The following is a 57671-nucleotide window of genomic DNA, read 5'->3' as shown; positions in this document are numbered from 1 at the left end:
CGAGGTGCTGCTCAAGGTGACCGGGCTGCAGAAGCACTTTCCCATCAAGAAGGGGATGTTGCAGCGCAGCGCCGGTGCCGTGAAGGCCGTCGACGGGATCGACTTCGAGGTGCACTCGGGCGAGACCCTGGGCGTCGTCGGGGAGTCGGGCTGCGGTAAGTCGACGATGGGCCGGCTGATCACCCGGCTGCTCGAACCCACCGCGGGGAACATCGAGTTCGAGGGGAGGGACATCACGCATCTGGGCGTCGGCGCGATGCGGCCGATGCGCCGGGACATGCAGATGATCTTCCAGGACCCGTACTCCTCGCTGAACCCCCGGCACACGATCGGCACGATCGTGGGTGCCCCCTTCAAGCTGCAGGGCGTCACGCCCGAGGGCGGCGTCAAGAAGGAGGTGCAGCGGCTGCTGGAGGTCGTGGGCCTCAACCCCGAGCATTACAACCGCTACCCGCACGAGTTCTCCGGCGGTCAGCGCCAGCGCATCGGGATCGCCCGTGCGCTCGCGCTCAACCCCAAGCTGGTCGTGGCGGACGAGCCGGTGTCGGCGCTGGACGTCTCGATCCAGGCGCAGGTGGTGAACCTGCTCGACGATCTTCAGGCCGAGCTGGGCCTGACGTACGTGATCATCGCCCATGACCTCTCGGTCGTCCGGCACGTGTCGGACCGGATCGCGGTGATGTACCTCGGCAAGATCGTGGAGCTGGCCGACCGCGAGTCGCTCTACAGGGCGCCGATGCACCCGTACACCAAGGCGCTGCTCTCGGCGGTTCCGATCCCGGACCCGAAGCGCCGGTCGGCCAAGAGCGAGCGCATCCTGCTGAAGGGCGACGTGCCGTCGCCGATCTCGCCGCCCAGCGGCTGCCGCTTCCACACCCGGTGCTGGAAGGCGACGGAGATCTGCACCAAGCAGGAACCGCCGCTGACCGCGCTGAAGACCGGCCACCGGGTGGCCTGCCACCACCCGGAGAACGCGCCCGACCAGGCGCCGGGCGAGACGGTGACGGCGGCGGCGCGCGAGGCGATCGAGATCGTCGAGGCGCAGCAGCCGGCGGCCGACACGGTGCGGAAGCCGGAAGCCGACACGGTGCGCAAGCCGGCGGCCGACACGGTGCGGAAGCCGGCGGCCGACGAGACCGCCGCGGATGACGGCACCGCATCGTCCGATACGCCGGAGGACAACCCGAAGGAGTAGTACCGGCACAATTGCCCGGTGCTCAACGAACTGTTCACGCCCTCCGTCCAGCATGCGCTCGACATCGCCGGAATCTTCGTCTTCGCGATCTCCGGCGCTCTGCTCGCCGTACGCAAGAACTTCGATGTCTTCGGCATCGCGGTACTCGCCGAGGCCACCGCGCTGGGCGGGGGGCTGTTCCGTGACATCGTCATCGGAGCGGTCCCGCCCGCGGCGTTCACGGATCTTGGCTACTTCACCACCCCGCTCCTCGCCGCCGGCCTGGTGTTCTTCCTGCATCCGCAGGTCGAACGGATCCAGGTGGGCGTCAACGTCTTCGACGCTGCCGGCCTCGGGCTGTTCTGCGTCACGGGCACCGTCAAGGCGCACGACTACGGCCTCGGCCTCACCGCATCGGCGGCCCTGGGGCTGGCCACCGCGGTCGGCGGCGGTGTACTGCGCGACATACTGGCCAACGAGGTGCCGTCGCTGCTGCGCTGGGACCGCGACCTGTACGCGGTGCCCGCGATGGTCGGCGCCACCATGATCGCGCTGTGCATCCGCTTCGACGCGCTCAACGCCTACACCAGCGGCATCGCGGTCATCTTGGCGTTCGTGCTGCGGCTACTGGCGATGCGCTACCACTGGCGGGCCCCGCGCGCCTACAACCGGCGGTCGGCGACGTCCGAGTAACGACGTCCCCCACGACAGGGAGCGGGCTCCCGACGCCCTGCGCCGACATTTTCCGGCCAACAAAAAAGCTACCGCTCAGTAATACAATCGGTGTACGGTGCATCGCATGGCACAGGCAGCAGGGCAGGCGGCACAGACCGCGCAGGCGACCATCGGGGACAGCGAGTTCGACCGCGACACCGCCGTCACACTTCGCGAAGAAGGCGTCTACGACGCCGAGCTCTCCGCCGGTTGGACGATCATCCGCGCAGTCAACGGCGGCTATCTGCTGGCCATGCTCGGCCGCGCACTCGGCGAGGCCCTGCCGCACCCGGACCCCTTCTCGGTCTCCGCGCACTACCTCACCGCATCCGTCCCCGGCCCCGCGGTGATCCGCACCCAGACCGTCCGCACCGGCCGCACCCTCTCCACCGGTCAAGCCTCCCTCGTCCAGTACGCGCAGGACGGCACCGAGATCGAGCGCATCCGCGTCATCGCAACCTACGGCGATCTGGACGCACTGTCCGACGAGGTCCACACATCGGCGAAGCCGCCGGCCATCCCGCCGCTGGAGCACTGCCTCGGTCCGAGCGACGGCCCGACCGCCATCCCCGGCAGCTCCGCCATCGCTGACCGGCTCGACATCAAGCTCGACCCGGCGACGATCGGCTGGGCCGTTGGTGCCCCCTCCGGCAAGGGTGAGATGCGCGGCTGGTTCGGCCTCGCGGACGGCCGTGACGCCGACCCGCTCTCGCTCCTGCTCACCGTCGACGCACTGCCGCCCACCTCGTTCGAGCTCGGCCTCAAGGGCTGGACGCCGACCATCGAACTCACCACCCACATCCGCTGCCGCCCCGCCCCCGGCCCGCTGCGCGTCTCCATCACCACCCGCAACCTCGCGGGCGGCTTCCTGGAGGAGGACGCGGACGTCTGGGACAGCGCGGACCGACTGGTGGCCCAGTCCCGCCAGCTGGCGCGGGCGCCGCGCTCCTGAAGGGAAACGGCGGTCCCCGTGACCGCCGATCCGGCGACTGACACGGCCTCCGGCCCGCACCGGCAGTCTCCGCCGACGCCGCCCCTGACCGGATCGGGCTCCGGGACCGGGGCGTGCGACCGAGTGCCCTGCCCGGTGCGCGGGGGCCGGGCTGCGATGCGCCCGCCGTACGCCCGGCCGCAGGCTCGTAGAATCGAGCCCACCATGGCATACCTCGACCACGCCGCGACCACGCCGATGCTTCCGGAGGCGATCGCGGCGATGACCACCCAGCTCGCCGTCACCGGCAACGCGTCCTCCCTGCACGCCGCCGGGCGCCGGGCCCGCCGTACCGTCGAGGAGTCGAGAGAGACCCTCGCCGACGCCCTCGGCGCACGCCCCAGCGAGGTGGTCTTCACCTCCGGAGGCACCGAGGCCGACAACCTCGCGGTGAAGGGTCTGTACTGGGCCCGCCGCGCCGCCGACCCCCACCGCACCCGGGTGCTGGCCAGCCCCGTCGAGCACCACGCGGTGCTGGACGCCGTCGACTGGCTCGCCGAGCACGAGGGCGCGAACGTCGAATACCTCCCCGTCGACCGGTACGGACGCGTCCACCCGGACGTACTGCGCGAGGCGATCCTCCGTAACCCCGACGATGTCGCGCTGGTCACCGTGATGTGGGCCAACAATGAGATCGGCACAGTCATGCCGGTACGTGAACTATCTGCCGTGGCCCATGAGTTCGACGTACCGATGCACGCCGACGCCGTCCAGGCCTTCGGGCAGCTGGAAGTCGAATTCGCACGGTCCGGGCTTGCCGCGATGACAGTCAGCGCGCACAAGATCGGCGGACCGGTCGGCATCGGCGCGCTGCTGCTCGGCCGCGAGTACACCCCCGTACCCGTGCTCCACGGCGGCGGCCAGGAGCGGCACGTCCGCTCGGGCACCCTCGATGTGCCCGCCATCGCCGCCTTCGCCGTCGCGGGACGGCTGGCCGCCGACGGGCGCGAGGAGTTCGCCCGCGAGATCGGCGGCCTCCGCGACGACCTGGTCGCGGCCGTGCTGGCAGCCGTCCCCGACGCCATCCTCGGCGGCGATCCGGCGCCCGGCGGCCGGCTCTCCGCCAACGCGCACTTCACCTTCCCCGGGTGCGAGGGAGACTCCCTGCTCCTGCTGCTGGACGCGCAGGGCATCGAATGCTCCACCGGCTCCGCGTGCACCGCGGGGATCGCCCAGCCGAGCCACGTCCTGCTGGCCACCGGCGCCGCCCCGGACCTGGCCCGCGGCACCCTGCGCTTCTCGCTCGGCCACACGTCCACCAAGCAGGACATCGACGAGGTGGCCCGCGCGATCGGCCCGGCGGTTGAACGGGCACGGACGGCGGGACTCAGCTGAGGAGATCAGGCCCGTCCGGCGCCGGGGAGGGTGACGGGCTCGAATCCGCCGCCCGGACCAGCTTCAGATACCGGTCCCAGTCCCAGTGCTTTCCCGGATCGGTGTGATCCGCACCTGGCACCTCCACATGCCCGACGATGTGCTCGCGGTCCACCGGTATCCCGTACCGCCCGCATATCGCCGCCGTCAGCCGCGCCGACGCCCCGTACATCGCCTCCGTGAAGTCCTGCGGACGGTCGACGAACCCCTCGTGCTCTATGCCGACACTGCGCTCGTTGTACGACCTGTTCCCCGCGTGGAACGCCACATCCAGCTCACGGATCATCTGCGCCACATGGCCGTCCTTGCGCACCACATAATGCGCCGCCGCCCCGTGCCCCGGGTCCTGGAAGACCTTCACCGCGCTTTGATAGCTGCCCTGGGTGACATGGATGACGACCCGGTCGATCGGGTAGTCGGCGGGGCGGTCGGCCCGCCGCCAGTTCGCCGCAGAGGCCGATATCCACTCGGCTCGTGCGTAATCCACCTCGCCCGGCGTGCGGGGCTTGTCCACCCCGGGCAGCCGCCACCAGACACGCTCCAGCGTCTCCCAGCCCAGCGCCGCCGCCCCCACAGCCGTGACGGCAGCGCCGATCAGCAGCCCTCGACGGCTGATGCCATGCCCGGACTTCTCCCCCGCGGTGCCTTCGGCGCCCGCCGTCCCCTTGGTGCCCATGTGGTCCACAACGCTTGTCCGCGCGCGTTCGGTTCCCGGCGCCCCGTACTCTGGTGGAGCTATGACTGAGACTTCCCAGCGTCCCCTCCGTGTGCTCGCCGCCATGTCGGGCGGTGTCGACTCCGCCGTCGCCGCGGCCCGCGCCGCAGAAGCGGGCCACGACGTGACCGGTGTGCACCTCGCCCTCTCCGCGAACCCGCAGTCCTTCCGTACCGGGGCGCGCGGCTGTTGCACGATCGAGGACTCCCGTGACGCGCGCCGCGCCGCGGATGTCATCGGCATCCCGTTCTACGTCTGGGACCTGGCGGAACGCTTCCGCGAGGACGTCGTGGACGACTTCATCGCCGAGTACGAGGCCGGGCGCACCCCCAACCCGTGCCTGCGCTGCAACGAGAAGATCAAGTTCGCCGCGCTGCTCGACAAGGCCCTCGCGCTCGGCTTCGACGCCGTCTGCACCGGCCACTACGCCACCGTCGTGCTGAACGAGGACGGCAGCCGCGAGCTGCACCGCGCCTCGGACATGGCCAAGGACCAGTCGTACGTCCTCGGCGTCCTGGACGAGAAGCAGCTCGCCCACGCGATGTTCCCGCTCGGCGACACCCTCACCACCAAGGAAGAGATCCGGGCCGAGGCCGAGCGCCGGGGTCTCGCCGTCGCGAAGAAGCCCGACAGCCACGACATCTGCTTCATCGCCGACGGCGACACCCAGGGCTTCCTGGCGAGCCGGCTCGGCACGGCCGAAGGCGACATCGTCGACGAGTCGGGTACGAAGGTCGGCACCCACGAGGGCGCCTACGGCTTCACCATCGGCCAACGCAAGGGCCTTCGCATCGGCCACCCCGCCCCGGATGGCAAGCCGCGCTACGTCCTGGACATCTCCCCGGTGAACAACACGGTGACGGTCGGCCCGGTCGAGTCCCTCGACGTCACCGCCCTCACCGCCATCAAGCCCCGCTGGTGCGGCACCGCCCCGTCCGGCCCCGGCACCTACACCGCGCAGCTCCGCGCCCACGGCGGCGAGACCGAAGTGACGGCGGAACTCGTCGACGGCACGCTGAACGTCACCTTCACCGAGCCGGTACGCGGCGTGGCCCCCGGCCAGGCAGTCGTGCTGTACGACGGCACCCGCGTGGTCGGCTCGGCGACGATCGCTACGACGGCGCGGCGGGAGACGGCGGCGGCGTCCGACTGACCGACCCTGGCCCGTCCCGGCCCCGGCTGACCCGCCGGGCTGACACTGCCAGGGCGGCTGTCAGCCGGTCATTGCGGCGGTGGGTACCAGCGCCCGCTGAATGGTCAGAGTTCGGCTGCGAGCAGGGTGAGACGCAAGAGCGCTGCGATGGCGAGTGCGGCAGGGATGGCGTGCCACCATTTGCGGAGCCATTCCGCTTTGACGAAGGCCATCGTAAGTAGCGCCATCAGGGCGGAGAAGACCAGTCCGATGGTGCCAGCGACCTTGGAGTTAGTGACGGCTTGCTGGTCCCAGGGGCCATCAGGTTCGACCATGTAGGCGGTGAGTACGACGTAGCCTGTTACCAGGGTCACCACGGTCAGGACGGTGGCACAGACGCCGGTTCCCAGCCGTCCAGCGGCCCGAGAGCGTTCCTCGTGCGGTCTGGTGGATGCACCAGCGTCTTGGTTCACTTCAGTGCCTCCGTCGCGTCGTCCAGTTTCCGGTCGAAGCCTCGACCATATGCCTGGGCGGCCGGGTCCTCGTAGTAGGGAGCGGATTGGGCTGGCCGCATGCGCTGGCGTCCGGCGACCTACCCGTTCGTCCGGTACGTACTGGCCACCGTTCCCCATACCTCGCCCGTCGCCCTTCTGGAGCTGAGCGGGGCCCGGGGCAGTGCCTGGAGCGACAGCAGACTTCTCTGCCTGCTGGCGGACACCGCGCGGGCGCCCCACGGCAGTGGCTGTCTCTCGTTCAGCCGAGGCCGACCTTGCTGGTCTTCAGTCCGAGTACAAGCGCACGGAGTGTGGCCCGGTCCGTCGTGACGATGCATTCCGGGCTCTCGCTCTCGCGGATCGCGACATCTTCGCCCTCTAGTGCAGCAACTTCGATGCAGTTGTTCCCTCCTGCATCGGAGAACGATGACTTCAACCAATGCAGGCCGGACACGTGAGACACCTCTTACAGTTCTCTGACTACTGAGCGGATGAAATCCCTGGACTTCACGGGAGTCAACGCCACCTTCTCGACCATGTCCAGCCTGGTGCGAAAGTTCGCCAGTTGCGTGGGTGAGTCGATGAAGACTGCTCCCGTGGGTGAGTCCAACTGCACTGTGTCCAGATGCTGATTGGGAGCCTCCGCGTACAGGACGGATGAGTCGCCGAGGAGCGGGAAGCCGCCGGCTGCGAACGGGATGACGTGCAGCGTGACATTGGGGCGTTCACTCGCATCCAGCAGGTGCAGCAGCTGAGCGCGCGTGACGCCGAAGCCTCCGATCTGCATCCTGATCGCGGCTTCGTGGATCACGCCGGTGTACGGAATCGGGTGCTCTCCGGTGACCACGGCCTGGCGGGCCAAGCGGTGTGCCACGCGTAGTTCGATTTCGAGGCGCGGCATGGGTGGGACGAAGAGTTCGAAAATCGCGCGTGCGTGGTCCTCGGTATGAAACAGGCCGGGAAGGTGTGCGATCTGGACAGTTCGTAGGCGCACGGCGTTGTGCTCAAGTGCTGATACATCCAGAAAGCCCGGCGGGATCTTGCCCCGGTACTCCTCCCACCAGCCGGACTTCCGCCCACCGGTCAGTCCAGCCAGTGCGTCGATCAGGGACGAATCGTTGCATTCGTAGATGCTGGCGAGTCGGCGCAGGCGCTCTTCGCTGATACCGAAGCGCCCGGCTTCCACATTGGAGATGACCGTGCGGTCAGTGCCCAGAAGTTCGGCCGCTGCAGGGGCGGTCATGCCTGCCCCTTCGCGTAGCCGCCGAAGTTCGATACCGAATCGGCGTTGAAGGATGGTTGGAGTCTGTCGCGGTGCCATGTGGCCTCTCCTTGGTTCGCGCACAGTGTGCCTATCCAGAGCCCGACGTTCCACCGAGAACAGGAAGTTAACTCTTCGGAGTGACTTGGTAGCACGGTTATGAGTTTCTCTCCTACTCTGTGATGCGTGCCACTCGCGCAGTCGACGGCGGAAGCGCACCGATCCACCCCGCCCATCCGGGAAGGCGGGCCCCGGAGCGGCATTGCCACCGCCACCACGGCAGCAACCACCCGTGGCGCACGTCCGCTTGTCACCACTCGCACGCACCCCAGGAGGTGCCCGTGAGGGCTGAATCCACCCCCTGTACCCCATACACCCACCACCCCGCCCCCATCCCGTTCGCCGAACCCTGGCAGTACGAGCTCACCTTCCCCTGCGACCCGCGCAGCCCACGCATCGCCCGTACGACCCTCCGGGACATCCTCGGTGCTCACGAACTCGCCGAACTCAGTTACCGTGCCGAGCTGTTGACATCCGAGCTGACCACCAACTCCGTACGGCACACCAAGGGGCCCGCCGCCGTGCGGCTCCAGTGGCGGCACCCCGTGCTCCGGGTCAGCGTGTGGGACATGAGCCCGGATCTTCCCAGGCCGTTTGCGCCGCCTGTGCACCCCGACGCCGAAGCCGGGCGGGGCATGGCCATCCTCGAACTCGTCGCCGACCGCTGGGGAGGGTGTGCCATAGGGGAGGGGGCGTACGGGCCGGGTGGCAAGACCGTTTGGTTCGAGCTCGCGCTCGGAGCCTGAGCGCGGCGATGCCACGCACAGCCACGTCCGACCTGTACGGGCGTGGCTGTGTGGGGTGGACCGTGGGCTCAGGACGCCTGGCTCGCGTACACGTCCCTGCCGAAGAAATCCGCCAGGACGGGGGCCACTGCCTGGGGCGCCAGTTCGCGTGTCTGGCCGGTCAGGGTGCGGTGGCGGGCGCGGGGGAGTGCGTCAGCGAGGGTGCGGGTCGCCAGCCGGGCCCGGGTGGGGCTGGCGCCGCCGCAGACCACCAGTGTGCGCGCTGTGACGGACGCGAACCGCTCGGCCGGGATCGAGCCGTCGCCGAGCAGGGTGCGAGTCCACGATCGCCGCGGTCGGCTCCGTGTTCCGGCCCTCCGTCCAGCGGACCCGGTGATGGAGTCGGTCGCGGACTTCCCCGCCTGGTACCGCGCAGTTCACTGCCCTGCGGGAAATGGGGCTGCTGCGCCACTCAGCCGCCGGCACCCTGCGGATAGGTGTGAACGATGTACGCCCAGCGGGCTGCGCCTACTACCAGAAAGATCAGTGACGGCGCCAGCCACCAGCGGCTGAGGGTCCGCCGCCGCACGGGGAGCAGGGCGAGCAGGGAGGTGATGACGCCGAGCGCAAACAGCAGCGCCGACGCGAACTCGATACCCGTCAGCGTCTGTTCGTCCCAGGCCCCTTGCGGCTGAGTCACAAGTGCGCCGTGGACAACGTAGGCGTTGAGCAGGTTTGCGAGGATAAGGATCATTCCCCATGGCCCTCGCAGCAGGCCGGCCACTTCAGGGCGCTCCTTCCGCCGCGGTGATGATGTCCTTGTTCGCCGCGATCCACTCGCGACGTTCCTCAGACGGCTCAGTAGGCATCGGTGGCCTCCGGAAGCTCGGTGAGGCGCTTTGGCCGGGCGTCATGGGCTGCACCTGCGAATCGTCCGCATCGGTGTGTGTGGACGAGTACCCGCCTGCCCGTCCGCGCGAAAACGCAGGCGAGTTGCTGCCAGGCAGTTACCGGCTCAGACGGCCGTCGGCTGGAGCTGATGAGGCATGTTCCAGCCTGCGGCGAGTTTCGAGGGATGAACGTTGCGTCCACCGCCGAAGAACTCGCAGAACTTCATGATGAGCGGGTCCCAGCCGCGCGGATCCACATAGTGCGTTCCCGGGATGACCAGCTCCTCCTCGACATGGGTCCGAAGGACCTCGACCTGGAAGGCGGTGGCCTGGGAAGAGGGGCTGTCAAAGGGGTGGGACGAGACGACCCTGCACTCCATCTGGATCGGGCATTCCGCGACCCGCGGCGCCCGGACCAGCTCCGATTCCTGCTCGGTCAGCTGTGCGGTCGCGAACTTGTCCGGTTCGTATCGGTAGCCCTGCTTCACCTTGTAGTCCGGCACGGCCGGTTTCCCGGTGGTGAGCGCGATCCGGTCCACGGCGTCGACCATCGCCGATGAGGGCAGATTGAGCACGCATTCGCCCTCGCGGAGCAGGTTCGCGGTCGTCTGGGCATTGTTTCCGAGACCGAGCATGCAGGACTGGCCCAGCCACCATGCGGAGGACATCGGCGCCAGGTTCGCCGTGCCGTCCTCGTTACGTGAACTGATCAGTACCACCGGAGTCCCGAAGTACAGCACCTTGAGTCCGGGGTTCACGTGCATTTGTCTGCCTTTCACAGGGCGTCAGCTGAACAGACTCGCGATCTGGAGCGCGAGCCATCGCCGAATCTTCCGGAAGAAGGCGAACGCTGCTGGCGGGAATCAGACCTTGCGCCCCTGAAGGTCGGATCGACTGCCTTGCTGGAGAAACCCAGCTGCCTGCCGGGCTTTTAGCTTCTGTTGCGGGGCAAGGTTTAGTAGAAAGTCCACAAGTTCGGGTGCGCATCTCCGGAGATGGCGATCTCCTTCTGGTGTCCCGATCGCTGACAGAGTGGCCGATGGCGGCCCCCTCACCGCCCGAGCGGCTTTCGACGGGGCTGTCGGAATCCCATAATCATGGCTAAGGAGGCATCCAGATGTCCGGCATCGCAACGCAACCCGACATCGTCGTGACCGGGGTGGGCGCGACCACGCCGCTCGGCGGCGACGCCCCCTCGACGTGGGCGGCGATGCTCGCCGGGGAGTCCGGGGTGGTGGCGGTGACTGCGGAGTGGGCCGAAGCTCTCCCGGTACGGATCGCCGCGCGGCTGCGCACCGACCCCGACAAGGCGCTGCCCCGGGTGGAGGCCCGGCGGCTGGACCGCTGCGAGCAGATCGCGCTGGTCAGCGCGCGGGAGGCGTGGGCGGACGCGGGCACGCCCGAGGTGGACCCGGAGCGCCTCGCGGTAGTGATCGGCACCGGCATCGGCGGTATCACCTCGCTGCTCGCCCAGGACCACACCCTGGAGCAGCACGGGCCGCGGCGAGTCTCCCCGCTCACCGTCCCGATGCTGATGGCCAACGGCCCTGCCGCCTGTGTGAGCATCGACCTCGGGGCGCGGGCCGGCGCGCGCACCCCGGTCAGCGCCTGCTCCTCCAGCGCGGAGGCCATCGCGATGGCCATCGACCTCATCCGCCTCGGTCGGGCCGACATCGTCGTGGCGGGCGGTACGGAAGCCAGCGTCCTCCCGCTCCCGCTGGCCGCCTTCGGCCAGATGACGGCCCTGTCCAAGCGCAACGAGGACCCGGTGGGGGCCTCCCGGCCCTTCGACATGGCCCGGGACGGCTTCGTGCTGGGTGAAGGCGGGGCGGTTCTCGTGCTGGAACGCGCGGAGTTCGCACGCGCCCGGGGTGCGCGCCCGATCGCCGCCGTCGCCGGGGCCGGCATCTCCTCCAACGCGGGCCATATCACCGCCTCCGACGTGGAGGGGCAGGTGCGCGCGATCCGGATGGCGCTGCGCGAAGGCGGCCTCATGCCGCAGGACATCGGCGTGGTCCAAGCGCACGCCACGGCGACACCCGCCGGCGACCTGGAGGAGGCCGAGGCCATTGACGAGGCCATCGGTCACCACGCGGCGATCAGCGCCATCAAGTCGATGACGGGCCACCTGCTGGGCGCCTCCGGCGCGGTGGCGTCGCTGGCCGCCGTGTACGGCCTCCGCGACGGCGTCGCCCCCGCCATCCGCAACCTCGACGACCCCGACCCGGCTGTCAAGCTCGACCTCATCACGGGCGTCCCGCGCGAGGGCCGCTGGGGCGCAGCCCTGGTCAACTCCTTCGGCTTCGGCGGACACAACGTCAGCGTGGCCTTCACACAGACCTGAGCTCTGTGCGTAACAAGTTGTCCCGCAGATAACGCCCTATTAGCTGCGGAACGGCTCATCACGACCTGCGGCGACACCTTCGGGCCGCGACGTGAAGCAGCCCTGTTGCCTGTGGCAAGACATCTCAGGGGGTTAGGAAGTCAAGCTGGCTCCTCGGTAGTCGGCTTGTAGGCCAGGAAACTGGCGAACTTCCAGTTCCGTTCCTCGTCGGGCTCCTGCACCAGCTGAGCGGTGATGGTGAATTCGGCCTGGTTCAGCAGCTCGGCAAGTCGGTGTGCGGGCAGCCGATACGACGTGTAGGACACGGGGTGGCCGCCATGGCCATGTGTGGGACGGCGGTGCTCACCGGTGCCTACGTGGCCAGCGAGGAGGAGATGCCCGCCGGGTGCCAGGGTGCGGTGGAACTCGGCGAACACGACCGGCAGCAGCTCCGGAGGTGTGTGGTGGGTGGAGTAGTACGCCAGGATGCCGCCGAGCGTGTCGTCTTCGATCTCCAGCGCGGTCATGGAACCCACGGAGAAACGCAGGTCCGGATAGGCGCTTCGGGCCAGTTCGATCATCTTTGGGGACACATCGATGCCGAATGCAGAAACGCCGAGTCCGGCCATGTGCGCCGTCACTCTTCCGGGTCCGCAGCCCAGGTCCGCGACCGGTCCTCGGTCGGATGCCCGCACCAGCTCGGCGAAGGCGGTCAGCATCGAGCGAGACAGGGGGTCCAGCTCAGAGGGGGTCTTGACGAGGGCGACGTAGTCGTCGGCCACGGTGTCGTATGACTCCCGGACCGCGGCAAGGTAGGAAAGCTCAGTCACGCGGTGAATCTAGACGGGTGCACTGACAGCGCCTGTGACCGATGGCCGGCTCACGCGGGTGCTTGAAGGAGTGGGGCGAAGGCGCGTTGTTCGTCGAACGGCTGCCGGGTCTGCAAGCAGTGGTGGAGTTGGCCGAGGAAGCGGTTGAGCAGGTGGCGCTGGGCAGCGTTGTGCCAGTCTCCGTGTTCGCGTCGGCGCCGGTAGTGGGCATTCGCTCCTGGTGAGGCGGTGAGGGCTGAGAAGGCCCAGAGGAAGCCGGCGTGCATGAGCCGGTTGTTCTTGACGAAGCGGCGGCCGACGAAGTGCTTCTTGCCGGAGGCCCGGGTGATTGGGGCCGAGCCGGCGTACGACTTCAGGGCTCTGGCGTCAGCGAACCGTGTCCGGTCGTCGCCGATCTCGGCGAGCACCCGGGCTCCGAGCAGGGGGCCGAGGCCGGGGAAGCTGAGCAGGATCTCGCTGTCGGCGTGCTCCTTGAACGCGGCTTCGGCGGCCGTGGTGAGGTCGTCCGCGGCCTGGCAGGCGGCATCCAACTGCTTGAGCAGAGCCAGCAGCTGCTGGCCGAACGCGTCCTCGACGGCCGGGCGATGCCGGGCGTACTCGGAGCGGAAGATCTCCCGCAGGCGCGCGGTCTCGGTGTCGAAGCCGCGGGTGCGGCCGCTGCGCTTGAGGGCAGCACGCAGCTGGGCAAGGGTGAGTTTCGCGGCCTTCGCCGGGGTCGGGGCGAGGGTGAGGACCGTCCGGGCGTCTGCCCTGGTCAGGCCGCCTTCCTTGCCCTGGAAGGCGTGCAGGGCGGCGGGGTAGTACTCGCGCAGCAGCGAACGGACCTGGTTGGCGACCTGCTGGCGGCTCCAGACGGCGTCCTGCTGGGCTCGGGCCAGCACGGTGATGGCCTGGGCGAGTTCACTGTCGGCGGGCAGCTGCCGGTGGGCGTGCATATCAGTGCGCAGGATGTTCGCCAGGACCAGGGCGTCGCCGGGGTCAGACTTCTTGCGGCTGACGCCGTGTCGGTCGCGGTAGCGGGAGGCGGCGAGCGGGTTGATCGCGAAGACCTTGCGGTTGCCGGTGCGCAGGGCGGCCACGAGCAGGCCGCGGCTGGTTTCGATGGCTACAGGTATGGGGGTCTCCGGGCTGTCGCCGTGTTCGGCCAACAGGTCCAGGAGCTTGCTGTAGCCAGCCGCGTCGTCGCTGATGCGAGCCTTGGCGAGCAGGGTGCCGGTTTCGTCGACGACGGCGACGTCGTGGTGGCGCTCCGCCCAGTCGATGCCGCAGAACACGGTCAAGCCATCCTCCCAGATCCGTTCATTTATGCAGGTCACGAGCACATGCGGGTCGCGCAGCGTCCTAATCCCAGGACTCACAGGTCCGCCATCTCAGTAGCCGTTCGCGACACCAGCGCACCCCAGGGGCTCGGTCTGTCTGCAGAGCTCGCGGGCTCGCGGATGAAACAAGAGGTCGACCCTGGGGCGGGCTCGCGCCGTGACGATCAACGTCCGGCCGGCCGCCGGGAGTTTCGCGGTGATCACGGAGGCGCCGGGCTGTGCCGCTCTTGACAGAGGTCTCGAAGGACCAGGGGAAACAAAGGCATCAGCCCGGCACCCGCGTCATCACCGCGAGGTGCGGACGGTGGTGGGGTCCGTGGCCGTGGCGAAGGCGCCGGGTCTCGCCGCTCTAGGCGAAGGCCTCACGGGCCAGGCTGATATCAGGCGTTGCCCGACGCCCACGACACCGCCACGGATCCCACCGGTGGACAGCGGCGCCAGTCTCAGAGCGGGTCTCCAGGACCATGAGGGCCGAAGGCGTTCCGCTGCCCGTTGTCGACCGCTCACCCAGCCCCTTGCGAAGACCGGACCAAGCCGCCTACACCCCGGATTAGGGGGAAACAGTGCCCGCCGTGGCAAGACCGCCGAGCGGATCGGCGAGGGTCGGCCGCTGGCATCCGTCGCGGACGACGAGATCGGCGAGGCCCTCGAACTGCCGTGGGGCGAGGCCGCAGGCCTGTGAGCGGAACGGGGGTGCTTGTCTCGGTCCAGTGGATGGTGGACACCACGTACGTCGAGCGCCCGTCGCGAACCGTGCGACGATCGCGACGTGAACGATCTACACTTCCGCCTCGCCGAGGACACCGACCTCGCCACTCTCGTTCGTCTGCGTGACGATGCTGGCCGCTGGATGCTCGCCCGGGGTATTACCGACCAGTGGCAGCCCGGTCAGCTGGACGAGGACCACTTCCGCAAGGCCATGGCGAGTGGTGAGGTCTGGCTCGCCGAGGCCGATGGCCGCGTGGCCGGGGCGTGGGAGCTGTGGTGGGAAGACGAGGACGCCTGGGGGCCGCAGCCGCCGGTGGCTGGCTATGTGCATCGGCTGATGGTGGACCGCAGCAGCGCCCAACCGGGGACGGGGCGGCTTCTGCTGCGTGCTGCGGAGCGCCGCGTTGCCGCGGCGGGGCGGGCGTTCGCGCGCCTGGACTGCCTGGCCGGCAATGCGCGCCTGAACGCCTACTACCTGGACGTCGGCTACCGGGTCGTCGGCCACAAGGCAGGCAAGCCACAGCCGGGCGGTGCCCCCAAGTCGTTCACCCTCCTGGAGAAGGCCTGCGAGCCGACCGTGGACGCTGAGTAATTGTGGCCAGGGGGGACACCGCCAGCTGATCGCGCGGCGTGAGGTGCACCTGCGGGAGAAGACGCTGTGGCGGATGTTCTATGAGACTGTCGCCAGCGCCGAGGAGAGCGTGGGCGCCAACGTCGAGGAGCTGGACCGCGCCGGGCGCCGGGCTCCGGTGAAGGCCAAGGGGCGAATCAGCCGCCGGCCAGGGCCATGAGGAACTGGGTCTCCACGTCGTCCCGCCCCGCACACCTTCTGGGGACCGCAATGAGGGCGGCCAGGGCCTGGCACCAATCCAGCACACGATGAGGAGACAGGCTAGGAACCAGCGCCGCCAGCTCCTCGATCCGCTGCTCCAGCGTGGCTAAATCTGCAACTCCTTCAAGTACCCAGTCCACAGCGTCGAAGTCCGGGTCGCCCCACGTCGGCCTCGGATCGATCGCCACCATGCGGGCGCCCGGACCAGAAAGCACGTTGGCCGAATGGAGATCACCATGCACGAGGCCCACAGGCCCACTGGCTGCAAGTTCCAGGGCGGTCTCCCGGGCCTCACCAAGCACCGTCGGGGCAACCAGGCCATTCATGCGGGCCGCCGCCAGCCTGCGTTCAGTCAAGTCGAACAGGAAGTCGATTCGGTGCGAGAGAGACCTCAGTACCGAGTGCTCCCCTGGCACGGGAGGCGAGACCCGCAGATCCCGCAGCAGGGCCGCGACTTCGGGCAGATCCCAAACGAGCTGCCGCACCGGCACTCCAGGCACGTCCTCCAGCAGCAGGGCCCCCGCTGCGAGGTCCACTGCCAGCAGAGTGACAACTGACGGCGTATCTGCCCAGGCTCGCAGGGCTTCGGCCTCCTCGCGGGCAATCGAGGGCTCCGGCGTGAGCTTCAGCCACACCGAGGCACCAGTGTCACGCTGCAAGCAGCGGAACACCCGCGAGGTGCCTCCGCCACCCGCCGCAATGAGATCCAGATTCCAACTAGCAGCGAGTTCATGGACGAGAGTCGGCAACTCATCACACCAACCAAGCACATCAGCGCCGAACCGAACGACGAGCCGGTCACGAACCTCTGGCGTGACGCAGGCCAACTCTCTCAACGCGTCCCCCCGCAGGTGGTCAATGCAGTTCCTGCGCATCCTATGAGCACGGTCCGTGCACGCCCACCACATTTCACTGTCACGGAGCATGAAGAGCAATCGCGTCCAACTGCCCAATACGGCACTCAGGATTATCGACGCTTACCAATCCAACCTTCGATTCAGGCGGATCGACAAACTCTGGCTTCGGTCAGCCGAGTTCGCACTTGTCGGCCTTCAAGCCGAGCACAAGGGCGCGTAGCGCTGACCGGTTCGTCGATATGACAACGGCCGGGCTTTCGCTCTCGCGGAGGGCGATGCGGTCCGCCTCCACCGCCGCGATCTCGACGCAATTGTTGCCCGAGGCCTCTGAGAACGAGGACTTGAGCCAGTTCAGTTCGGGCAAGGCCAACACCTCTTACAGGTCATTTGCAATGGTCAGGATGGCGTCCTGCGACTGCGTCGGATTCAACGCCACCTGTTCGACCGCGTCCAGCCGTCTACGGAAGTTGGTCAGTTGTGTCGGTGAGTCGAAGTAGACAGCGCCGATGGGGGAGTCCACCTGCACTGTGTCCAGGTGGGGGCTGTGGGCTGCTGCGTACAACACCGAGTCCCCCGCCATGGGGAATCCGCCGATCGAGAACGGGATCACGAGAAGCGTCACGTTGTTGCGCTCGCTCTCTTCCAACAAGCGTCTCAGCTGCGTCTTGGCCGCGTGGCGCCCACCCACTTGCATCCGTAGCGCTGATTCGTGGATGAGCCCCTTGTACGGGATGGCGGGTTTGGTCGTGAGTACCTGGTGGCGGGCCAGGCGCTGGGCGATACGTAGCTCGATCTCCAAGCGGGGAAGCGCCGGGATGAAGAGATCGAAGAGAGCCCGCGCGTGGTCTTCGGTTTGGAACATGCCAGGGAGATGCGCTGTCTGGAGCGTCCGCAGACTCGATGCGTGGTGTTCGAGTTCGGATACTTCGAGGAAGTCCGGCGGGATCTTGCCCCGGTACTCGTCCCACCAGCCCGCCTTCCGGCCACCCGTCATCGTGGCAAGAGCATCGACCAGCGCGGGATCGTCGCATTCGTAGATGCTGGCAAGCCGGCGAAGGCGCTCCTCGCTGATGCCGAAGCGACCGGCTTCCACATTCGAAATGGTTGTGCGATCGGTACCCAACAGCTCTGCAGCCTTCGGGGCGGACATGCCTGTTGCTTCGCGCAGCCGCCGAAGCTCTGTACCGAAGCGGCGTTGACGAACTGTTGGTGCCTGCCGTGGTGCCATGTGTCCTCTCCTCGGTCGCGCTCATTGTGTCGATGCCGGATGTACTCGTCCATCTATCTCGAAATTTCAACCCGTTGAAGTGAAAGTGGTCTCACGGGTTGGAAGCATATGGTTACTCTATGTCTCGTACCGCTCACGTTGCCGTCACAACGGAAGCGCACCGATCCGCCCCGCCCGCCCGGGAAGGCGGTCGCGGATCGGCATTGCCACCGCTCGACAGCAACCGCCCGTGGCGCATTCACACTTGTCACTGCTCGCACGCACCCAGGAGGTGCCCGTGAGGACTGAACCCATCCCCGGCGCTTGCCCCCACCCGGTTCCTATCGCGTTCACCGAACCGTGGAGCTACGAACTCAGCTTCCCATGTGACCCGCGCAGCCCCCGTATCGCACGCACCACTCTCAGAGCCGTTCTAGGCGCACACGAACTGACCGAACTCAGCTACCGTGCCGAGCTGTTGACATCCGAGCTGACCACCAACTCCGTACGGCACACCAAGGGGCCCGCCGCCGTGCGGCTCCAGTGGCGGCACCCCGTGCTCCGGGTCAGTGTGTGGGACATGAGCCCGGATCTTCCCAAGCCGTATGCGCCGCCTGAGCACCCCGACGCCGAAGCCGGGCGAGGCATGGCCATTCTCGAACTCGTCGCCGACCGCTGGGGAGGGTGTGCCATAGGGGAGGGGGCGTACGGGCCGGGTGGCAAGACCGTTTGGTTCGAGCTCGCGCTCGGCGTCTGAGTCCAGGGAGACGGCGCAGCCCCGCACAGCTACGTTCGACTCCCTGTGCGGGCGTGACCGTGCGGGGAGGATCGGGGAGGGGGAAGGCTTCGGGCCCAGGAGGCCTGGCTCGCGTACACGTCCCTGCCGAAGAACTCCGCCAGGACGGGAGCCACTGCCTGGGGCGCCAGTTCGCGTGTCTGGCCTGTCAGGGTGCGGTGGCGGGCGCGCGGGAGTGTGTCAGCGAGGGTGCGGGTCGCCAGCCGGGCCCGGGTGGGGCTGGAGCCGCCGCAGACCACCAGTGTGCGCGCCGTGACGGACGCGAACCGCTCGGCCGGGATCGAGCCGTCGCCGAGCAGGGCGTCGTCGTACGCCAGTGTGTGAGCCAGCGACACCAGGCCGCTCCACATCGGCGCACGTCGCATTCGGGTGATCATGTCGTTCGGCACGCCGGTCACGGACAGGAACAGCTCCACGGCCCCGCCGCGGTCCCCGGCGGACAGCAGTCGGTGCAGCCGGGCCGTGCAGCAGGCCTTGAACTGCGCCCCCGAGGCCCCGGGGGTGTAGGTCGGTTCGTACACCGCCAGCAGGTCGACGGGAAGCCCGGCGGCCTGGGCCTCCAGGGCCAGCGCCCCGCCGGCCCCTACGCCGAACACCGAGGCCCGGCCGCCCACCGCGGTGACGAGCGCGCCCAGGTCCTCGATCTCGCGGTCCACCGCGTACGGCCCGCGCTCGCCACTGGAGCCGCGGCCGCGCCTGTCGTACGTGACGACCTCGAAGTGCGGCGCGAGGAGGCGCGCCAGAGGGGCCTCGGTCGCCGCCGTGCTCAGTGCCCCGCCGACCAGGATGACCGGCGGTCCTTCGCCGCGGCGCCGGTACGCGATCGCGGTGCCGTCGCGGGAGAGAGTCTTGTCCATGTAGAAGTTGACTGCGATGGTGCGAAAAAGTTATCGCCACATTCGTGAATCTTTTGAGGTTCTTCAAATCGGCAGGTATCAGCGGTGCTTGACGATCAGTCGGAGACGGTTTCGGTGTCGTAGAAGCAGAAGTGGCCTTTGATCGCGGCGACTTCGGGCTTGGGGTCCGGATATGCCCAGACGAGATCGGCCGCGTCCGGCAGCGACCAGTAGGAGGCATCGCCCTTGAACGGGCAGCGGGTATGGGTGTCCGAAGCCGTCAGCAATTCCGTGCGTACGTCCTCGGGCGGCAGGTAGTAGCGGACCGGGCAGCCCGTCTCGCGCAGGACGAGCGGGCGCCGGCTCTCGGCGAGCACCTGCCCGTCGCGCACCACACGTACATGCTCGGTGCCGGGGTCGACGGTGATGATGTGTCCTCGTGTGGAAGTCATGTCTGGTTCAGCTGTTTCACGGGCTGATTTCTTCCCCCCTTCTTCCCCCCTTCTTCCCGTTTCTTCCCCTTTCTGCCCGGTGCCGACCGGTTTCCCCGGCCCCCGGGGTGTCAGTGGTGCCCTTTACGGTTTGCTGCATGAATATCTGCGTCTTCCTCTCCGCTGCCGACCTCGACGACCGCTACACCCAGCCCGCCCGCGAATTCGCCGAACTGCTCGGCAGGGGCGGACACACACTGGTCTGGGGAGGGTCGGAGAGCGGCCTGATGAAGGTCGTCGCCGACGGCGTGCAGGAATCGGGCGGACGGCTGGTCGGGGTGTCGGTCGATTTCCTGGCCGCCAAGGCGCGAACCAACGCGGACGAGATGGTGATCGCGCGCGATCTCGCCGAGCGCAAGGCGCTGCTCCTGGAGAAGGCGGACGCGATCGTGATCATGGTGGGCGGCACCGGGACGCTCGACGAGGCGACCGAGATCCTGGAGCTGAAGAAGCACGGCAAGCACGACAAGCCGGTGGTCCTGCTCAACACGGCGGGCTTCTACGACGGGCTGCGCCAGCAGTTCCAGCGCATGGAGGACGAGGGCTTCCTGCCCATCCCGCTGAGCGATCTGGTGTTCTTCGCCAAGGACGGCGTGGGCGCCCTGGCGTACCTGGAGGAGTGGTCCGGCCTGCGGTGACGCGGCGGCGGGGGTGCGATCATGGGGGCATGTCCACTCATGTCATCACCGGGGCCGGCTCCGGCATCGGCGCAGCTGTTACCCGTCGTTTTTTGGAGCGCGGCGACGAGACAGTGCTGCTGGCCCGTGACGCGGGCCGTGCGAAGGAGCTGGCCGAGCTCCACCCCGGCGCTCGTACGCTCGTCGGTGACCTCTCCAACCCGGACCGGCTCTCCTGGGCGTTCGCCCAGCAGGCGATGCCGGAACGGGTCGACTCGCTGCTGCACATCGCGGGCGTCGTCGAGCTCGGCAAGGTCGGTGATCTCACGCCCAAGGCATGGCACTTCCAGCTCAACGCCAACCTGGTCGCGCCTGCCGAGCTGACCCGGCTCCTCCTGCCGCAACTGCGCGTCGCCCAGGGCCATGTGCTCTTCGTGAACTCGGGCGCCGGTCTCGCCGCGCACGCCGAGTGGAGCGCGTACGCCGCGAGCAAGCACGGCCTGAAGGCGCTTGCCGACTCGCTGCGCCACGAGGAGCACGCGAACGGCGTCCGGGTGACGTCCGTCTATCCGGGGCGCACCGCCAGCCCCATGCAGGCCAAGGTTCACCGGCAGGAGGGCAAGGAGTACGAGCCTTCCCGCTGGATCGACCCGGAGTCGGTGGCCACCACGATCCTGATGGCCCTCGATCTCCCGCGTGATGCCGAGGTCAACGACCTCACGGTGCGTCCCGGGCGCTGAGCGTCCCCGGCCCCTGACCGCCGCCGGTCGGACCGGCCGGGCACGGCCTTAGGCTTCCCGTGTGAGTGAGAAGAGCAAGTTCAGGGGTTGCCCGGCCACCGGAATCGGTTCCATGCCAGGGGGAGACGCACGGGAGGCGGCGAAGACCGTCACCGGGTCCTTCGGGGACGGCGAGGGCCTGCCGTATCTGGCGGAACTGCCGGCCCGCGGGCCGGGCGCGGACATGATCGGGCGGACCATCGGGCTGCTCGTCGACCTGTACGGCCATGTCGAGCCCAGCGGCTGGCGGATCAGCGACCGGCCCGGACGGGATACCCGCCGGGCCAGGTCATGGCTCGGCGAGGACCTCGACGCGCTGGAGGAGTTCACTCAGGGGTACGAAGGACCGCTCAAGGTCCAGGCCGTCGGGCCCTGGACGCTGGCCGCCGCACTGGAACGGCGGGGCGGCGAGGCCGCGCTCGGCGACCTGGGGGCCTGCCGCGACCTGGCTGGCTCGCTGGCGGAGGGGCTGCGCGCACACTTGGCGGAGGTACGGCGCAGGGTGCCCGGCGCCGAAGTGATCCTCCAGCTCGACGAACCGTCGCTGACCGGCGTATTGCGCGGGCAGATCAGGACGGCCAGCGGTTACCGCACCTACCGGGCCGTGGACCGCCAGATCGTCGAGGGGACTTTGCGCGAGGTGCTGGCGGCGGGTGGGCACGGGGCGACGGTCGTTCACACCTGTGCGCCCGACGTACCGTTCGCGTTGCTGCGCCGGGCCGGGGCCGACGGTATCTCGTTCGATTTCTCGTTGCTCACCGAGCGTGAGGAGGAAGCGATCGGGGAAGCGGTCGAGGGCGGCACGCAGCTCTTCCTCGGGGTGGTGCCGGGCGCCGACCCGGCCTCGGGTGGATTGTCCGACCCGGGCGGTAGCGTCATGGGTGTCAGGACGCTGTGGCGCAGGCTGGGGCTGAATCCGGGGACTCTGACCGAGTCCGTGGTGATCACTCCGTCGTGCGGGCTCGCGGGTGCCTCGCCCGCGTATGCGCGCGCCGCGCTCGCCCACTGCGCCCGGGCCGCGAGATCGCTCGCAGACAACCCTGAGTAACGACCTCGGGGGAATATTTTCCCCCGAGGTCGTAACGGGGCAATGGGTAACGGGAGGACGAGACGATGGCCGGCGAACAGCAGATGGCAGTGCCCGCACAGGCTCAGGAGCAGCATGCACTCCTTGCCGAGCAGATCGAGGAGCACCGCTTCCGGTACTACGTGAACGATCAGCCGGTCGTCAGCGACGCCGAGTTCGACCGGCTGATGCGGGCGCTGGAGGCCCTGGAGGATACGTATCCCCAGCTGCGCACGCCGGATTCGCCGACGCAGAAGGTCGCAGGGCCCTACCAGACGGAATTCACCTCCGTCGAGCACCGCGAGCGGATGCTCTCGCTGGACAACGCCTTCGATGATGTGAAGTTGGCGGCCTGGGGTGAGCGGATCGCCAAGGACGTCGGCACCGCTGACCACCACTTCCTGTGCGAGCTGAAGGTCGACGGTCTCGCGGTCAACCTCACCTACGAGCACGGGCGGCTGACCCGGGCCGCGACCCGCGGCGACGGCCGCACCGGCGAGGACATCACCCCCAACGTCCGTACGATCGCCGAGATCCCTCACCGGCTGAAGGGCGACCGGGTTCCGGCGCTCGTCGAGATCCGCGGCGAGGTCTTCTTCCCGATGGAAGCCTTCGAGGAGCTCAACGCCCGGCTCGTCGAGGCCGACGACAAGCCATTCGCCAACCCGCGTAACGCGGCGGCGGGTTCACTGCGCCAGAAGGACCCGAAGGTCACCGCCACCCGCCCGCTGCACATGGTGGTGCACGGCATCGGCGCCCGGGAGGGCTTCGACATCGACTGCCTCTCGCACGCCTACGAGCTGCTGCACGAATGGGGTCTGCCCACCGCCCGGCACAACAAGGTGGTGGGCTCCCTCGACGAGGTAAGGGAGTTCATCGCGTACTTCGGCGAGAACCGGCATTCCGTGGAGCACGAGATCGACGGCGTCGTCGTCAAGCTCGACGAGATCCCGCTCCAGGGCCGGCTCGGCTCCACCTCGCGCGCCCCGCGCTGGGCGATCGCCTGGAAGTACCCGCCGGAGGAGGCCAACACCAAGCTGGTGAACATCCGGGTCGGCGTCGGACGCACCGGCCGGGTCACCCCGTACGCCCAGGTCGAGCCGGTCGAGGTGGCGGGCTCCGAGGTCGAGTTCGCCACCCTGCACAACCAGAACGTGGTGAAGGCGAAGGGCGTACTCATCGGGGACACAGTGGTGCTTCGCAAGGCGGGCGATGTGATCCCGGAGATCCTCGGCCCGGTCGTCGATCTACGGGACGGCACCGAGCAGGCGTTCGTGATGCCGTCGCACTGCCCCGAATGCGGTACGGAGCTGCGGCCCATGAAGGAGGCCGACATCGACGTCCGCTGCCCCAACGCGCGTTCGTGTCCGGCGCAGTTGCGCGAGCGCCTCGCCTATCTCGCGGGCCGCAAGTGCCTCGACATCGACCACTTCGGCTATGTCGCGGCCGCGGCCCTGACCAGGCCGCTGGAGCCCGCCGAGCCGCCGCTGCGTGACGAGGGCGATCTCTTCGGGCTGACCGTCGAGCAACTGCTGCCGATCCGGGCCTATGTCCTGGACCAGGACAGCGGACTGCCCAAGCGCGATCCGAAGACCGGCGAGGAGAAGACCGCCTGGGTCTTCGCCAACCAGCAGGGCGAGCCGAAGAAGAACGCCCTCGCCATGCTCGAGGCCATTGCCGCGGCCAAGGGCGCCCCGCTGGCCCGGATCCTCACGGGTCTCTCCATCCGCCATGTGGGCCCGGTCGCGGCCGGGGAGCTGGCCCGTCAGTTCCGCTCCATCGACCGGATCGACGAGGCGACCGAGCAGGAGCTCGCCGATACCGACGGGGTCGGTCCCATCATCGCCGCCTCGGTGAAGCAGTGGTTCGCCGAGGACTGGCACCGGGAGATCCTGCGCAAGTGGCGGGCGGCCGGGGTCCGGATGGCGGACGAGGGAGCGGCGGAGAAGGCCGGGCCACGTCCACTCGAAGGACTCACCGTCGTCGTCACCGGCACGCTGGCCGGGCACACCAGGGATGGCGCGAAGGAGGCGCTCCAGAGCAGGGGGGCGAAGGTCACGGGTTCCGTCTCGAAGAAGACCTCCTTCGTGGTCGTCGGCGACAACCCCGGTTCGAAGTACGACAAGGCGATGCAGTTGAAGGTGCCCGTGCTGGACGAGGACGGCTTCGCCGTACTGCTCGAACAGGGTCCGGATGCCGCGCGCGAGGCTGCCGTACGCGTCGGAGAACCGGCGGAATAGGACAGCTCGCCGTCCGAGAACCAACGGGCGCTTGTCGTCGGGGGCCGGGTTCACCCGATCGGCCCATACCAGATACTGACGGGCAGTCGGTCCGCATTCGGGCAAGAGCTGCAGAGCGCTGCCCGTAGAAGCTTCTGCGGCCTACTGTTGAGATGTGCACCTGCCGTGCCCGGCCACGGGATGGGAAATCGGGTCGTGGCGGCGTGGAGTTGAACCATCGGGCGACATCGGCACCGCCGGCTGTGAGAGGGACGGAATGAAACCGACCGAGAGCGCCGCACCGGTGTCGCGGCTGCAAGGTTTCGTCGGCCTCACGCCCCAAGTGGGTGCCGTCATCGTGGCGATCGCCGTTGTCCAGCTCGCGACCGGTTTCTACCGGACCGTGAGCGAGGGACACGCACTCTTCCCGGACGGCAGCGCCGGCTGGTCCCTCGCCGTCCTGACCGGAATCGTCGTCGGCCATCTGGTCGCACTCGGACGCGACCGCTGGTGGGGCGGCACTGGTTCCGGTGCCGCCCTCACCCTTGCCGTGCTGCTCCTCTACGGCTGGGTGCCCGCCGGTCTGGTCAGCCTGGTCGTCGTCGTCCTCGTCCAAGTGGCCCGCAGAGACCGCTGGTGGCAAGGGCTGCTGCACGGTGCGGTGGACATCCTGGGGATAGGCGCGGCAGCCCTGGTGCTCGCCGCGTTCGGTGAGGTGCCGAGCGTCGAGTCGCCCTGGCAACCACTCGACTGGGGCATCGTCGCCGTGCCGGAAGTCCTCCTGGCCGCCTCCGCCTATCTTCTGGTGACCCGGGGCCTGCTGTGGTGCGCACGGGCGCCCCACGGCGGCGGGCTGCGGACCATCGCCCGCACCGCCCTGCTGCGCCAGGGCCTCGTCGCGGTCGCCCTGCTCGGCATCGCACCGCTGATCTGCGTCGTCGCGATGGCCATGCCCGTACTCCTGCCGCTCTTCGCGGTCCCGCTGATCGCCCTGGACTCCACCCTCCGGATCGCCCGCGCCAGGGCCGAGGAGCAGCTGCGTGACCCGCTGACCGGACTGCCCAACCGGCAGTGTCTGCTGAAACGCACCTGGACCGCCCTGGAGGACGCCGAGTCCGTGGGCACCAGATCCGCTCTCGTCCTGATCGACCTCGACCGTTTCCGTGCGGTCAACGACACCCTCGGTCATCTGGCGGGAGACCGGCTGCTCCTGCAGATAGCGGAACGTCTCAGACTCGCGCTCCCGCGAGGAGCGGAGGCCGCGCGGCTCGGTGGTGACGAATTCGCCGTGCTCCTGCCGGCCGCGGGCTCCGCCACCAGTGCCCAGCAGGTCGCTCGCCATCTGGTTGCCGAGCTGTCCTCCCCGCTGGACCTGGACGGTCTGACCCTGGTGCTGGAGGCGAGTGCCGGGGTCGCCGTCTACCCGGACCACGCACTGGACGCCGAAGGGCTGCTCAGGCGCGCGGACGTGGCGATGTACCAGGCCAAGCGCGACCGTACGGGCGTCGAGGTGTACGAGTCGAAGCGGGACAGCAACACCCCGGACCGGCTCGGGCTCCTGGGCGATCTGCGGCGTGCGCTGGACGCCGGCGAGGTGGAACTCCACTACCAGCCGAAGGTCCGCTTCGACGGCAAGGTGGCGGGCCTCGAAGCGCTGGTGCGCTGGGTGCATCCGGAGCGCGGGCGGGTCCCTCCGGACGAGTTCATCGCCATCGCCGAGTCGTCCGGCCTGATGCCGCACCTCACGGAGTACGTCCTGGAGACGGCGCTGGCCCAGGTCGCCCGGTGGCGGGCGCAAGGGCTGTTCGTCCCGGTCGCGGTCAATGTCTCCCCGCGGGACGTCCACACCCCCGGATTCGCGGGCGGCGTCGCGGCCCGGCTCGCCCGGCACAGCGTCCCGGCCAGCGCGCTGCAGCTGGAAATAACGGAACATGTGCTGCTGGAGGACCCGCAGCGCGCCGCCCACACCCTTGCCGGACTCGCCGGACACGGTGTGAAGATGTCCCTCGACGACTTCGGTACGGGGTACTCCTCGCTGGTCCATCTGCGCCGACTGCCGGTCAGCGAGCTGAAGATCGACCGGTCGTTCGTGGCCCGTCTGGCAGTCGACAACGAGGACGCGGAGATCGTCCGCTGCACGATCGACCTGGCCCACTCGCTCGGTCTGCTGGTCGTCGCGGAAGGGGTCGAGGACGACGAGACCTGGGAGCGGCTGCGGGACCTGCGGTGCGATGCGGTGCAGGGGTGGCTGGTCGCCGCCGCGATGCCGCCGCAGGAGATGACGGCCTGGCTGCGGGCGAGGGGTGAGCACGGGTGGCGGCGGCCGGCGGAGCTGGCGGCTGCGGCGGCGGCCGCGGCGGCGGCAGCCGGTGCGAAGCCCGAGCTGGAGCAGCGGCCGTCCGGGCGGGCGGTCGAGTCGCGGCCCGCGACGACGTGAATGCGGGGGAGTGCGGCGTGTGCGCACCAGGGGCGTCCGGTGGCCGCTCCGCCTTCGGTCGCCGGACGGGCCCGAGACGCCCGGCGGGCCCGAGACGCCGGACGGGCCCGAGACGCCCGGCGGGCCCGAGACGCCGGACCGGCTTGAATCCGGCGTCTGACCAGGGCGTTCACCCAGGTGGCGGGAGCGGCCGCGGACGACACCATAGGATTGGGCCAAAACCACACACCAACCCCTGAGGATCGCTGCATGCCTGGCATCACGCGCGAGGAGGTCGCCCACCTCGCCCGGCTGGCGCGTCTGGAGCTGAAGGGCGAAGAGCTCGATCACTTCGCCGGTCAGCTCGACGACATCATCGGCGCGGTCGCCCGCGTCTCCGAGGTCGCCGACCAAGACGTACCGCCGACCTCCCACCCGCTGCCGCTGACCAACGTCATGCGCGCGGACGAGGTCCGTCCGTCGCTCACCCCCGAGCAGGCGCTCTCCGGCGCCCCGGCCCAGGAGCAGCAGCGTTTCAAGGTGCCGCAGATCCTGGGGGAGGACTAACAGCCATGACGGACTACAGCACCATCATCAAGCTCACCGCGGCCGAGATCGCCACGAAGATCGCGTCCGGTGAGCTCACGGCCGTCGAGGTCACCGAGGCCCACCTGGCCCGGATCGACGCGGTCGACGAGAAGGTCCATGCCTTCCTGTACATCGACCGCGAGGGCGCGCTCGCGCAGGCCCGTGCCATCGACGCCAAGAAGGCGGCCGGCGAGAAGCTCGGCCCGCTGGCCGGTGTCCCGCTCGCGCTGAAGGACATCTTCACCACCGAGGGCGTGCCGACCACCGTCGGCTCCAAGATCCTCGAAGGCTGGATCCCGCCGTACGACGCGACCCTCACCAAGAAGCTGAAGGCCGCCGGCGTCGTCATCCTCGGCAAGACCAACATGGACGAGTTCGCCATGGGGTCCTCCACCGAGAACAGCGCCTACGGCCCGACCGGCAACCCGTGGGACCTCACCCGTATTCCGGGCGGCTCCGGCGGCGGCTCCTCGGCCGCGCTTGCGTCGTACCAGGCCCCGCTCGCCATCGGCACGGACACCGGCGGTTCCATCCGCCAGCCCGCGGCCGTCACCGGCACCGTCGGTGTCAAGCCCACCTACGGCGGCGTCTCCCGCTACGGCATGGTGGCGTTCTCCAGCTCCCTGGACCAGGGCGGGCCCTGCGCCCGTACCGTCCTGGACGCGGCCCTGCTGCACGAAGTGATCGCCGGGCACGACCCGCTCGACTCGACGTCCGTCGACGCCCCGGTCCCGCCGGTCGTCGAGGCCGCGCGCAACGGCAGTGTCGACGGCATGCGCGTCGGTGTCGTCAAGCAGTTCGCCGGTGAGGGCTACCAGGCCGGTGTCGTCCAGCGCTTCAACGAGTCGGTCGAGCTGCTGAAGTCGCTCGGTGCCACGATCGTCGAGCTGGACTGTCCGTCGTTCGACCTGGCCCTGTCGGCGTACTACCTGATCGCGCCGTCCGAGTGCTCCTCCAACCTGGCCCGCTTCGACGCCATGCGTTACGGCCTGCGGGTCGGCGACGACGGCACGAGGTCCGCCGAGGACGTCACCGCACTCACCCGCGAGGCCGGCTTCGGCGACGAGGTCAAGCGCCGCGTCATGCTCGGTACGTACGCCCTCAGCTCCGGCTACTACGACGCGTACTACGGATCCGCGCAGAAGGTCCGCACCCTCATCACCCGGGACTTCGAGAAGGCCTTCGAGCAGGTCGACGTCATCGTCTCCCCGACGACGCCCACCACCGCCTTCCCGATCGGCGAGCGCGCCGACGACCCGATGGCGATGTACCTCGCGGACCTGTGCACCATTCCGACCAACCTCGCCGGCAACTCCGCCATGTCGCTGCCCTGCGGCCTGGCCCCGGAGGACGGCCTGCCGGTCGGACTGCAGATCATCGCCCCCGCCATGAAGGACGACCGGCTGTACAAGGTCGGAGCCGCCGTCGAGGCCGCCTTCGTGGAAAGGTGGGGCCACCCGCTGCTGGAGGAGGCTCCGTCGCTGTGAACGCACTGACCAAGGCCAAGGGCTTCAAGAAGTCCAAGACCGGTACGTACCTGTCCATCGGCACCACCGCCTTCGGGGCGTTCGGCGTCATCAAGCAGGCCAGGAAGGCCCGCTCCGAGCACGACACGCTCCGACTGGTCGACGCCGTCGTCTCCGCCGCCGCCATCGCCACTGGAGTCGCCCTGCTGCTGCGCGAACTCAAGCGCATCGGCGATGACGACGTACTGCTGGGTTGAGAGGGAAGTTTCACCGTGACTGTCACCGACCTGGTGTCGTACGAGGACGCGCTCGCGTCCTACGACCCCGTCATGGGCCTGGAGGTCCATGTCGAGCTCGGCACCAAGACCAAGATGTTCTGCGGCTGCTCGACCGAGCTCAAGCAGGACGCCAACTCCCAGACCTGCCCGGTCTGTCTCGGCCTGCCCGGCGCACTGCCGGTCGTCAACGAGATCGGCGTCGAGTCCGCCGTCAAGATCGGCCTCGCGCTGAACTGCGAGATCGCCGAGTGGTGCCGCTTCGCCCGGAAGAACTACTTCTATCCGGACATGCCGAAGAACTTCCAGACCTCCCAGTACGACGAGCCGATCGCCTACAACGGCTATCTGGACGTCCAGCTGGAGGACGGGGAGATCTTCCGGGTGCACATCGAGCGCGCCCACATGGAGGAGGACACCGGCAAGTCGACCCACGTCGGCGGCGCCACCGGCCGTATCCAGGGCGCGTCCCACTCCCTGCTCGACTACAACCGCGCGGGCATCCCGCTCATCGAGATCGTCACCAAGCCGATCGAGGGTGCGGGCGCACGCGCTCCCGAGGTCGCCAAGGCGTACGTCGCCGAGCTCCGCGAGCTCATCAAGGCGCTCGGTGTGTCGGAGGCCCGGATGGAGATGGGCCAGATGCGCTGCGACGTCAACCTGTCGCTGCGCCCCAACGGCACCGAGACGTTCGGTACGCGCTCCGAGACGAAGAACGTGAACTCGCTGCGTTCCGTCGAGCGCGCCGCCCGCTTCGAGATCCAGCGCCACGCCGCGGTGCTCAGCTCGGGCGGCACGGTCGTGCAGGAGACCCGGCACTTCCACGAGGAGGACGGCTCGACCACGGCCGGCCGCATCAAGGACAACGCCGAGGACTACCGCTACTTCCCCGAGCCCGACCTGGTTCCGGTCGCCCCGGCCCGCGAGTGGGTCGAGGAGCTCCGGGGCGGCCTCCCCGAGCTGCCGCGGGTGCGTCGCAACCGGCTGAAGGAGGAGTGGGGCGTCTCCGAGCACGACATGCAGTCCATCCTCAACGCCGGTGCGGTCGACCTGATCGTCGCCACGACCGACGCGGGCGCCCCCTCGGACCAGGCCCGCAAGTGGTGGATGGGCGAGCTGGCCCGTAACGCCAACGAGACCGGCCGCGGCCTCGACGAGCTGCCGATCACCCCGGCGCAGGTCGCCAGGGTGGCCGAGCTCGTCACCTCGGGCGACCTCAACGACAAGCTGGCACGCCAGGTCATCGAGGGTGTCCTCGCGGGCGAGGGCGACCCGGACACCGTCGTCGAGAAGCGCGGCCTGAAGGTCGTCTCCGACGAGGGCGCGCTGGGCACGGCCGTGGACGAGGCCATCGCCGCCAACGCGGCCATCGCGGACAAGATTCGCGGCGGCAAGGTCGCGGCGGCGGGCGCGCTCGTCGGCGCGGTCATGAAGGCCACCCGCGGCCAGGCGGACGCGGCCCGCGTGCGCGAGCTGATCCTGGAGAAGCTCGGCGTCGAGGGCTGATCCCGAAGAGGCCGGCCGTCCAGTGAGTGGGCGGTTCCCGTATGTCCCTGAAGGGGCGGTGCACCCGTGAGCCGGGTGCACCGCCCCTTCACGTTTACCACCGAGCCGTACGCAGTCCTTCCCGACGCCACCTGGCTTGATTAGTTTCCCGGGCAGAACGACAGGACTCGGGAGGCTCACTTGACCACGCACATTTCACGGCGACGGCTCTTCGCGCTCGGTGGCGGTGCACTCGGTGTCGCAGCGGCGGGGTCGCTGCTTCCGCCGTCGCTGCAGGCCGCGATGGCCGCGCAGCCGGCGGACTCTGCGGGGTCCGGCGGCGGTGACGGGCTCGGAGCCATCAAGCACGTGGTGATCCTGATGCAGGAGAACCGTTCCTTCGACCATTACTTCGGGACGCTCCGGGGAGTACGCGGCTTCGGCGACCGCAACGCCGTCGAACTGCCCTCCGGCAAACCGGTCTTCGAGCAGCCTGACCCGCTGGGCACCTCCGTGCTGCCGTTCCCGGTGCGGGACGCCGCCGAGGCGCAGAAGAAGGACCTTCAGTACATCGGCGCGCTCGACCACTCCTGGAGTGGCGGCGGCAAGGCATGGGCCGGGGGGTGGATGAACGGCTGGGTGACCGCGAAGACGGCCGCCACCATGGCGTACTACGACCGCCGCGACATCCCGCTGCACTACGAACTGGCCGACACGTTCACGGTCTGCGACGCCTACCACTCCTCCATCCACACCTCGACCAGCCCCAACCGCAACCACCTGTGGAGCGGGAAGACGGGCTACGAGGCCAACGGCAAGCGGGCCGTCGGGAACGACGCGTACGACGAGGGCACGCACCCCGGGTACGACTGGGGCACGTACGCGGAGCGGCTGGAGAAGGCCGGGCGCAGCTGGCGTACGTACACCGAGTGGGAGAACTTCACCGACAACCAGATCGAGTTCTTCGCCACCTTCAAGGCGATCGCCCGCAAGGCGCTGGCGAAGACCGGCGGCCATACGTACATGGAGTCGTTCTACTCGGCGGTGCGGGACGCGGACGCCACGGAGCGGGAGCGGCTGTTCAGTCTGCTGGAAGAGGGTGTCGCCACCCTGGACAAGACCGAACGCAGCCTCTTCGAGCGTGCGCTGCGCCGGGTGGAGACCGGAACGCTGGCCGATGAGTTCGCCAAGGACGTGGCGGCGGGCACGCTACCGGAGGTCTCCTATCTGGTGCCGTCGGCCGTCGACTCCGAGCACCCGAGCGTCTCCTCGCCGATCCACAGCGCGACGATCGTCTACAAGGTCCTGGACGCGCTGGGCAAGCACCCCGATGTGTGGCAGCACACCGCCGTCCTCATCAACTACGACGAGAATGACGGTTTCTTCGACCATGTGCCGCCGCCGGTCGCGCCGCCCGAGGTGGCCGAAGAGCGGTGGGAGGACAAGCCCACCGGTCTCGGGATGCGGGTGCCACTCCTCGTGGTGTCGCCATGGACCGTGGGTGGCTACGTCTGCTCCGAGGTCTTCGACCACACCTCCGTGATCCGCTTCCTGGAGCGCTGGACCGGCGTGGAGGAGCCGAACATCAGCGACTGGCGGCGCACCGTCACCGGCGATCTGACCTCGGCCTTCGACTTCAAGCACGCGCGGCGCCGGCCCGAGGTGGAACAGCCGGGCGCCATCCCGCCGTTCAGCGGACGCTGGGCGCCGAAGCCGCCGCTCGTGCAGCACATGCCCGTACAGGAGCCCGGGGCGCGCCCGGCGCGTGCGCTGCCGTACCAGCCGGATGCCCAGGCGAAGCTGGTGGACGGGGCGGTGCAGGTGGCCCTCAGCAACACAGGGCGCTCGTCCGCGCATTTCGCGCTGTATCCGTACGCGGGGGAGTTTCCGATACCGCAGCACCGGGATGTAAAGGGCACCGCGCAGTGGACGGTACCCCTTACCGGTGCGGCGTACCGGTTCACGGTGACGGGGCCGAACGGCTTCCGGCGCGAGTTCGCCGGGCCTGCGAAGGAAGGCGTTTCAGCCGGGGCCGAGGTTGCCTCGCGGATAGACGCGCATGAGCGGGACCTGCATCTCACCCTGCGCAATACGGGGCGCACGACGCTCACCTTCACCGTGCGGCCGCTGGGGTACGTCGACGAGGCCGACCTGCGGGACTGGACCAGGACCGTCAAGGTCAAGCCGGGACGCAGCCGTACGGTCGTGCACTCGGCGGCCGACGCACACGGCTGGTACGACCTGGCCGTCACCGTCGACGGGGACGATGCCTTCCGGCGTCGGCTGATGGGGCACATCGAGAACGGCCGGGCGAGCGTCTCCGGCTGACGTGATGAGGCGGCCCGCGGGCCGTGATGATTCCTGCTGCCGTTGTGAATAACGCCACGAAAGGGGCAAAGGATCACGATTGGCTGCAAGAGTGGTGGTTCTCAGGTCATGTGTTCTTTGCGGATGATCCATGTTTTGTTCCGGTGAAGAGCCACGAACCATCAGGGAGCACGACCGTTGGCTGCCATTGCCCGCTGGTGCATCAGGCACCGCCTCATCGCCGTCCTCATCTGGCTCTTCGCCCTCGGCGGCGCGGCCACCGCGGCGGGTTTCGCGGGTACTGCCTACTCCAACGACTACGAGGCGCCCGGTACGGAGTCCGGCCGGGCCGCCGAGCTCCTCAAGAGCGGCTTCACGGACCTCGGCGGTGACACCGACACCATCGTCTGGCACACCACCGACTCCACCGTGCGGGCCGCCGATGTCCAGCAGACGATGACCCGGACCCTGCACGCGGTCGAGGAACTGCCCGGTGTCGGCGCCGTCACCGGGCCGTACGGGGCGTCCGGCGCCGGGCAGATCAGCGAGGACGGACACACCGCCTACGCCACGGTCACCTTCGACCAGCAGTCCGACGACATCCCGGTGCAGCAGGCCCAGGCGGTCGTCGACACAGCGAAGGCTGCCGCCGACGACCACCTTCAGGTGGAACTGGGCGGCTCGGCCGTTGCCCTCACCGAGGCGCCGTCCCTCCACTCCAGCGAGGTCATCGGGGTCGTCGTCGCAGCGGTCGTCCTGTTCCTCGTCTTCGGCTCGCTCGCCGCCAGCATGCTGCCCATCGCCACCGCCCTCGTCTCCGTCGGCACGGCGTACGCGGGCACCGTGCTGCTGGGCCATGTGATGACCGTCGCCGACTTCGCCCCCATGCTGGGCATGCTGATAGGGCTCGGCGTCGGCATCGACTACGCGCTGTTCATCGTCACCCGGCACCGCGCAGGACTACGCAGAGGCATGACGGTCACCGAGGCGGCGCAGAACGCCGTCACGACGACCGGGCGGGCTGTGGTCTTCGCCGGAGCCACCGTCTGTATAGCGCTGCTCGGAATGCTGATCCTGCGGCTCGAGTTCCTCAACGGCGTGGCGATCGCCGCCTCGCTCACCGTCGTCCTGACCGTGGCCGCGTCCGTGACCCTGCTGCCCGCCCTGCTGTCCTTCATCGGCATGCGGGCGCTGAGCCGGCGCGAGCGCAGACAGCTCGCCGAGTGCGGGCCGCAACCCGAACCGCCCACCGGCTTCGCCGCCCGCTGGTCCGCGTTCGTCGAACGCCACCCCAAGCTGCTCGGCTCGCTCGCCGCCGCGGTGATGCTGGTCCTCGCGCTGCCCACGTTCTCCCTCCATCTGGGCACCTCCGACCAGGGCAACAACGCCTCCTCGTCGACCACCCGGCAGGCGTACGACCTGCTGGCCGAGGGATTCGGGCCCGGCGTCAACGGTCCGCTGACCATCGCCGCGCAGCTCGACGGCGCGGACGACCGGCTGGCGATGGACGGCCTGCCGGCCGCTCTGCGGAACACCGACGGCGTGGCCTCGGTCAGCCCGGTCACGTACAACAACAGCGGCAGTGTGGCCTTCGTCACCGTCGTACCGACGACCTCACCACAGTCGGAGGAGACCAGTGCGCTCGTCGACCGGTTGCGTACGGACGTCCTCCCGCAGGCCGAGGCGAACACCTCGCTCCAGGCCTATGTCGGCGGGGTGACTGCCAGCTACGACGACTTCGCCCAGGTCATCATCGGCAAGCTCCCGCTCTTCATCGGCATCGTCGTAGGGCTCGGCTGCCTGCTCCTGCTGCTGGCCTTCCGGTCGATAGTCATTCCGCTGAAGGCAGCAGCGATGAATGTGGCCGCCGTCGCCGCCGCGTTCGGAGTCGTCGTCGCGATCTTCCAGTGGGGGTGGGGGAGCGAGTTGCTGGGGCTGGGCAGCGCCGGGCCCATCGAACCGTTCCTGCCGGTGATCATGGTGTCCGTACTCTTCGGGCTCTCCATGGACTACCAGGTGTTCCTGGTCGGCCGGATGTACGAGGAGTGGCTGGAGACCGGTGACAACCGGCGGGCGGTCCGGGTCGGCCTCGCAGAGACCGGTCGCGTGATCAACTCCGCGGCCGTGATCATGATTTCGGTCTTCCTCGCGTTCGTCTTCAGCGGAAACCGGGTCATCGCCATGTTCGGCATCGCGCTGGCTGCGGCGGTCGCACTCGATGCCTTCGTGCTCCGTACGCTGCTGGTCCCCGCTCTGATGCATCTGCTGGGCAAAGCGAACTGGTGGCTGCCGCGCTGGCTGGACCGGCGGCTGCCGCGGATCAGCATCGAGCCTCCGGAGTGCCGGGCGCCGCATGCGAAGATTCCGCAGGCAGCGCAATCACCAGAAGCGGTGCACGCCGTACAACCGGCGGAAGCGGTTCGAGAAGGAGCATGATGTTCGCGATATCCCTGGGCGACGACGGAGCAGAACTGCGTCCGCTGGAGATCTGGCAGGCGGAGGAGTTCCTCGCCCATGTGGACCGGGCCCGCGAGATCGTCGACCCCTGGATCCCGTTCGCCACGTTCGCCACCGACCTGGACTCGGCGCGCGCCCTGCTCCGGCGGTACGCGGAGAAGCAGGCGGCCGACACCGGGCGGCTCTACGGCATCTGGCTGGACGGCACGCTCGTCGGCGGTGTCATGTTCCGGATCTTCGACACGGAGTCCGGGAACTGTGAGGTCGGCTGCTGGCTGGAGCGGGCGGGGGAGGGGCGTGGCCTGGTCACCCGGGCGACACGGAAGCTGATCGACTGGGCGGTCTACGAGCGCGGCATGCACCGCGTGGAGTGGGTCGCGTCCGCCGAGAACACCCGAAGCCTCGCCGTTGCCAAGCGGCTCGGCATGACACGCGACGGGGTGCTGCGCGAGAACTACCTGTACCGCGGCGAGCGGCACGACTCGGAGATCTGGTCCGTGCTGGCCCGGGAGTGGCGGGCACAGAAGGCTTGAGGACGGGGAAGGAGGGACGGGCCGGCGACGGACGTTAAGAGACTTCTCATCTGGGCCGCCTAGCGTGCGGGACATGAACCCCGGAACTCCCAAAAACCCCACCACTCCCACCAGCCCCGTCGCTCCCGCTGTTCCCGACGCTGAGGAGACCGGGGCTGAGGAGACCGCGGCGAACGCCGCCGAGGAGACCGCGGCCGACGAGCACGCGGCCGAGGAGACCGCGGCCAAGGACGCGACATACAGCCTCGACAAGGGGGTGGCCGAAGCCGAGGTAGATCTCGCGGTGGCCGACGACGCCAGGGAGGGCTCCGCCTCCGGCTCTGATCAGGACGCCGATCAGGATCCCGACCCGGATTCCGACGTCACGGACTCCGACATCGAGGAATCCGACTCCAGCGACTTTGACAAGGGGCCGTCCGGCCTCGGCTCCGCCGCCGCGGCCGTGGTCGCCGCCGGTCTGGGGGTCGTCGCGCTCACCGGGTCCTGGACCGGCAAGATCGCCGCCGAGCGCGAGACCCTGATCGGGCAGATCAAGACCTCGACCGGTGGCGGCACCGCGGCCCAGCAGATCTCCGAGATCTATGGCGACGCCTGGCACACCACGGCGCTGGTCAACGGCATCTTCTCGCTGCTTGCCCTGCTGGTCGGCATCTTCGCCCTGGTCCGCCCGGCCTTTGGCGCACCCTCCCCGCACCCGCAGCCCGGCTGGGTGCGTGCCGTCGCGACCGCCGGCATCGTGCTCGGTGTCCTCGGCCTGTTGATCTCCGTCGGCGTTTACTCCGACCTCATCATGCCCCTGCCGACCCTGGGCGCCACCCAGTAGCTGAGCTTGCCTGGTCCGGGTGCGGAATCGCGTCTGTCGCGGCCTGATCCGCCCCCGGACCGGCGTCTGTGCCGGACGCCCTGACGATCACCTTTCCGGAGGCCAGGTCGATCGGCCCGCGCCCCGGGTCGCCGACACCGAGATCCACCCGGGTCAGCTCCAGCCGATTCTGCTCCTCGGCGGCATGCTTACGGCCCGGCGCGAAGAGTTCCTCGAAGAAGTTGAACACCGCTCGCACGCCCTTTCACCTGCTGTAGCCGCTATCGCACCTCCAGCACCAGGATCCTGTCGTCTCCCGGCTTCGGGGTGCCACGGGTGTCCGTATTGCTCGTGACCAGCCAGAGCTTGTTGCCGCCTGCGGCGAGCACGGTACGCAGACGGCCGTACTTCCCCTTCAGGAACGCCTGCGGCGCCGCCAGAGGTTCCCCGTCCGCCCGACCGGACAGCGGAATCCGCCAGAGCCGCTCACCGCGCAGGCTCGCCATCCAGATCGACCCCTTGGCGAAGGCGATCCCGCTCGGGGACGCCTCGGAAGGCTTCCACTGTGCAACGGGATCGATGAAGCCCGGCTTTCCCGCCTTGCCCTCGACCTCCGGCCAGCCATAATTCCCACCCGGCACGATCCGGTTCAGTTCGTCCCAGGTGTCCTGACCGAATTCGGACGCCCACAGCTGCTTCTGCCCGTCCCAGGCCAGCCCCTCCACATTGCGATGACCGTACGAATACACCACGGAGTCGGCCGCCGGATTGCCGTGCAGCGGCCGGCCGTCCGGGGTCATTCGCAGAATCTTGCCGGCCAGCGACTTCTTGTCCTGTGCGAGCCCGCTGTCCCCCGTCTCCCCTGTGCCCGCGTACAGCATGTGGTCCGGGCCGAAGGCGATCCGTCCGCCGTTGTGGATCGAACCCTTCGGGATGCCCCGCAGAATCGTGTCCGGTGCACCCAGCAGCCGGCCGGGCGTCGTGCCGTTCTCGTCGTACTGCATGCGCGCGATGCGGTTGTCGGACGCAGTCGTGAAGTACGCGTACACCAGATGGTCCGAACCGTACGTGGGGGAGAGCGCGATCCCCAGCAGTCCTCCCTCCCCACCGGGCGACACCCCGGGCACGGTGCCCAGCAGGGTCTTCTTGCCGCTCTTCCCATCGATCCGGGTGATCGTGCCCTTGTCGCGCGAGGAGACCAGCAGATCGCCACCGGGCAGCTCCGCCAGCCCCCAGGGAGAGTCGAGGCCCTCGGTGAGCGTGGAGACCACCTTCACCGACCCCTTCGCCGGTGGCGGGGCGACCGACGCGGACGGGGAGGCCGACGGGCCCGAGGCGGCGGGGGAGGGGCCGGACGGCGACGGCAGCCGTCCGACGCCCGACGTGCCGCCAAAACCGTTTCCCGACGAACACCCCGCGGTCAGCAGCAGCGTGCCCGCGGCCAGCACGGCCACTGTCCCGCGGCGCACGCCTCGACGCCGTCCCCGACGACCCGCGGGGCCCTCTACAGATCCGAACAGAACACCGCGCACAGCACCGATCCCTTCGACGGCCACCCGAATACCGTTCATACACCGCAGCCGGGCCCCGGGTTCCCCATGCCCGTCAGATTTCTCGATGGTTGATCAGGACGGGCGGCCGCTGATCAGTACCACGACCCCCGCGCCGCAGGCAGCCAGTCGATCTCCATCAGATCCCGCGGGGTCAGTTTCAGCCCGGCCGCCCGCGCGTTCTCCACCGCCCACCGCTCCCGCTTGGTCCCCGGCACCGGCACCACATGGGGCCCCTGCCGCAGTACCCAGGCCAGCGCCACTTGTGCCGCAGTCGCCCCGTGCCGCTGCGCGATCCGCCGCAGCCCGACCACCACCGGCTGGTTCGCCGCCATCATCTCGGCCGTGAACCGCGGATGCCTGGCCCGCAGATCCTCCGGCTCGAAGCCCTGCCCCGGGGTCAGCGTGCCCGTCAGATAGCCGTTTCCCAGGGGCATCGCCGCCAGTAGCCCCACACCCCGCGCAGAGCACCACGGAAGCAACGACTCCAGCGGCTCCGGCGACCAGACCGAGAGCTCCGCCTGCACCGCGCTCACCGGGAAGACCTGCTGAACCCGCTCCAGCTGACGGATCGTTTCGTCGTACATTCGGGCACCCGGCCGGCGTGAAGCCCGCGCCCCGACCGCACAGAGCCCGAGCGCCCGCACCTTACCGGCGGTCACCAGCTCCGCCATCGCGCCCCAGGTCTCCTCGACCGGCACCTCGGGATCGGCCCGGTGCAGCTGGTACAGATCGATCACATCAGTCTGCAGCCGCCGCAGCGAGGCGTCACAGGCCCGCCGCACATAGCCGGGGCGGCCATTGGCGACGATGTGCTGATCGCCCACCAGCAGCCCGCACTTGGTGGAGACGAAGGCATCGGACCTGCGGCCCTTCAGCGCCCGGCCCACCAGCAGCTCATTGGTGAAGGGGCCGTACATGTCGGCCGTATCGAGCAGTTGGACGCCCGCGTCGAGCGCGGCATGCACCGCCCGCAACGCACGATCACCGCGCTGCTGCGACGCGGTGTACGCCCAGCTCATCGGCATGCAGCCAAGACCGACCGCCCCCACGGCGAGCGCCGCCGCACCAAGACTCCTGCGCTCCAACTCCCCGAACCCTTCCTAAGGTCCTGTGACGACAGGACCTCGGCCCCGCCGTCACGGGACCACACCGCACCCCAAAGTAACCTCTGCCGCCCAACACCCCTCGCGCAGCCTCCCCCGAGGTCGTTAGCCTCCTGACCATGACTTCGACGAAGACTCCTGACGTATGGCTGCCGTTTCCCGCCGACGAGATCGAAGGACTTCCCGAGGGTCTCAACTACCACTTCTGGGACGGCGCGCAGGACTACCCGGCCGATCCGGCCGACTGCGCCTTCTACGTCGTGCCGTACATGAAGGGTTCCCAGACCGCGGTTCGTCCGCTCGCCGACATGTCACAGGTCCGGATCGTGCAGACGCTCACCGCGGGCATCGACGATGTCGAGCCGGGGCTCGGCCAGTTGCCGGCAGGGGTACGTCTGTGCAATGCCAAGGGGGTCCATGAGGCGTCGACCGCGGAGCTCGCCCTCGCCCTGATCCTCGCCTCCCTGCGCGGCTTCCCCGGGTTCGTCCATGGCCAGGACAAGGAGGAGTGGCGGGCCGGCTTCTATCCCGCGCTCGCCGACAAGTCGGTGCTGATCGTGGGGTACGGATCGATCGGGGCCGCCATTGAGGACCGGCTCGCGCCCTTCGAGTGCGCGCGGGTGGCACGCGTCGCGCGCTCTGCACGGACAACAGCACGCGGACCCGTACACACACTTGACGACCTGCCCGCACTCCTGGCCGAAGCCGACGTCGTCGTGCTGTCCACCCCGCTGAACCCGTCCACGCAAGGGCTGGTGGGTGCGGAGTTCCTCGCCGCGATGCCGGACGGAGCGCTGCTCGTGAACGTCGCACGGGGCGCCGTCGTCGACACCCAGTCACTACTGCTCGAACTCGAGTCCGGCCGGCTGCGCGCAGCCCTCGACGTGACCGACCCCGAACCGCTGCCCACCGGCCATCCCCTCTGGCATGCTCCGAATGTCCTGATCACTCCTCATGTGGGAGGCAGCACCTCGGCGTTCCTGCCACGTGCCAGGCGACTGGTGACCGGACAGGTGAGCCGCTTCGCTGCGGGGGAGCCGGTGCAGAACGTCGTACGCATCACCGTTTGACCACGCTGTGGGTCCGCTCGACTGCATAGCGTTCCGGCAAATCCCCGATTGTTACTGAGAGTAGATGAACTATGTCCCTGTGTGACTGATCTGGTGTATCGTCCCGGAAAGGGGCGCTGCGCCGAGGAAGGGACTGCGCCGGGGAGGACGCAACACGCGAGGGGGCGACGGGCGATGTACGGCCGATGGGCGAACGATCCGACACCGCAGGGCAGTCGACCGCGACCGGGGTCTGTTCCGGTCGGGTGCCGGGTGCGCGCGCACCCGGCGGCGTCGGGTGCGCCCCGGTGAGCGCGCCGGTCGGCACCCTCAGGGCGTTCCTCTCCCGGTGGTCGGCCGTCGGCGGCGCTTCCGTACTGGTGTCGCAGGTCCTGGTCGGCCTCGTCTGCGGCGGATACGCGGTGGGGGCGGCCCTCGGCTGGGGTTCTTCGGGACTGGCGCTCATCATGGGGGATTTCGGCCTCAGCGCCGCCGCGCTGGTCGCGGCCGTCTCCTGCTTCTTCTATGCGCGGACCCGCGGCAACCGGTTCCGGCCCGCCTGGCTGCTGTTCTCGCTCTCCTCGCTCATGGCCGCAGGGGGCAACGCGGTCTGGGGCTGGTACGAGGTCGTGCTGGAGCGCTCGGTGCCCAGCCACTCCCTCGCCGATGCTTTCTTCCTCTGCTTCGCACCGCCCGCCGTCGTCGGGCTGCTCGTGCTCGCCAAACGCCCCGTCACCCGGGCCGGCTGGGTCTGTCTCGCACTGGACTCCTGGCTGATCGGCGGATCGCTCCTCACGCTCTCCTGGAGCCTCGCCCTCGCCCACACCGCGCACCTCGCGGATGCCGAGGGCGCGAGCGTGGCCGGCTCGGCGCTCGCGCTGGCCTATCCGCTGCTCGACATCGTGCTGGTCTCCATGGTGCTGGCCCTGCACTTCCGGCGGTCCAACGTCAACCGCTCCGCGGTGAACACCGCCGTGGCCGCACTTGCCCTGACGGTTCTGTCCGACGCCCTGTTCACCTCACCGTTGCTGCGCCAGGCCTACCACTCCGGCCAGTTGCTGGACGCGGGCTGGTTCGCCGGTTCCCTGCTGCTCGCATACGCTCCCTGGGGCGCGAACAGCGCAACGGACAAAGCTTTCCCGCCACAGGGGGAGCCGCGCTCCACCAGCCGGCCCGTCGCGGGATCGCTGGCCGCGCTGACGCCGTACCTCGCCGCCGCCGTCTGCACCCTCGGCATTCTCTGCAACGTCATCGAGGGCCGCCGGGTGGACCGCGTCGTGGTCTTCACCGGCTGCACGGTGGCGCTCGCCCTGGTCGTCCGGCAGGGCATCATGCTCGTCGACAACATCGCGCTCACCCAGGAACTGGCGCAGAAGGAGAATCACTTCCGCTCCCTGGTGCAGGGCTCCAGCGATGTCATCATGATCGCCGCCCCCACCGGCGTCCTGCGCTATGTCAGCCCCGCCGCCGCGGGGGTGTACGGGCGCGATGCCGACGACCTGGTCGGCGCCGAGCTCGCCTCGATCATCCATCCCGAGGACCTGGGGCGGGTGGTCCACGAGGTGCGCCGGTTCCTCGCCGCATCTCCGGGTGAGGAGCCCACCACCCGGATCGAGTGCCGTTTCAGATCCGGTACGGGCGACTGGCTCAATGTCGAATCCACGGTCAACCGCCACCAGGGCGGGCTGATCCTCAACAGCCGCGATGTGACCGAAAGAGTGCGGCTGCAGGCCCAGTTGCAGCACAACGCCGAGCACGACCCGCTCACCGACCTGCCCAACCGCGCCCTGTTCACCGAGCGGGTCCGCCAGTCCCTCGGTGGCCGCCGCGCCGGCGACCCCGGCACCGCCGTGCTCTTCATCGACCTCGACGGCTTCAAGGCGGTCAACGACCGCCTCGGCCACCAGGCGGGCGACGAGGTCCTCATCCAGGCCGCCCGGCGCCTCCAAGAGTCCGTACGGGCCGGCGACACCGCGGCCCGCCTGGGCGGTGACGAATTCGCGGCCATCATCCTCGGCGACGGCATCCGCGACCAGTCCGCCCGGGAATGCCAGGTCCACGAGATCGCCGACCGGCTGCGCCTCACCCTCTCCCAGCCGTACCGCATCGGCGCCGGTGAGGTCCGGGTCGCCGCGTCCATCGGGGTCGCATTCGCCGAGCCCGGCATCTCGCCGAGCGACCTCATGCGCAACGCCGATCTCGCCATGTACCGCGCCAAGGCCGGCGGCAAGGACCGCGTCGAGCTGTACGCCCCGCAGATGCAAGCCGAAGTCGTACGCCGCTCCGAGCTGGCGGCCCGGCTGCGTACCGCCCTGCGAGACGGTGAGTTCGCCCTGCTCCACCAGCCCGTGGTGCATCTCACCAGCGGCGCCGTCGCCGCCGTCGCCGCCCAGGCCCGCTGGCGTTCCGCCCAGGGCATCCTGTTCACCCCTGCCGAATTCCTCCGCGTCGCCGAGGACAGCGACCGCACTGCCGAACTCAGCCACTGGCTCCTCGAAGAGGCCGTCGAGCAGGCCGCCGACCGGGCCAGGGCCGGCCATCCGGTCTCCGTCGCCGTGCGGCTCTCCGCCCGCAGGCTCCTCGACGAGGGGATGCCGTTCGGCTCCGTCGAGGCGCTGCTCGCCCGGCACAGCCTGCCCTCCGGCGCCCTGGTGATCGAGGTCGCGGACAGTGACCCCCGGATCTCCATCGACGAACTCGAACAGCGTCTCGTCGCGCTGCGCCGGCTCGGCGTCCGCATCGCGCTCGACGGCTTCGGCAGCGGCTACGCCGCGATCAACGCGCTGCGCCGTCTCCCCATCGACGTACTGAAACTGGACCGCGGTCTCGTCGAAGGCGTCGTGGAATCCGCCCGGCTGCACAAGATCACCAGCGGTCTCCTGCGCATCGCCTGCGACCTCGGCATGCAGTCCGTGGCCGATGGTGTCGACCTGCCGGAGCAGGTCCTCGCGCTGCGCGCCATGGGCTGTACGCACGGCCAGGGACTGGCCTTCTCCGGGCCGCTCGACGAGTACCGGCTGCGCCGCGCCCTGGTTCGTGGCGAGTTCCCGGTGCCTGGCAGTGGCGCCGCCCAGCCGGTCCTGACCGGCGGCTCGATCCCACTCCTCAGCGGATCACATATTGAGACGTCCGTCCCACCCACTTGACACGTTGCATGCGCCGGAGAGATGGTCAATGCCATGCGCACCCGAATTCTCGTACTTGGAAAGCGCGTCGGCTGACGCAGAGTCCTCGCGGACACTCTGCAGACCACACCGGCGCGCTCCCCTCGCTTGCCTCACGGCACGAGGGGTTTTTTGTTGCACTAACACCAGGCAAATCCTCGCAAAATACCCGCAAAAACCCTCAGCTTCGAGAAGAGAATGCCGATGACCGAGCAGGCCACCGGGGCCCACCATCCCCAGCCGCGGGCCCGTAACGGCGGATCGTCCGCCGCCACCGTTGAGCACGTCACGGGCGCGCAGTCCCTCATCCGGTCTCTCGAGGAGGTGGGGGCCGACACGGTATTCGGCATTCCCGGCGGCGCCATCCTTCCGGCGTACGACCCGATGATGGACTCCACCCGGGTCCGCCATGTGCTGGTCCGTCATGAGCAGGGCGCCGGACACGCCGCCACCGGCTACGCACAGGCCACCGGCAAGGTCGGCGTCTGCATGGCCACCTCGGGCCCCGGCGCCACCAACCTGGTCACGCCGATCGCCGACGCCCACATGGACTCCGTCCCGCTGGTCGCGATCACCGGCCAGGTCGCCTCCAGGGCCATCGGTACGGACGCCTTCCAGGAAGCCGACATCTGTGGCATCACGATGCCGGTCACCAAGCACAATTTCCTGGTCACCAAGGCCGAGGACATCCCGCACACGATCGCCGAGGCCTTCCACATCGCCTCCACCGGCCGTCCGGGCCCCGTCCTCGTCGACATCGCCAAGGACGCCCTGCAGGCGCCGACCACGTTCAGTTGGCCGCCCACCCAGGACCTGCCCGGCTACCGCCCGGTCACCAAGCCGCACGCCAAGCAGATCCGCGAAGCCGCCAAGCTGATCACTCAGGCCAAGCGCCCGGTGCTGTACGTCGGCGGCGGCGTCATCAAGGCGGGGGCCACCGCCGAACTGAAGGTCCTCGCAGAGCTCACCAAAGCGCCCGTCACCACCACACTGATGGCACTCGGCGCGTTCCCCGACAGCCACCCGCTGCACGTCGGAATGCCGGGCATGCACGGTGCGGTCACCGCCGTCACCGCGCTGCAGAAGGCCGACCTGATCGTCGCCCTCGGAGCCCGATTCGACGACCGCGTCACCGGCAAGCTGGACAGCTTCGCCCCGTACGCCAAGGTCGTCCACGCCGACATCGACCCGGCCGAGATCGGCAAGAACCGCGCTGCCGACGTCCCGATCGTGGGCGATGCCCGCGAGGTCCTGGCCGACCTGGTCCAGGCCGTCCAGGCCGAGCACACCGAAGGTCACGTCGGTGAGGCCGCCCGGACGGGATATTCAGCCTGGTGGAAGGACCTCAACCGCTGGCGCGACACCTACCCGCTCGGATACGACCTGCCCGAGGACGGCAGCCTGTCGCCGCAGCAGGTCATCCAGCGCATCGGTCAGCTCGCCCCCCAGGGCACGATCTTCGCGGCGGGCGTCGGCCAGCACCAGATGTGGGCCTCGCACTTCATCGAGTACGAGCAGCCCGCCACCTGGCTGAACTCCGGCGGCGCCGGAACGATGGGTTACGCGGTCCCGGCCGCGATGGGTGCCAAGGCCGGCATGCCGGACCGCACGGTCTGGGCGATCGACGGCGACGGCTGCTTCCAGATGACCAACCAGGAACTCACCACCTGCGCGCTCAACAACATCCCGATCAAGGTCGCCGTCATCAACAACGGCGCCCTCGGGATGGTCCGCCAGTGGCAGACCCTGTTCTACAACCAGCGGTACTCCAACACCGTGCTGCACTCCGGCGCCGACATCGAGGGCCTCCCGGCGAAGGGCACCCGCGTCCCGGACTTCGTCAAGCTGTCCGAAGCCATGGGCTGCTACGCGATCCGCTGCGAGGACCCGGCCGACCTGGACAAGGTCATCGAAGAGGCCAATTCCGTCAACGACCGCCCCGTCGTGATCGACTTCATCGTCCACGAGGACGCCATGGTGTGGCCGATGGTCGCCGCCGGCACCTCCAACGACGAGGTCATGGCCGCCCGCGGGGTCCGCCCCGACTTCGGCGACAACGAAGACGACTGAGAGACAGAGAGAGACCGACTCCATGTCCACCAAGCACACGCTCTCCGTCCTGGTCGAGAACAAGCCCGGTGTCCTCGCCCGGATCACCGCCCTGTTCTCCCGCCGCGGCTTCAACATCGACTCGCTCGCGGTCGGCACCACCGAACACCCCGACATCTCGCGCATCACCATCGTCGTCGATGTCGAGGGCCTGCCTCTCGAGCAGGTGACCAAACAGCTCAACAAGCTGGTGAACGTCCTGAAGATCGTCGAACTCGAGCCGTCCGCTGCGATCCAGCGTGAGCTCGTCCTGGTGAAGGTCCGCGCCGACAACGAGACCCGCTCCCAGATCGTCGAGATCGTCCAGCTGTTCCGTGCCAAGACCGTGGACGTCTCGCCGGAGGCCGTCACGATCGAGGCAACCGGCGGAGCCGACAAGCTGGAGGCCATGCTCAAGATGCTGGAGCAGTACGGCATCAAGGAGCTGGTCCAGTCCGGCACGATCGCCATAGGGCGTGGCGCGCGCTCGATCACCGACCGTTCGCTGCGCGCCCTCGACCGTTCGGCTTAACCGTTCGGACCGGGCCGCTCGCATGGCGAGACCCGAAAACGTATCCCCCGCACCCCGCCGTACGGTGGGACGCAACACCTGCACACCAAGGAGAAACCCAGTGGCCGAGCTGTTCTACGACGACGATGCCGACCTGTCCATCATCCAGGGCCGCAAGGTCGCGGTCATCGGCTACGGCAGCCAGGGCCACGCCCACGCGCTGTCGCTGCGTGACTCGGGTGTCGACGTCCGTGTCGGTCTGCACGAGGGCTCCAAGTCCAAGGCCAAGGCCGAGGAGCAGGGGCTGCGCGTGGTGACCCCGTCCGAGGCCGCCGCCGAGGCCGACGTCATCATGATCCTTGTCCCTGACCCGATCCAGGCCCAGGTCTACGAGGAGTCCGTGAAGGACAACCTCAAGGACGGCGACGCGCTGTTCTTCGGCCACGGCCTGAACATCCGGTTCGGATTCATCAAGCCGCCGGCCAATGTCGATGTCTGCATGGTCGCCCCGAAGGGCCCGGGCCACCTGGTCCGCCGTCAGTACGAGGAGGGCCGCGGCGTTCCGTGCATCGTGGCTGTCGAGCAGGACTCCTCGGGCAATGGCCTGGCGCTCGCCCTGTCGTACGCGAAGGGCATCGGCGGCACCCGCGCCGGCGTCATCAAGACGACCTTCACCGAGGAGACCGAGACCGACCTGTTCGGTGAGCAGGCCGTCCTCTGCGGTGGCACCGCCGCTCTGGTCAAGGCCGGTTTCGAGACCCTGACCGAGGCCGGTTACCAGCCGGAGATCGCGTACTTCGAGTGCCTGCACGAGCTGAAGCTCATCGTGGACCTCATGTACGAGGGCGGCCTGGAGAAGATGCGCTGGTCCATCTCGGAGACCGCCGAGTGGGGCGACTACGTCACCGGCCCGCGGATCATCACGGACGCCACCAAGGCCGAGATGAAGAAGGTCCTCGCGGAGATCCAGGACGGCACCTTCGCCAAGAACTGGATGGCCGAGTACCACAACGGTCTGCCCAAGTACAACGAGTACAAGAAGGCGGACAACGACCACCTCCTGGAGACCACCGGCCGTGAGCTGCGCAAGCTCATGAGCTGGGTCAACGACGAGGACGCATAACACCGGCGCCCCGGGGGGCGGGTCTCCTGATCCGCCCCCCGGGGCGTTCCGCCTGCTTCACCGCCGGAAGATGCGGCGTCGTGCGTGTGTACAAGTCGTCCACCCCCGTGCGGGTGATCCTTCCATCGGGGCGCAGTATGTCTCCTGGCGCATGACTACACTTCTCCACACATACACGCGTCAGGCCCACAATGTCGTGCGTCTTCCACGCGGCATGCCCCTCCACCGCCTGCGGCCGTCGGGACGGCCGTCCGCACTGGACTTGTGAGGACTCACGTGAGCTCGAAACCTGTCGTACTCATCGCTGAAGAACTGTCGCCTGCCACGGTTTACGCCCTGGGTCCGGATTTCGAAATCCGGCACTGCAACGGCGCGGACCGCGCCGAGCTCCTTCCCGCGATCGCCGATGTCGACGCCATCCTGGTGCGCTCCGCCACCAAGGTCGACGCCGAGGCCATCGCCGCCGCGAAGAAGCTGAAGGTCGTCGCCCGCGCGGGCGTCGGTCTGGACAACGTCGACGTCTCCGCCGCCACCAAGGCCGGCGTGATGGTCGTCAACGCACCGACCTCCAACATCGTGACCGCCGCCGAGCTGGCCTGCGGTCTGCTGGTCGCCACCGCGCGCAATATCCCGCAGGCCAACGCCGCTCTCAAGAACGGCGAGTGGAAGCGCTCCAAGTACACCGGCGTCGAGCTGAGCGAGAAGATCCTCGGTGTCGTCGGCCTTGGCCGCATCGGTGTCCTGGTCGCTCAGCGCATGTCGGCCTTCGGTATGAAGATCGTCGCGTACGACCCCTACGTGCAGCCCGCGCGTGCCGCCCAGATGGGCGTCAAGCTGCTTTCGCTGGACGAGCTGCTCGAGGTCGCCGACTTCATCACCGTGCACCTTCCCAAGACCCCGGAGACGCTGGGTCTGATCGGCGAGGAGGCGCTGCACAAGGTGAAGCCCTCGGTGCGCATCGTCAACGCCGCGCGCGGCGGCGTCATCGACGAGGTGGCGCTCGCCTCCGCCCTCAAGGAGGGCCGGGTCGCCGGAGCCGGACTCGACGTGTTCACGAAGGAGCCCTGCACGGACTCCCCGCTGCTCGAGTTCGACCAGGTCGTCTGCACCCCGCACCTCGGCGCCTCCACCGATGAGGCCCAGGAAAAGGCGGGTGTCGCGGTCGCCAAGTCCGTGCGCCTCGCCCTCGCCGGTGAGCTCGTGCCGGACGCGGTCAACGTCCAGGGCGGTGTGATCGCCGAAAGCGTACGCCCGGGCCTGCCCCTCGCCGAGAAGCTCGGCCGGATCTTCACGGCGCTCGCGGGCGAGGTCGCGGTCCGCCTCGACGTCGAGGTGTATGGCGAGATCACCCAGCACGACGTCAAGGTGCTCGAACTCTCCGCGCTCAAGGGCGTCTTCGAGGATGTGGTCGACGAGACCGTGTCCTATGTGAACGCCCCGCTCTTCGCGCAGGAGCGCGGTGTCGAGGTCCGTCTCACCACCGGCTCCGAGTCGCCGGACCACCGCAATGTGGTTACCGTCCGCGGCACGCTCTCGGGCGGCGAGGAGGTCGCGGTCTCCGGCACGCTGGCCGGCCCCAAGCACCTCCAGAAGATCGTCGCCGTCGGCGAGTACGACGTGGACCTCGCGCTGGCCGACCACATGGTGGTGCTGCGTTACGAGGACCGTCCCGGTGTCATCGGCACGGTCGGCCGGATCCTCGGCGAGGCCGGTCTCAACATCGCGGGCATGCAGGTCTCGCGGGCGGACGCGGGCGGCGAGGCGCTGGTCGTGCTCACCGTTGACGACGACGTCCCGGCATCGGTGCTCGCCGAGATCTCCACGGAGATCGGTGCGGTATCGGCCCGTTCGGTGAATCTGACCGACTGACGGCCTCACGACCCCACGTACCCGGCATTAGACGCGCGTCTTACACGAACGTCTGCATGCCGGGTACGCTGCTGTCATGGGACACCGTGAGGATCTGCTCGAAGGCGCCAAACGCTGCCTGCTGGAGAAGGGGTACGCCCGGACGACGGCACGCGACATCGTGGCGGCCTCCGGTACGAATCTCGCCTCCATCGGCTACCACTACGGTTCCAAGGAGGCCCTGCTCAATCTCGCCTTCCTCAAGGTGACGGAGGAGTGGGGCGATGTGCTCACCGAGCGCCCGGCCGAGGCCGCGGACGGTGGCGACGGTGCGCCCCGGTCGCCGCTCGACCAGTTCCGGGACACCTGGGAGCGGGTGATCGACAGCTTTGAGGAAACCCGGTCCGTCTGGCAGCTCCAGATGGAGGTCGTCTCCCGGATCGACCAGGACCCGGAGCTGCGGAAGGCCCTGGTCGATCCGCAGCGCGAGCGGCGTGACGGGCTCGCCGAGAACATGCTCGGCATCGACCCGGAGACGGACCCGGAGAAGGCGAGGGTGGCCGGACTGTTCTGCCAGGCGCTGCTCGCGGGCGTGATGGTGCAGTGGCTGATGGACAGCGAATCGGCGCCGTCCGCACAGGATCTGACGGACGGCCTGAAGGCGGTGCTCGAAGGGCGGGCCGGGGCGAACGTTGCCTGTCGCGGCACTAGGTCGGATTGAGTGCCCGGGGTCCTGCGTGACGGGTGCGCCGAACGCCGGACGGGCTGTTGGGGACTCTCGGGTGCGCCGGGCTCGGCGGTGGTGCGCGGGGATCAGAGTCGCGCGCCCTTGAGCGCCATGTGCAGCAGCAGTCGGTCCTCGCCGTCGTTGAGATCGAGGCCGGTGAGCTGCTGGACCCGGGAGAGCCGGTAGTAGAGCGTCTGGCGGTGGATGCCGAGTGCGGCGGCCGTACGGGACGCCTGGCCCGCGCAGTCCAGGAACACCTCAGCGGTGCGGGCCAGATCCTTGTGCGGCGGGGTGAGCAGGGCGCGGACCGCGGGGTCCGCGGCCGCTTGTGCGGGGAGCGCGGTCAGCAGCCGGTACGGGCCGATCGCCGCCCACTCAGCGACTGGGCCGAAGCGGGACTCGGCCGCCGCCGCGCGGGCCGCGGCCGACGCCTCGCGCCAGGCCTCGGCCAGGTCCGCCAGACCGCGGCGGGGCACCGAGACCCCCGCGGCGGCGTACCAGCCCGCGGGCGAACGCCGCTGGTCTGCGGCGGAACGCAGCCGGTCCGCGGCGGTGAGCGCCGGGTCGAGGACGTCGGTGGAGCGCAGCCGGATCAGCGCGGCCAGCGAGGGGCCCCCGGAGGCCCGGACCGAGGTCAGGGCCGATGCCGACGACACCGTACGGACCGACGGCGGATCGTCGGTCCACGGGGTCACGCACACCACCGCGTGCAGGCCCTCCGCGTCCCGGCCCAGTGCCTGGTGCAGCGCGGCCACCGCCATGTCGCGCTGCCAGCCCCGCACGGCGGTCAGGACCACACCGAACTCCCGGGACAGATCCGTGCCGGCCCGCGCCTCGTCGGAGAGCAGCCCCCCGATCCGGGCCGCCACCTCCATCGCCGCCTTCAGCTGCTCGCCGGTCGGCCCGGGGTCCGCGTCGAGCAGCCATACGTAACCGAGTACGACGCCCCGATGGCGTACCGGCAGACAGATACGGCCCCGGAACACCCCGGCCTCCGGGGCGGCCGGAATGCGGACCGGGCCGGTGGCACGGGTGATGCCGAAGCCCTCGAACCAGTCGCGGACCGCGGGCGTGGAGCGCCTCGTCAGGATCGAGCGGGTGCGGACCGGGTCCATCGCCGTGTCGTCGTCGCTGTCGTGGGCACCGAAGGCGACCAGGCCGAAGTCCCGGTTCTCCAGCGTCGCGGGGGCGCCGAGCAGCCCGGAGATCTCGTCGACCAGCTCCTGGTAATCGCCCTTCACCCGGCCATTCTCGCACCCCTTCAGACATATGTCTGAGATCCCGGGAATGGATCGTGACAGCTGTCGATGGCACACCATCGGAGGGATCCTTAGATTTCACGGTGGTTCTCCGTGCTGTACCGCTCCTTTCCCTGTCTGCCGGTATGGCCTTCGTTCGTACTTTCCGTGGAGGTGCCCCGTGCTGGGTCCCGTGATTCTCGCCGCGTCTCGCAGCGACAAGATGCGCCGTTTCGTCTCGGCCGCACCTGGCACCAAGCAGGTCGTCGACCGGTTCATCGCCGGTGAGACCGTCGACCAGGTGGTCCCGGTCATCGTGGACGCCGCCGACAAGGGCCTCGAAGTCACCCTCGACGTGGTGGGCGAGGACATCACCACCCCCGAGCAGGCCGCCGCCGCCCGCGACGCCTACCTCGAACTGGTCGACCGCCTCAAGGACCTGGGCCTGGGCGCCAAGGCCGAGATGTCCGTCAAGCTCTCGATGTTCGGCCAGTCGCTGGACGGAGGTCACGAGCTGGCGCTCGCCAACGTCCGCCCGGTCGTCGAGGCCGCCGCCGCGATCGGCACCACGGTTACGCTGGACGCCGAGGACCACACCACCCTCGACTCGATGTTCGCCATCCACGACGAGCTGCGGAAGGACTTCCCGCAGACCGGCTGTGTGATCCAGGCGTACCTGTTCCGCACCGAGGAGGACGCCCGCCGCCTGGCCGCCGCCGGTAGCCGCGTCCGCATCGTGAAGGGCGCCTACAAGGAGCCCGCCTCCGTCGCGTACCAGGACAAGGCCGAGATCGACAAGGCGTACGTCCGCATCCTGAAGACCCTGATGGAGGGCGAGGGCTACCCGATGATCGGGTCGCACGACCCCCGTCTGATCGCCATCGCCCAGGAGCTGGCCCGGAAGGCAGGGCGCAAGCTGGACGAGTACGAGTTCCAGATGCTGTACGGCATCCGCAGCGACGAGCACATCCGGCTCGCGGCCGAGGGCCACCGTATGCGCGTGTACACCGCATACGGCACCGACTGGTACGGCTACTTCATGCGCCGCCTGGCGGAGAAGCCGGCGAACCTGCTGTTCTTCGGCCGCTCCATCCTCACCAAGGGCTGACCTGCCCGGCTGACCCCCACCCCCCTGATACAAGGAGACAAGGCACTCATGGACGCTGTTACTCAGGTCCCCGCGCCGGTCAACGAGCCGGTCCACTCCTACGCCCCGGGTTCCCCGGAGCGCGCCCGCCTCGAGGCGAAGCTCAAGGAGCTCAGCCAGAACCCGATCGACCTTCCGATGACCATCGGTGGCGAGAAGCGGATGGGCGGCGGCGAGCGCTTCGACGTCGTACAGCCGCACAACCACAAGGCCGTCATCGGTACGTTCGCCGGCGCCACGCAGCAGGACGCCCAGGACGCGATCGACGCCGCGCTGGCCGCCGCCCCGGCCTGGCGGGCGACGTCCTTCGACGACCGCGCCGCGATCATCCTGCGCGCCGCCGAGCTGCTGTCCGGCCCCTGGCGCGAGACGCTGGCCGCATCCACGATGCTCGGCCAGTCGAAGACCGCTCAGCAGGCCGAGATCGACACTCCCTGTGAGCTCGTCGACTTCTGGCGCTTCAACGTCCACTACGCGCGCCAGATCCTGGCCGAGCAGCCGCCGGCCAACTCGCCGGGCGTGTGGAACCGCATGGACCACCGCCCGCTGGAGGGCTTCGTCTACGCGATCACGCCGTTCAACTTCACGGCCATCGCGGGCAACCTGCCCACCGCCCCCGCTCTCATGGGCAACGTCGTGGTGTGGAAGCCGTCCCAGACGCAGACCCACGCCGCCGTGCTGCTGATGCAGCTCCTGGAGGAGGCGGGTCTGCCCAAGGGCGTCATCAACCTGGTGACCGGTGACGGCATCGCCGTCTCCGAGGTGGCCCTGAACCACCGCGACCTGGCCGGTATCCACTTCACCGGTTCGACCCCCACCTTCCAGCACCTGTGGAAGACGGTCGGCAACAACATCGCCAACTACCGCACCTATCCGCGGCTCGTCGGCGAGACCGGCGGCAAGGACTTCGTCGTCGCCCACCCGTCGGCCGACCACGCCGTGCTGAAGACCGCACTGACCCGTGGCTCCTTCGAGTTCCAGGGCCAGAAGTGCTCGGCTTCCTCCCGTGCGTACATTCCGGCCTCCATCTGGAACTCCGGTTTCAAGGAGAAGTTCGCGGCCGAGGTCGACTCCATCACCATGGGTGACGTCACCGACCTGTCGAACTTCATCGGTGCCGTCATCGACGAGCGCTCGTTCGCCAAGAACAAGGCCGCGATCGACCGCGCCAAGTCCGACCCGTCCTGCACGATCATCGCGGGCGGCACGTACGACGACTCGGTGGGCTACTTCGTCCGCCCGACCGTCATCGAGTGCAGCGACCCGGAGAACGAGGTCTTCACGACCGAGTACTTCGGCCCGATCCTCGCCGTGCACGTCTACGAGGACGACAAGTACGACGAGATGCTGGAGCAGATGGAGTCGGTCTCCGACTACGCGCTGACCGGTTCCGTCATCGCGGGCGACCGCGCCGCGGCCGCGCACACGATGGAGAAGCTGCGGTACGCCGCGGGCAACTTCTACATCAACGACAAGTCGACCGGTGCCGTCGTCGGCCAGCAGCCGTTCGGTGGCGGCCGTGCCTCGGGTACGAACGACAAGGCGGGCGCCCCGCAGAACCTGCAGCGCTGGACCCTGACCCGGGCCATCAAGGAGACGCTGGTTCCGCCGACCGACTACACCTACCCCCACCAGGGCTGACGCCCCCCGGGGCGCCGCACCCCCGGCGCCCCGCCATGATTCCCGCCTCCCGTCCGGTTCCCCTGCCGGCCGGGAGGCGGTTTCCATCTCCGCCCCTCGAGAATGAGGCCGTTACCTGAAGGCTGCGGGGCCTGCGAGGCTGGAGCGCATGACTGAACCGACTCTGCACACCGCGCACACCTACCGGCTGACCCCGGCCGCCCTTGACGAGATCCGCACCTTCCTGGAAACCGCCTTCGAGGGCGACTTCAGCGACGACGACTGGGACCACAGCCTCGGCGGCATCCATGCCTGGGTTCGGGACGGCAGCGGGCTCCTCGCGCACGGCAGCGTCGTCCAGCGCCGGGTGGTCCACGAAGGCCGCTCGTACCGGATCGGATATGTGGAGTCCGTGGCCGTCCGTGCCGACCGTCGCCGGGAAGGGCTCGGCGGGCAGGTGATGGCCGCGCTGGAACAGGTCGTCGACGGGGCATACGCCTTCGGGGCCCTGTCCGCGTCGGCTGCCGGGGCCGCGCTGTACGCGCGGCGCGGCTGGCAGGTGTGGCCGGGGCGGATCGCCGTGCAGGGGCGCAACGGGGTGGAGCGGCTGCCGGACGAGGAAGGCAGCACCTACATCCGCGGTGCGGCCGGCGCCGTGCTGCCGCCTGCGTCCGGGACGCTGATCTTCGACTGGCGGGACGGCGACGTGCTGTGAGCGGGCGGGCCGCCGGAAACTTCTGTCTCAGATAGTAGGACGTCCGAGTAATTGTGGAGACAGAACGGCCGGGCTGCCCTAGCTTTGTAGAAGCCGAACCTCTCGCTAGATCCAGCGAATGGCGGTCGTGAGTGTGCGCCCCCGCGCAGGCAACCCCTGCGGCGCCCGCTTCCCGCCCCTTCCGGCGCCTCGAAATCCTGATCTCGAAATCACGTTCACGATTTTTCGATCTCGAAATCCTCGCGATCTCAAGGAGTCGATCCACCATGGCCGAAACGACTGTCCGCCGAGTCCGTCACACCCACCGCCCGACCGAGTCGGAGCGCCGGAATGCCGCCGCGGCTCTGCAGCGGGCCCTCGACCGCAGGGACAATGGCGGCGCCACGGGCCACTGAGAACGGCCCCCGGGGCCAGTCATGGCGAGACCGGTCCGGGGAGGGGCGCCAGTAGGCGTTCAGGCCGCCAATGTCCGTATAGTGGACGTGATATGTCATGCTGTGGGACGCGCAGTATGGTGCGGACATGTCTCGCAGCATCAATCTCGCAGTGATCCCTGGTGACGGTATCGGCCAGGAGGTCGTGGCTCAGGGCCTCAAGGTCCTCAATGCTGTTCTCCCGCAGGATGTGAAGCTGGAGACCAAGGAGTTCGACTTCGGAGCCAAGCGCTACCACGCGACCGGTGAGACCCTCACCGACGCAGATGTCCAGGCGCTCAAGCAGCACGACGCAATCCTGCTCGGCGCGCTCGGTGACCCCTCGGTTCCGTCCGGTGTCCTGGAGCGCGGCTTCCTGCTGAAGCTCCGTTTCCTCTTCGATCACCATGTGAATCTGCGGCCGTCGAAGCTCCTCCCGGGTGTCGCGACCCCGCTCAAGGGGCAGCCGGAGATCGACTTCGTCGTGGTACGCGAGGGCACTGAGGGCCCGTACACCGGCAATGGCGGCTCGATCCGCACCGGCACCCCGCATGAGGTCGCCACCGAGGTCTCGGTCAACACCGCCTTCGGCGTCGAGCGTGTGGTCCGTGACGCCTTCGCCCGCGCCCAGGCCCGCCCGCGCAAGAAGCTGACGCTGGTCCACAAGAACAACGTGCTGGTCCACGCCGGGCACCTGTGGACCAACATCTTCAACAAGGTCGCGGCCGAGTTCCCGGACGTCACCACCGACTACCTGCACGTGGACGCGGCGACGATCTTCCTCGTCACGCAGCCCGAACGCTTCGACGTGATCGTCACCGACAACCTCTTCGGCGACATCATCACCGACCTTGCCGCGGCCGTCTCCGGCGGCATCGGCATCGCAGCTTCGGGCAACATCAACCCGAGCGGCGAGTTTCCCTCGATGTTCGAGCCGGTCCACGGCTCCGCGCCCGACATCGCGGGCCAGGGCAAGGCCGACCCCACGGCCACGATCCTTTCCGTCGCCCTCCTCCTGCGTCACCTCGGTTACGAGACCGAGGCCGTGCGCATCGAGGATGCCGTCTTCGCCGACCTCGCGGAGCGCGACCGGACGACGACTCGTACCACCGACGAGATCGGCGACGCGCTCGCGGTACGCGTAGCGAGCTGACCCGACGACTCCGTCTTCGAAGCCGCCGGGTCGCAACCGCACCCGGCGGCTTCGTTTGTGCGGTCCCGGGTGCCACCATCGACCACTGGACCGCATTCGCATCATTTCGTGCACGGCCGCCCGGGAGCGATAATCGAACGGGGCCGTGGCTTGCGGTGAAGCTCGGACGTCCTAGCACCTGTCCGGCACGAGCGGCGTGAGCGCGGTCCATCACACACAACCGGTGAAGGACACGCACACATGACGACGCCCACGATCGAGCTCAAGCCTTCCTCGAACCCGCTGTCCGACGCGGAGCGCGAGGCGATCCTGGTCAAGCCCGGATTCGGACGCTACTTCACCGATCACATGGTGACGATCCGATGGACCGAGGGCCGCGGCTGGCACGACGGCCAGCTCGTCCCCTACGGCCCGCTCTCCATCGACCCCGCGACCACGGTCCTGCACTACGCGCAGGAGATCTTCGAGGGCCTCAAGGCCTACCGCCAGCCCGACGGCAGCGTCGCCACGTTCCGCCCCGAGGCGAACGCCAGGCGTTTCCAGGCCTCGGCGCACCGGCTGGCCATGCCGGAACTGCCCGTCGAGACGTTCATCGAGGCGTGCGACGTTCTGGTCCAGCAGGACAAGGCATGGGTTCCGGCCCACGGCGGCGAGGAATCGCTCTATCTGCGTCCCTTCATGATCGCGACCGAGGTCGGCCTCGGCGTGAAGCCCGCCAACGAGTACCTCTTCGTCGTCATCGCCTCGCCCGCCGGCGCCTACTTCCCCGGTGGTGTCGAGCCGGTCTCCATCTGGCTCTCCGAGGACCGCGTCCGCGCCGTTCCCGGCGGCATGGGCGACGCCAAGACCGGTGGCAACTACGCCGCGTCCCTCCTCGCCCAGGCGGAGGCCGCGGCGAAGGGCTGCGACCAGGTCGCCTACCTCGACGCAGTGGAGCACAAGTGGGTCGAGGAGCTCGGTGGCATGAACCTGTACTTCGTGTACGGGAACAAGATCATCACCCCGACCCTGACCGGCTCCCTGCTCGCCGGTGTCACCCGTGACTCGCTGCTCAAGGTCGCCCGCGACCTCGGCTACGAATCCGAGGAGGGCCGCGTCTCCATCGACCAGTGGCGGGCCGACACCGCGAACGGCACCCTCACCGAGGTCTTTGCCTGCGGCACGGCCGCCGTCATCACCCCCGTCGGCACTGTCAAGTCCGCGGGCGGCGAGTGGACCCAGAGCGAGGGCGCGCCCGGCGAGGTCACGCTGAAGCTGCGCGAGCGCCTGCTGGACATCCAGCGCGGTGTCGCCGAGGACACCCACGGCTGGATGCACCCGCTCGGCTAGGGCGTGTTTCGAACGCCCTAGCCCTGCAGCTGCCACGACGAAGGCCGCGCCCGGTTCCTGCGCGGCGCGGGCGGGGGGGGGGTGGGGGGTGGTGGGCGGCTTGGTGGGGCCCACCACAGAGTAGTTAAAAAAAATTTAAATAAAGATTATA

At 68.9% G+C, this 57671-nt stretch carries 52 protein-coding genes and 2 pseudogenes (1 of these 54 running past the window's edge); 36 read left to right on the top strand and 18 right to left on the bottom strand.

The genetic code is table 11. From position 1 onward, the window contains the following. The 4 genes from ABT115_RS19650 to ABT115_RS19635 all read left to right on the top strand — a co-directional run. Positions 1-1195 carry the 3' portion of an ABC transporter ATP-binding protein gene (locus tag ABT115_RS19650; protein WP_502969128.1) on the top strand. 62 nt of this gene lie to the left of the window's left edge, so 1195 of the gene's 1257 nt are visible here — the last part of the coding sequence; its start codon lies beyond the left edge, outside the window; its stop codon occupies positions 1193-1195. 18 nt (positions 1196-1213) lie between these two features. After that, positions 1214-1867: a trimeric intracellular cation channel family protein gene (locus ABT115_RS19645; protein WP_351791199.1), complete on the top strand. Its 654-nt coding sequence runs from the start codon at positions 1214-1216 to the stop codon at positions 1865-1867. A gap of 106 nt (positions 1868-1973) precedes the next feature. Then, on the top strand, positions 1974-2840 hold the full coding sequence (locus ABT115_RS19640; protein WP_351791196.1) for a thioesterase family protein: 867 nt from the start codon (positions 1974-1976) through the stop codon (positions 2838-2840). A 204-nt stretch (positions 2841-3044) separates the two neighbouring features. Continuing rightward, the gene (locus tag ABT115_RS19635) at positions 3045-4214 is read left to right on the top strand and encodes a cysteine desulfurase family protein (RefSeq protein WP_351791193.1); all 1170 of its coding nucleotides are present in this window, start codon (positions 3045-3047) and stop codon (positions 4212-4214) included. On the opposite strand, the gene ABT115_RS19630 is transcribed toward ABT115_RS19635, so the two are convergent. Continuing rightward, entirely contained in the window at positions 4207-4929 is a 723-nt protein-coding gene (locus ABT115_RS19630; RefSeq protein ID WP_351791190.1) for an N-acetylmuramoyl-L-alanine amidase, read from the bottom strand. The two genes, ABT115_RS19635 and ABT115_RS19630, sit on opposite strands and share 8 nt — an antisense overlap. Before the next feature lie 61 nt (positions 4930-4990). On the opposite strand from ABT115_RS19630, the gene mnmA reads away from it, so the two are divergent. Beyond that, a complete protein-coding gene (mnmA, locus tag ABT115_RS19625; RefSeq protein WP_351791187.1) occupies positions 4991-6121 on the top strand; it encodes a tRNA 2-thiouridine(34) synthase MnmA in 1131 nt (376 codons plus the stop codon). Positions 6122-6225: 104 nt separating this feature from the next. Here the strand turns inward: mnmA and ABT115_RS19620 are convergent, their stop codons facing one another. From ABT115_RS19620 to ABT115_RS19610, 3 genes are all read right to left on the bottom strand, one after another. Next, positions 6226-6474, bottom strand: a complete 249-nt coding sequence (locus ABT115_RS19620) for a hypothetical protein (RefSeq protein ID WP_351791185.1) — start codon at positions 6472-6474, stop codon at positions 6226-6228. A gap of 379 nt (positions 6475-6853) precedes the next feature. Then, positions 6854-7048 carry a DUF397 domain-containing protein gene (locus tag ABT115_RS19615; protein ID WP_351791182.1) on the bottom strand — a complete coding sequence of 65 codons (195 nt, stop codon included), beginning with the start codon at positions 7046-7048 and terminating at the stop codon, positions 6854-6856. Positions 7049-7060: 12 nt separating this feature from the next. Then, the gene (locus ABT115_RS19610) at positions 7061-7915 is read right to left on the bottom strand and encodes a helix-turn-helix domain-containing protein (RefSeq protein ID WP_351791312.1); all 855 of its coding nucleotides are present in this window, start codon (positions 7913-7915) and stop codon (positions 7061-7063) included. A gap of 281 nt (positions 7916-8196) precedes the next feature. Between ABT115_RS19610 and ABT115_RS19605 the strand changes: the two genes are divergently transcribed. Further along, positions 8197-8661: an ATP-binding protein gene (locus tag ABT115_RS19605; RefSeq protein WP_351791180.1), complete on the top strand. Its 465-nt coding sequence runs from the start codon at positions 8197-8199 to the stop codon at positions 8659-8661. Between the two features lie 68 nt (positions 8662-8729). On the opposite strand, the pseudogene ABT115_RS19600 reads toward ABT115_RS19605, so the two are convergent. The 3 genes and pseudogenes from ABT115_RS19600 to ABT115_RS19590 form a co-directional block, all read right to left on the bottom strand. After that, positions 8730-8972: pseudogene (locus ABT115_RS19600) on the bottom strand (alpha/beta fold hydrolase); the annotation flags it as partial. Between the two features lie 140 nt (positions 8973-9112). Further along, complete coding sequence (locus ABT115_RS19595) at positions 9113-9394, bottom strand: hypothetical protein (RefSeq protein ID WP_351791177.1); 282 nt, start codon at positions 9392-9394, stop codon at positions 9113-9115. Between the two features lie 261 nt (positions 9395-9655). Next, positions 9656-10294, bottom strand: coding sequence for a flavin reductase family protein (locus tag ABT115_RS19590; RefSeq protein ID WP_351791176.1), 639 nt, complete (start codon positions 10292-10294; stop codon positions 9656-9658). A gap of 353 nt (positions 10295-10647) precedes the next feature. Between ABT115_RS19590 and ABT115_RS19585 the strand changes: the two genes are divergently transcribed. Next, complete coding sequence (locus ABT115_RS19585; protein WP_351791174.1) at positions 10648-11874, top strand: beta-ketoacyl-[acyl-carrier-protein] synthase family protein; 1227 nt, start codon at positions 10648-10650, stop codon at positions 11872-11874. Between the two features lie 140 nt (positions 11875-12014). On the opposite strand, the gene ABT115_RS19580 is transcribed toward ABT115_RS19585, so the two are convergent. Both ABT115_RS19580 and ABT115_RS19575 read right to left on the bottom strand, forming a co-directional pair. Next, a complete protein-coding gene (locus ABT115_RS19580; protein ID WP_351791172.1) occupies positions 12015-12683 on the bottom strand; it encodes a class I SAM-dependent methyltransferase in 669 nt (222 codons plus the stop codon). A 50-nt stretch (positions 12684-12733) separates the two neighbouring features. After that, positions 12734-13978, bottom strand: a complete 1245-nt coding sequence (locus ABT115_RS19575; protein ID WP_351791309.1) for an IS110 family RNA-guided transposase — start codon at positions 13976-13978, stop codon at positions 12734-12736. A gap of 793 nt (positions 13979-14771) precedes the next feature. Here ABT115_RS19575 and ABT115_RS19570 point away from each other — a divergent pair. Both ABT115_RS19570 and ABT115_RS19565 read left to right on the top strand, forming a co-directional pair. Continuing rightward, complete coding sequence (locus ABT115_RS19570; RefSeq protein WP_351791169.1) at positions 14772-15302, top strand: GNAT family N-acetyltransferase; 531 nt, start codon at positions 14772-14774, stop codon at positions 15300-15302. 22 nt (positions 15303-15324) lie between these two features. Continuing rightward, positions 15325-15486, top strand: a pseudogene (locus ABT115_RS19565) (site-specific integrase); the annotation flags it as partial. Here ABT115_RS19565 and ABT115_RS19560 read toward each other — a convergent pair. From ABT115_RS19560 to ABT115_RS19550, 3 genes are all read right to left on the bottom strand, one after another. Continuing rightward, complete coding sequence (locus ABT115_RS19560; protein ID WP_351791166.1) at positions 15479-16378, bottom strand: aminoglycoside phosphotransferase family protein; 900 nt, start codon at positions 16376-16378, stop codon at positions 15479-15481. The pseudogene ABT115_RS19565 and the gene ABT115_RS19560 overlap by 8 nt on opposite strands. A gap of 190 nt (positions 16379-16568) precedes the next feature. Beyond that, positions 16569-16763 carry a DUF397 domain-containing protein gene (locus ABT115_RS19555; protein ID WP_502969127.1) on the bottom strand — a complete coding sequence of 65 codons (195 nt, stop codon included), beginning with the start codon at positions 16761-16763 and terminating at the stop codon, positions 16569-16571. Positions 16764-16775: 12 nt separating this feature from the next. Continuing rightward, positions 16776-17627 carry a helix-turn-helix domain-containing protein gene (locus tag ABT115_RS19550; protein WP_351791160.1) on the bottom strand — a complete coding sequence of 284 codons (852 nt, stop codon included), beginning with the start codon at positions 17625-17627 and terminating at the stop codon, positions 16776-16778. Positions 17628-17904: 277 nt separating this feature from the next. Here ABT115_RS19550 and ABT115_RS19545 point away from each other — a divergent pair, with 277 nt between their 5' ends. After that, positions 17905-18363 carry an ATP-binding protein gene (locus ABT115_RS19545; RefSeq protein ID WP_351791157.1) on the top strand — a complete coding sequence of 153 codons (459 nt, stop codon included), beginning with the start codon at positions 17905-17907 and terminating at the stop codon, positions 18361-18363. Positions 18364-18392: 29 nt separating this feature from the next. Here ABT115_RS19545 and ABT115_RS19540 read toward each other — a convergent pair whose 3' ends face one another. Next, entirely contained in the window at positions 18393-19259 is an 867-nt protein-coding gene (locus tag ABT115_RS19540) for an alpha/beta fold hydrolase (RefSeq protein WP_351791155.1), read from the bottom strand. 95 nt (positions 19260-19354) lie between these two features. After that, positions 19355-19690, bottom strand: coding sequence for a DUF427 domain-containing protein (locus ABT115_RS19535; RefSeq protein WP_351791152.1), 336 nt, complete (start codon positions 19688-19690; stop codon positions 19355-19357). A 137-nt stretch (positions 19691-19827) separates the two neighbouring features. On the opposite strand from ABT115_RS19535, the gene ABT115_RS19530 reads away from it, so the two are divergent. The 13 genes from ABT115_RS19530 to ABT115_RS19470 all read left to right on the top strand — a co-directional run bounded on the left by ABT115_RS19530 (position 19828) and on the right by ABT115_RS19470 (position 36760). Beyond that, positions 19828-20367 (top strand): LOG family protein, encoded by a 540-nt coding sequence (locus ABT115_RS19530; protein WP_351791149.1) that lies wholly within the window; start codon positions 19828-19830, stop codon positions 20365-20367. Positions 20368-20396: 29 nt separating this feature from the next. Beyond that, positions 20397-21086 (top strand): SDR family oxidoreductase, encoded by a 690-nt coding sequence (locus tag ABT115_RS19525; protein ID WP_351791146.1) that lies wholly within the window; start codon positions 20397-20399, stop codon positions 21084-21086. A gap of 61 nt (positions 21087-21147) precedes the next feature. Then, entirely contained in the window at positions 21148-22173 is a 1026-nt protein-coding gene (locus ABT115_RS19520) for a methionine synthase (protein WP_351791143.1), read from the top strand. Between the two features lie 65 nt (positions 22174-22238). Further along, positions 22239-24431, top strand: a complete 2193-nt coding sequence (ligA, locus tag ABT115_RS19515; protein ID WP_351791140.1) for an NAD-dependent DNA ligase LigA — start codon at positions 22239-22241, stop codon at positions 24429-24431. 256 nt (positions 24432-24687) lie between these two features. Further along, entirely contained in the window at positions 24688-26847 is a 2160-nt protein-coding gene (locus ABT115_RS19510; protein ID WP_351791137.1) for a putative bifunctional diguanylate cyclase/phosphodiesterase, read from the top strand. 249 nt (positions 26848-27096) lie between these two features. Continuing rightward, positions 27097-27393 (top strand): Asp-tRNA(Asn)/Glu-tRNA(Gln) amidotransferase subunit GatC, encoded by a 297-nt coding sequence (gene gatC, locus ABT115_RS19505; RefSeq protein ID WP_015036350.1) that lies wholly within the window; start codon positions 27097-27099, stop codon positions 27391-27393. A 5-nt stretch (positions 27394-27398) separates the two neighbouring features. After that, entirely contained in the window at positions 27399-28901 is a 1503-nt protein-coding gene (gene gatA, locus ABT115_RS19500; protein ID WP_351791134.1) for an Asp-tRNA(Asn)/Glu-tRNA(Gln) amidotransferase subunit GatA, read from the top strand. Continuing rightward, positions 28898-29137, top strand: coding sequence for a hypothetical protein (locus tag ABT115_RS19495; protein WP_351791131.1), 240 nt, complete (start codon positions 28898-28900; stop codon positions 29135-29137). The genes gatA and ABT115_RS19495 overlap by 4 nt, the downstream gene beginning before the upstream one ends. Positions 29138-29152: 15 nt before the next feature. After that, positions 29153-30661 (top strand): Asp-tRNA(Asn)/Glu-tRNA(Gln) amidotransferase subunit GatB, encoded by a 1509-nt coding sequence (gene gatB, locus ABT115_RS19490; RefSeq protein WP_351791128.1) that lies wholly within the window; start codon positions 29153-29155, stop codon positions 30659-30661. Positions 30662-30841: 180 nt separating this feature from the next. Further along, positions 30842-32968, top strand: coding sequence for a phosphocholine-specific phospholipase C (locus ABT115_RS19485; RefSeq protein ID WP_351791125.1), 2127 nt, complete (start codon positions 30842-30844; stop codon positions 32966-32968). 177 nt (positions 32969-33145) lie between these two features. After that, positions 33146-35383: an MMPL family transporter gene (locus ABT115_RS19480; RefSeq protein ID WP_351791123.1), complete on the top strand. Its 2238-nt coding sequence runs from the start codon at positions 33146-33148 to the stop codon at positions 35381-35383. Further along, on the top strand, positions 35383-35937 hold the full coding sequence (locus ABT115_RS19475; RefSeq protein WP_351791121.1) for a GNAT family N-acetyltransferase: 555 nt from the start codon (positions 35383-35385) through the stop codon (positions 35935-35937). Before ABT115_RS19480 ends, ABT115_RS19475 begins: the two co-directional genes overlap by 1 nt. 73 nt (positions 35938-36010) lie before the next feature. Continuing rightward, positions 36011-36760, top strand: coding sequence for a CvpA family protein (locus ABT115_RS19470; RefSeq protein WP_351791118.1), 750 nt, complete (start codon positions 36011-36013; stop codon positions 36758-36760). Here the strand turns inward: ABT115_RS19470 and ABT115_RS19465 are convergent. The 3 genes from ABT115_RS19465 to ABT115_RS19455 form a co-directional block, all read right to left on the bottom strand. Further along, complete coding sequence (locus tag ABT115_RS19465; RefSeq protein WP_502969126.1) at positions 36726-36998, bottom strand: DUF6191 domain-containing protein; 273 nt, start codon at positions 36996-36998, stop codon at positions 36726-36728. The two genes, ABT115_RS19470 and ABT115_RS19465, sit on opposite strands and share 35 nt — an antisense overlap. A 22-nt stretch (positions 36999-37020) precedes the next feature. Continuing rightward, positions 37021-38271 carry a PQQ-dependent sugar dehydrogenase gene (locus ABT115_RS19460; RefSeq protein ID WP_502969125.1) on the bottom strand — a complete coding sequence of 417 codons (1251 nt, stop codon included), beginning with the start codon at positions 38269-38271 and terminating at the stop codon, positions 37021-37023. Positions 38272-38384: 113 nt separating this feature from the next. Beyond that, the gene (locus tag ABT115_RS19455) at positions 38385-39341 is read right to left on the bottom strand and encodes an aldo/keto reductase (RefSeq protein WP_351791301.1); all 957 of its coding nucleotides are present in this window, start codon (positions 39339-39341) and stop codon (positions 38385-38387) included. Between the two features lie 173 nt (positions 39342-39514). Here ABT115_RS19455 and ABT115_RS19450 point away from each other — a divergent pair, with 173 nt between their 5' ends. The 7 genes from ABT115_RS19450 (at position 39515) to ABT115_RS19420 (ending at position 49899) form a co-directional block, all read left to right on the top strand. Then, on the top strand, positions 39515-40465 hold the full coding sequence (locus tag ABT115_RS19450; RefSeq protein WP_351791115.1) for a 2-hydroxyacid dehydrogenase: 951 nt from the start codon (positions 39515-39517) through the stop codon (positions 40463-40465). Positions 40466-40752: 287 nt separating this feature from the next. Then, positions 40753-43590, top strand: a complete 2838-nt coding sequence (locus tag ABT115_RS19445; RefSeq protein WP_351791112.1) for a putative bifunctional diguanylate cyclase/phosphodiesterase — start codon at positions 40753-40755, stop codon at positions 43588-43590. A 216-nt stretch (positions 43591-43806) separates the two neighbouring features. After that, positions 43807-45678 (top strand): acetolactate synthase large subunit, encoded by a 1872-nt coding sequence (locus ABT115_RS19440; RefSeq protein ID WP_351791109.1) that lies wholly within the window; start codon positions 43807-43809, stop codon positions 45676-45678. A gap of 22 nt (positions 45679-45700) precedes the next feature. Next, entirely contained in the window at positions 45701-46228 is a 528-nt protein-coding gene (ilvN, locus tag ABT115_RS19435; RefSeq protein WP_351791106.1) for an acetolactate synthase small subunit, read from the top strand. A 100-nt stretch (positions 46229-46328) separates the two neighbouring features. Then, entirely contained in the window at positions 46329-47330 is a 1002-nt protein-coding gene (gene ilvC / locus ABT115_RS19430; RefSeq protein ID WP_351791104.1) for a ketol-acid reductoisomerase, read from the top strand. A gap of 276 nt (positions 47331-47606) precedes the next feature. Continuing rightward, positions 47607-49199 (top strand): phosphoglycerate dehydrogenase, encoded by a 1593-nt coding sequence (serA, locus tag ABT115_RS19425; RefSeq protein ID WP_351791102.1) that lies wholly within the window; start codon positions 47607-47609, stop codon positions 49197-49199. Positions 49200-49275: 76 nt separating this feature from the next. Further along, on the top strand, positions 49276-49899 hold the full coding sequence (locus tag ABT115_RS19420; protein ID WP_351791099.1) for a TetR/AcrR family transcriptional regulator: 624 nt from the start codon (positions 49276-49278) through the stop codon (positions 49897-49899). Between the two features lie 92 nt (positions 49900-49991). Here ABT115_RS19420 and ABT115_RS19415 read toward each other — a convergent pair whose 3' ends face one another. Then, entirely contained in the window at positions 49992-51146 is a 1155-nt protein-coding gene (locus ABT115_RS19415) for a PucR family transcriptional regulator (protein WP_351791097.1), read from the bottom strand. Positions 51147-51324: 178 nt separating this feature from the next. Between ABT115_RS19415 and ABT115_RS19410 the strand changes: the two genes are divergently transcribed. The 6 genes from ABT115_RS19410 to ABT115_RS19385 all read left to right on the top strand — a co-directional run bounded on the left by ABT115_RS19410 (position 51325) and on the right by ABT115_RS19385 (position 57520). Further along, entirely contained in the window at positions 51325-52251 is a 927-nt protein-coding gene (locus tag ABT115_RS19410) for a proline dehydrogenase family protein (RefSeq protein ID WP_351791095.1), read from the top strand. A gap of 48 nt (positions 52252-52299) precedes the next feature. Further along, the gene (gene pruA, locus ABT115_RS19405) at positions 52300-53931 is read left to right on the top strand and encodes an L-glutamate gamma-semialdehyde dehydrogenase (protein WP_351791093.1); all 1632 of its coding nucleotides are present in this window, start codon (positions 52300-52302) and stop codon (positions 53929-53931) included. Positions 53932-54079: 148 nt separating this feature from the next. Next, on the top strand, positions 54080-54625 hold the full coding sequence (locus tag ABT115_RS19400; protein WP_351791091.1) for a GNAT family N-acetyltransferase: 546 nt from the start codon (positions 54080-54082) through the stop codon (positions 54623-54625). A gap of 266 nt (positions 54626-54891) precedes the next feature. Further along, positions 54892-55020, top strand: coding sequence for a hypothetical protein (locus tag ABT115_RS19395; RefSeq protein WP_351791088.1), 129 nt, complete (start codon positions 54892-54894; stop codon positions 55018-55020). Positions 55021-55147: 127 nt separating this feature from the next. Beyond that, on the top strand, positions 55148-56191 hold the full coding sequence (locus ABT115_RS19390) for a 3-isopropylmalate dehydrogenase (protein WP_351791086.1): 1044 nt from the start codon (positions 55148-55150) through the stop codon (positions 56189-56191). A 240-nt stretch (positions 56192-56431) separates the two neighbouring features. After that, the gene (locus tag ABT115_RS19385; protein WP_351791084.1) at positions 56432-57520 is read left to right on the top strand and encodes a branched-chain amino acid aminotransferase; all 1089 of its coding nucleotides are present in this window, start codon (positions 56432-56434) and stop codon (positions 57518-57520) included. Positions 57521-57671: the final 151 nt, after the last annotated feature.

The sequence above is a fragment of the Streptomyces sp. NPDC001832 genome (genome assembly GCF_040297265.1).
GTDB lineage: Bacteria > Actinomycetota > Actinomycetes > Streptomycetales > Streptomycetaceae > Streptomyces.
This window is presented reverse-complemented; position numbering and strand designations above follow the sequence as displayed.

Bases quoted from the DNA above. Each gene is read 5' to 3' on its own strand.
- ABT115_RS19640 (WP_351791196.1), top strand. From the start codon at position 1,974: ATGGCACAGGCAGCAGGGCAGGCGGCACAGACCGCGCAGGCGACCATC.
- ABT115_RS19635 (WP_351791193.1), top strand. From the start codon at position 3,045: ATGGCATACCTCGACCACGCCGCGACCACGCCGATGCTTCCGGAGGCG.
- ABT115_RS19630 (WP_351791190.1), bottom strand. From the start codon at position 4,929: ATGGGCACCAAGGGGACGGCGGGCGCCGAAGGCACCGCGGGGGAGAAG.
- mnmA (WP_351791187.1), top strand. From the start codon at position 4,991: ATGACTGAGACTTCCCAGCGTCCCCTCCGTGTGCTCGCCGCCATGTCG.
- ABT115_RS19610 (WP_351791312.1), bottom strand. From the start codon at position 7,915: ATGGCACCGCGACAGACTCCAACCATCCTTCAACGCCGATTCGGTATC.
- ABT115_RS19595 (WP_351791177.1), bottom strand. From the start codon at position 9,394: ATGATCCTTATCCTCGCAAACCTGCTCAACGCCTACGTTGTCCACGGC.
- ABT115_RS19590 (WP_351791176.1), bottom strand. From the start codon at position 10,294: ATGCACGTGAACCCCGGACTCAAGGTGCTGTACTTCGGGACTCCGGTG.
- ABT115_RS19585 (WP_351791174.1), top strand. From the start codon at position 10,648: ATGTCCGGCATCGCAACGCAACCCGACATCGTCGTGACCGGGGTGGGC.
- ABT115_RS19550 (WP_351791160.1), bottom strand. From the start codon at position 17,627: ATGGCACCACGGCAGGCACCAACAGTTCGTCAACGCCGCTTCGGTACA.
- ABT115_RS19540 (WP_351791155.1), bottom strand. From the start codon at position 19,259: ATGGACAAGACTCTCTCCCGCGACGGCACCGCGATCGCGTACCGGCGC.
- ABT115_RS19535 (WP_351791152.1), bottom strand. From the start codon at position 19,690: ATGACTTCCACACGAGGACACATCATCACCGTCGACCCCGGCACCGAG.
- ABT115_RS19530 (WP_351791149.1), top strand. From the start codon at position 19,828: ATGAATATCTGCGTCTTCCTCTCCGCTGCCGACCTCGACGACCGCTAC.
- ABT115_RS19525 (WP_351791146.1), top strand. From the start codon at position 20,397: ATGTCCACTCATGTCATCACCGGGGCCGGCTCCGGCATCGGCGCAGCT.
- ligA (WP_351791140.1), top strand. From the start codon at position 22,239: ATGGCCGGCGAACAGCAGATGGCAGTGCCCGCACAGGCTCAGGAGCAG.
- ABT115_RS19510 (WP_351791137.1), top strand. From the start codon at position 24,688: ATGAAACCGACCGAGAGCGCCGCACCGGTGTCGCGGCTGCAAGGTTTC.
- gatC (WP_015036350.1), top strand. From the start codon at position 27,097: ATGCCTGGCATCACGCGCGAGGAGGTCGCCCACCTCGCCCGGCTGGCG.
- gatA (WP_351791134.1), top strand. From the start codon at position 27,399: ATGACGGACTACAGCACCATCATCAAGCTCACCGCGGCCGAGATCGCC.
- ABT115_RS19475 (WP_351791121.1), top strand. From the start codon at position 35,383: ATGTTCGCGATATCCCTGGGCGACGACGGAGCAGAACTGCGTCCGCTG.
- ABT115_RS19470 (WP_351791118.1), top strand. From the start codon at position 36,011: ATGAACCCCGGAACTCCCAAAAACCCCACCACTCCCACCAGCCCCGTC.
- ABT115_RS19450 (WP_351791115.1), top strand. From the start codon at position 39,515: ATGACTTCGACGAAGACTCCTGACGTATGGCTGCCGTTTCCCGCCGAC.
- ABT115_RS19440 (WP_351791109.1), top strand. From the start codon at position 43,807: ATGCCGATGACCGAGCAGGCCACCGGGGCCCACCATCCCCAGCCGCGG.
- ilvN (WP_351791106.1), top strand. From the start codon at position 45,701: ATGTCCACCAAGCACACGCTCTCCGTCCTGGTCGAGAACAAGCCCGGT.
- ABT115_RS19420 (WP_351791099.1), top strand. From the start codon at position 49,276: ATGGGACACCGTGAGGATCTGCTCGAAGGCGCCAAACGCTGCCTGCTG.
- pruA (WP_351791093.1), top strand. From the start codon at position 52,300: ATGGACGCTGTTACTCAGGTCCCCGCGCCGGTCAACGAGCCGGTCCAC.
- ABT115_RS19400 (WP_351791091.1), top strand. From the start codon at position 54,080: ATGACTGAACCGACTCTGCACACCGCGCACACCTACCGGCTGACCCCG.
- ABT115_RS19395 (WP_351791088.1), top strand. From the start codon at position 54,892: ATGGCCGAAACGACTGTCCGCCGAGTCCGTCACACCCACCGCCCGACC.
- ABT115_RS19390 (WP_351791086.1), top strand. From the start codon at position 55,148: ATGTCTCGCAGCATCAATCTCGCAGTGATCCCTGGTGACGGTATCGGC.
- ABT115_RS19385 (WP_351791084.1), top strand. From the start codon at position 56,432: ATGACGACGCCCACGATCGAGCTCAAGCCTTCCTCGAACCCGCTGTCC.